39 protein-coding genes and 1 pseudogene are annotated in these 49,743 nt (G+C 73.6%); 29 read left to right on the top strand and 11 right to left on the bottom strand.

What is annotated here, in order from left to right; translation table 11 throughout:
• From IE106_RS29185 to IE106_RS29170, 4 genes and pseudogenes are all read left to right on the top strand, one after another.
• Positions 1-235: pseudogene (locus IE106_RS29185) on the top strand (flavodoxin-dependent (E)-4-hydroxy-3-methylbut-2-enyl-diphosphate synthase); the annotation flags it as partial.
• A gap of 189 nt (positions 236-424) precedes the next feature.
• Positions 425-1,270: a GNAT family N-acetyltransferase gene (locus IE106_RS29180; protein ID WP_189538253.1), complete on the top strand. Its 846-nt coding sequence runs from the start codon at positions 425-427 to the stop codon at positions 1,268-1,270.
• A 29-nt stretch (positions 1,271-1,299) separates the two neighbouring features.
• Positions 1,300-1,839 carry a GNAT family N-acetyltransferase gene (locus IE106_RS29175; protein WP_189538252.1) on the top strand — a complete coding sequence of 180 codons (540 nt, stop codon included), beginning with the start codon at positions 1,300-1,302 and terminating at the stop codon, positions 1,837-1,839.
• 140 nt (positions 1,840-1,979) lie between these two features.
• Positions 1,980-3,680: a proline--tRNA ligase gene (locus IE106_RS29170; protein WP_189538251.1), complete on the top strand. Its 1,701-nt coding sequence runs from the start codon at positions 1,980-1,982 to the stop codon at positions 3,678-3,680.
• A gap of 3 nt (positions 3,681-3,683) precedes the next feature.
• Here the strand turns inward: IE106_RS29170 and IE106_RS29165 are convergent, their stop codons facing one another.
• The 4 genes from IE106_RS29165 to IE106_RS29150 form a co-directional block, all read right to left on the bottom strand.
• The gene (locus IE106_RS29165; RefSeq protein ID WP_189538250.1) at positions 3,684-4,661 is read right to left on the bottom strand and encodes a slipin family protein; all 978 of its coding nucleotides are present in this window, start codon (positions 4,659-4,661) and stop codon (positions 3,684-3,686) included.
• A gap of 143 nt (positions 4,662-4,804) precedes the next feature.
• A complete protein-coding gene (locus tag IE106_RS29160; RefSeq protein ID WP_189538249.1) occupies positions 4,805-5,728 on the bottom strand; it encodes an aminoglycoside phosphotransferase family protein in 924 nt (307 codons plus the stop codon).
• Positions 5,729-5,782: 54 nt separating this feature from the next.
• Entirely contained in the window at positions 5,783-6,199 is a 417-nt protein-coding gene (locus IE106_RS29155) for a DUF4439 domain-containing protein (RefSeq protein ID WP_189538248.1), read from the bottom strand.
• A complete protein-coding gene (locus IE106_RS29150; protein ID WP_189538247.1) occupies positions 6,196-6,804 on the bottom strand; it encodes a hypothetical protein in 609 nt (202 codons plus the stop codon). The genes IE106_RS29155 and IE106_RS29150 overlap by 4 nt, the downstream gene beginning before the upstream one ends.
• Before the next feature lie 154 nt (positions 6,805-6,958).
• Here IE106_RS29150 and rimP point away from each other — a divergent pair, with 154 nt between their 5' ends.
• The 9 genes from rimP to IE106_RS29105 all read left to right on the top strand — a co-directional run bounded on the left by rimP (position 6,959) and on the right by IE106_RS29105 (position 19,371).
• On the top strand, positions 6,959-7,459 hold the full coding sequence (gene rimP, locus IE106_RS29145; RefSeq protein WP_189538246.1) for a ribosome maturation factor RimP: 501 nt from the start codon (positions 6,959-6,961) through the stop codon (positions 7,457-7,459).
• Positions 7,460-7,461: 2 nt separating this feature from the next.
• A complete protein-coding gene (gene nusA, locus IE106_RS29140) occupies positions 7,462-8,463 on the top strand; it encodes a transcription termination factor NusA (RefSeq protein ID WP_189538245.1) in 1,002 nt (333 codons plus the stop codon).
• Between the two features lie 111 nt (positions 8,464-8,574).
• Positions 8,575-8,853: a YlxR family protein gene (locus IE106_RS29135; RefSeq protein ID WP_189538244.1), complete on the top strand. Its 279-nt coding sequence runs from the start codon at positions 8,575-8,577 to the stop codon at positions 8,851-8,853.
• 149 nt (positions 8,854-9,002) lie between these two features.
• A complete protein-coding gene (gene infB, locus IE106_RS29130) occupies positions 9,003-12,059 on the top strand; it encodes a translation initiation factor IF-2 (RefSeq protein WP_189538243.1) in 3,057 nt (1,018 codons plus the stop codon).
• A gap of 155 nt (positions 12,060-12,214) precedes the next feature.
• Entirely contained in the window at positions 12,215-12,508 is a 294-nt protein-coding gene (locus tag IE106_RS29125) for a DUF503 domain-containing protein (RefSeq protein WP_189538242.1), read from the top strand.
• A 27-nt stretch (positions 12,509-12,535) separates the two neighbouring features.
• Complete coding sequence (gene rbfA, locus IE106_RS29120; RefSeq protein WP_189538241.1) at positions 12,536-12,994, top strand: 30S ribosome-binding factor RbfA; 459 nt, start codon at positions 12,536-12,538, stop codon at positions 12,992-12,994.
• Positions 12,994-13,920 (top strand): tRNA pseudouridine(55) synthase TruB, encoded by a 927-nt coding sequence (gene truB / locus IE106_RS29115; RefSeq protein ID WP_189538240.1) that lies wholly within the window; start codon positions 12,994-12,996, stop codon positions 13,918-13,920. Before rbfA ends, truB begins: the two co-directional genes overlap by 1 nt.
• A 207-nt stretch (positions 13,921-14,127) precedes the next feature.
• Positions 14,128-18,378, top strand: a complete 4,251-nt coding sequence (locus tag IE106_RS29110) for a serine protease (RefSeq protein WP_189538239.1) — start codon at positions 14,128-14,130, stop codon at positions 18,376-18,378.
• Positions 18,379-18,417: 39 nt separating this feature from the next.
• Entirely contained in the window at positions 18,418-19,371 is a 954-nt protein-coding gene (locus IE106_RS29105; protein ID WP_189538238.1) for a bifunctional riboflavin kinase/FAD synthetase, read from the top strand.
• Between the two features lie 58 nt (positions 19,372-19,429).
• Here IE106_RS29105 and IE106_RS29100 read toward each other — a convergent pair whose 3' ends face one another.
• From IE106_RS29100 to eccE, 4 genes are all read right to left on the bottom strand, one after another.
• On the bottom strand, positions 19,430-22,471 hold the full coding sequence (locus IE106_RS29100; protein ID WP_189538237.1) for an SCO5717 family growth-regulating ATPase: 3,042 nt from the start codon (positions 22,469-22,471) through the stop codon (positions 19,430-19,432).
• 419 nt (positions 22,472-22,890) lie between these two features.
• The gene (locus tag IE106_RS29095) at positions 22,891-23,124 is read right to left on the bottom strand and encodes a DUF397 domain-containing protein (protein WP_168437561.1); all 234 of its coding nucleotides are present in this window, start codon (positions 23,122-23,124) and stop codon (positions 22,891-22,893) included.
• A 175-nt stretch (positions 23,125-23,299) separates the two neighbouring features.
• Positions 23,300-24,016, bottom strand: a complete 717-nt coding sequence (locus IE106_RS29090; protein ID WP_189538236.1) for a hypothetical protein — start codon at positions 24,014-24,016, stop codon at positions 23,300-23,302.
• The gene (gene eccE, locus IE106_RS29085; protein WP_189538235.1) at positions 24,016-25,380 is read right to left on the bottom strand and encodes a type VII secretion protein EccE; all 1,365 of its coding nucleotides are present in this window, start codon (positions 25,378-25,380) and stop codon (positions 24,016-24,018) included. The genes IE106_RS29090 and eccE overlap by 1 nt, the downstream gene beginning before the upstream one ends.
• Positions 25,381-25,563: 183 nt before the next feature.
• Between eccE and eccB the strand changes: the two genes are divergently transcribed.
• The 7 genes from eccB to IE106_RS29050 all read left to right on the top strand — a co-directional run bounded on the left by eccB (position 25,564) and on the right by IE106_RS29050 (position 32,757).
• Complete coding sequence (gene eccB, locus IE106_RS29080; protein ID WP_189538234.1) at positions 25,564-27,096, top strand: type VII secretion protein EccB; 1,533 nt, start codon at positions 25,564-25,566, stop codon at positions 27,094-27,096.
• Between the two features lie 16 nt (positions 27,097-27,112).
• On the top strand, positions 27,113-28,369 hold the full coding sequence (mycP, locus tag IE106_RS29075; RefSeq protein ID WP_189538233.1) for a type VII secretion-associated serine protease mycosin: 1,257 nt from the start codon (positions 27,113-27,115) through the stop codon (positions 28,367-28,369).
• A gap of 188 nt (positions 28,370-28,557) precedes the next feature.
• A complete protein-coding gene (locus tag IE106_RS29070; RefSeq protein ID WP_189538232.1) occupies positions 28,558-28,971 on the top strand; it encodes a DUF2563 family protein in 414 nt (137 codons plus the stop codon).
• A 5-nt stretch (positions 28,972-28,976) separates the two neighbouring features.
• On the top strand, positions 28,977-30,683 hold the full coding sequence (locus IE106_RS29065; protein WP_189538231.1) for a hypothetical protein: 1,707 nt from the start codon (positions 28,977-28,979) through the stop codon (positions 30,681-30,683).
• A 26-nt stretch (positions 30,684-30,709) separates the two neighbouring features.
• Positions 30,710-31,960: a S8 family serine peptidase gene (locus tag IE106_RS29060; RefSeq protein ID WP_189538230.1), complete on the top strand. Its 1,251-nt coding sequence runs from the start codon at positions 30,710-30,712 to the stop codon at positions 31,958-31,960.
• Positions 31,961-32,035: 75 nt separating this feature from the next.
• Positions 32,036-32,395, top strand: coding sequence for a WXG100 family type VII secretion target (locus tag IE106_RS29055; protein WP_189538229.1), 360 nt, complete (start codon positions 32,036-32,038; stop codon positions 32,393-32,395).
• Between the two features lie 62 nt (positions 32,396-32,457).
• Positions 32,458-32,757 (top strand): WXG100 family type VII secretion target, encoded by a 300-nt coding sequence (locus tag IE106_RS29050; RefSeq protein ID WP_189538228.1) that lies wholly within the window; start codon positions 32,458-32,460, stop codon positions 32,755-32,757.
• Positions 32,758-33,149: 392 nt separating this feature from the next.
• On the opposite strand, the gene eccCa is transcribed toward IE106_RS29050, so the two are convergent.
• A complete protein-coding gene (gene eccCa / locus IE106_RS29045) occupies positions 33,150-37,124 on the bottom strand; it encodes a type VII secretion protein EccCa (protein ID WP_189538227.1) in 3,975 nt (1,324 codons plus the stop codon).
• Positions 37,125-37,386: 262 nt separating this feature from the next.
• Between eccCa and eccD the strand changes: the two genes are divergently transcribed.
• The 6 genes from eccD (at position 37,387) to IE106_RS29015 (ending at position 44,595) form a co-directional block, all read left to right on the top strand.
• The gene (gene eccD / locus IE106_RS29040; RefSeq protein ID WP_189538255.1) at positions 37,387-38,889 is read left to right on the top strand and encodes a type VII secretion integral membrane protein EccD; all 1,503 of its coding nucleotides are present in this window, start codon (positions 37,387-37,389) and stop codon (positions 38,887-38,889) included.
• A gap of 177 nt (positions 38,890-39,066) precedes the next feature.
• Entirely contained in the window at positions 39,067-39,357 is a 291-nt protein-coding gene (gene rpsO, locus IE106_RS29035) for a 30S ribosomal protein S15 (RefSeq protein ID WP_006346214.1), read from the top strand.
• A gap of 365 nt (positions 39,358-39,722) precedes the next feature.
• Positions 39,723-41,975 carry a polyribonucleotide nucleotidyltransferase gene (locus IE106_RS29030; protein WP_189538226.1) on the top strand — a complete coding sequence of 751 codons (2,253 nt, stop codon included), beginning with the start codon at positions 39,723-39,725 and terminating at the stop codon, positions 41,973-41,975.
• The gene (locus tag IE106_RS29025; RefSeq protein ID WP_189538225.1) at positions 41,972-43,351 is read left to right on the top strand and encodes a M16 family metallopeptidase; all 1,380 of its coding nucleotides are present in this window, start codon (positions 41,972-41,974) and stop codon (positions 43,349-43,351) included. Before IE106_RS29030 ends, IE106_RS29025 begins: the two co-directional genes overlap by 4 nt.
• Before the next feature lie 35 nt (positions 43,352-43,386).
• On the top strand, positions 43,387-44,139 hold the full coding sequence (gene dapB, locus IE106_RS29020; RefSeq protein WP_189538224.1) for a 4-hydroxy-tetrahydrodipicolinate reductase: 753 nt from the start codon (positions 43,387-43,389) through the stop codon (positions 44,137-44,139).
• Between the two features lie 3 nt (positions 44,140-44,142).
• Complete coding sequence (locus IE106_RS29015) at positions 44,143-44,595, top strand: hypothetical protein (RefSeq protein WP_189538223.1); 453 nt, start codon at positions 44,143-44,145, stop codon at positions 44,593-44,595.
• An 82-nt stretch (positions 44,596-44,677) separates the two neighbouring features.
• On the opposite strand, the gene IE106_RS29010 is transcribed toward IE106_RS29015, so the two are convergent.
• Positions 44,678-45,232, bottom strand: coding sequence for an SCO5741 family PH domain-containing membrane protein (locus IE106_RS29010; protein WP_189538222.1), 555 nt, complete (start codon positions 45,230-45,232; stop codon positions 44,678-44,680).
• 95 nt (positions 45,233-45,327) lie between these two features.
• A complete protein-coding gene (locus tag IE106_RS29005) occupies positions 45,328-45,567 on the bottom strand; it encodes a hypothetical protein (RefSeq protein ID WP_189538221.1) in 240 nt (79 codons plus the stop codon).
• A 151-nt stretch (positions 45,568-45,718) separates the two neighbouring features.
• On the opposite strand from IE106_RS29005, the gene thyX reads away from it, so the two are divergent.
• From thyX to IE106_RS28990, 3 genes are all read left to right on the top strand, one after another.
• On the top strand, positions 45,719-46,486 hold the full coding sequence (gene thyX, locus IE106_RS29000; protein WP_189538220.1) for an FAD-dependent thymidylate synthase: 768 nt from the start codon (positions 45,719-45,721) through the stop codon (positions 46,484-46,486).
• Positions 46,487-46,695: 209 nt separating this feature from the next.
• On the top strand, positions 46,696-47,595 hold the full coding sequence (dapA, locus tag IE106_RS28995) for a 4-hydroxy-tetrahydrodipicolinate synthase (protein ID WP_189538219.1): 900 nt from the start codon (positions 46,696-46,698) through the stop codon (positions 47,593-47,595).
• A 109-nt stretch (positions 47,596-47,704) separates the two neighbouring features.
• Positions 47,705-49,390, top strand: coding sequence for a ribonuclease J (locus IE106_RS28990; RefSeq protein WP_189538218.1), 1,686 nt, complete (start codon positions 47,705-47,707; stop codon positions 49,388-49,390).
• Positions 49,391-49,743 lie beyond the last annotated feature (353 nt).

The raw sequence follows: 49,743 nt of genomic DNA, 5'->3' as shown, positions 1-49,743 counted from the left end.
GCTGCGGGTGGCGGTGATGGGGTGTGTGGTCAACGGTCCGGGTGAGGCGCGGGAGGCGGATCTGGGGGTGGCCTCGGGCAACGGCAAGGGGCAGATCTTCGTGAAGGGCGAGGTCATCAAGACGGTGCCCGAGTCGAAGATCGTCGAGACGCTGATCGAGGAGGCCATGAAGCTCGCCGAACAGATGGAGAAGGACGGCGTGCCGTCCGGCGAGCCCGAGGTCTCCGTCAGCTGACCCCCGCCGCGCCCCCCCGCCGTCCCGCCGGCGGGGCGGCGCCGCCCGGCCCCCCGCCCCGGCCCCCGCTCGCGGAGCGCCCGCCGAGACGTCCCGGCCGGGGCCCCGGGCCCCGGCCGCCGCGCCCCGCATGGTCACGGCGCCGCCGGGTACAGTGCGGAGACCGACAGACCCACTGGTGAGGCCCCCGTGTTGACGCACACCACCACCCGGGTCCTCGAACCCGGGGACCTCGGCGCCGCGCTCGCAGTCCTCGACAGCGAGCCGGTCGCCAACGCGTTCGTCACCGCCCGCGTCCAGGCCGCCGGCCTCGACCCGTGGCGCCTCGGCGGCGAGATGTGGGGCTGGTACTCCGGGGGGCGGCTGCGCTCCCTGTGCTACTCGGGCGCCAACCTCGTCCCCGTCTGCGCCACCCCCGAGGCGGTCCGCGCCTTCGCCGACCGGGCCCGCCGCACCGGCCGCCGCTGCTCCTCGATCGTCGGCCCCGCCGAACCGACCGCCGAGCTGTGGCGCCTCCTCGAACCCAGCTGGGGCCCCGCCCGCGACGTGCGGTCCCACCAGCCGCTGATGGTCACCGAGCGGCCCGCGGCCGACGTGGAGCCCGACCCGCTGGTCCGCCGCGTCCGCAAGGACGAGATGGACCTGATCATGCCCGCGTGCGTGGCGATGTTCACCGAGGAGGTCGGCGTCTCCCCGACGGCGGGCGACGGCGGGCTGCTGTACCAGGCGCGCGTCGCCGAACTGGTGTCCTCCGGCCGGTCCTTCGCGCGCGTGGAGGACGGCAGGGTCGTCTTCAAGGCGGAGGTCGGGGCGGCCACCCCCAGGGCGTGCCAGATCCAGGGCGTCTGGGTCGCCCCCGAGTACCGGGGGAGGGGCCTGTCCGAGACGGGCATGGCCGCGGTCCTGCGGTACGCCCTCGCGGACGTGGCGCCCGTCGTCAGCCTGTACGTCAACGACTACAACAAGCCCGCCCGGGCCGCGTACCGCAGGGTCGGCTTCCGCGAGGTCGGCGCGTTCATGAGCGTGCTGTTCTGAGGGAGCGCGCGGGACGTAGGGTTCGGGCCATGGATGACGTCGTGGTGGTCGAACCGCTCGACCTGGCCGCACGGGTGGACGACGCGCTGGCCGTGCAGGCCCTCGCCTTCGGGCTCAGCGAGGGGGAGGTCGCGGTGCGGCGCCACATCGTGGTCCGCCACATGGCCTGCCGGGGCGCCCGCGCCTACGGCGCGACCACCCGGGACGGGCGCCTCGTCGGCTTCGTGTACGGCATGCCCAACGACCGCGCCCACTGGTGGTCGACGATCGTCCAGCCGTACCTGGTCCGGGAGGGCAACGACGGCTGGCTGGACGACTCCTTCGTCATCACCGAACTGCACGTCCACCCCGCCCACCAGGCGCGCGGCATCGGCACGGAGCTGATCACCACGATCACCGGCACGGCGGACGAACCCCGCTCGATCCTCTCCGCCATCGACACGGAGAGCCCCGCCCGCAGGCTGTACCGCTCCCTCGGCTACGTCGACCTCGCCCGCCGGGTCCACTTCCCGAGCGCCCCCCGCCCCTACGCGGTGATGGGCGCCCACCTGCCCCTGCGCCGCGCCTGAGACGGGGGCCGCGCCGGGACCCCCGGGGCCGCCGCCGGGAGGGCGCCGCGCGGGTGGGCGCGCCGCAACTGATTTCCGCGGGCCGCCGTCGCCCGGCTAACCTCCTGCCCATCACACTTTTCACCGCAGGAGAGATCCCCATGGCCCAGGTCCAGCGCATGTCCCGGTTGATGGTCAAGACACTGCGCGACGACCCGGCGGACGCCGAGACGCTCAGCCACAAGCTGCTCGTCCGCGCCGGTTACGTCCGCCGCAACGCCGCCGGCATCTGGTCCTGGCTGCCGCTCGGCAAGAAGGTCCTGGAGAACATCGCCCGCGTCGTGCGCGAGGAGATGGACGCCATCGGCGCCCAGGAGGTCCTGCTGCCCGCGCTGCTGCCGAAGGAGCCGTACGAGGCGACCGGCCGCTGGGACGAGTACGGCGCCGAGCTGTTCCGCCTCCAGGACCGCAAGGGCGGCGACTACCTGCTCGGCCCCACCCACGAGGAGATCTTCACCCAGCTGGTCAAGGACCAGTGCACGTCCTACAAGGACCTGCCGGTGATCCTCTACCAGATCCAGACCAAGTACCGCGACGAGGCCCGCCCCCGCTCGGGCATCCTGCGCGGCCGCGAGTTCCAGATGAAGGACTCGTACTCGTTCGACACGACGGACGAGGGCCTCGCCGAGTCGTACCGCCTGCACCGCGAGGCGTACGTGAGGATCTTCGAGCGCATCGGCCTCCGCCACAAGATCGTCTCCGCGATCTCCGGCGCCATGGGCGGCTCGGCGTCCGAGGAGTTCCTGGCCCCGGCCGCGGCGGGCGAGGACACCTTCGTGTACTGCCCCTCCTGCGACTACGCGGCCAACACCGAGGCCGTCACCTTCGCGGGCGGCGAGCCCGCCGACGGCTCCGCGCACGGACCGGTGGAGGAGCTGGACACCCCGGACACCCCGACCATCGAGACGCTCGCCGAGCACCTCGGCGTACCGGCCTCCGCCACCCTGAAGAACCTGCTGGTCAAGGTCGACGGCGAGATCGTCGCCGTGGGCGTCCCCGGCGACCGCGAGGTCGACCTGGGCAAGCTGGAGGACCACCTCGCGCCGGCCGTCGTCGAGATGGTCACCGCCGAGGACTTCACGGGCCGCCCCGACCTGGTGCGCGGCTACGTCGGCCCGCAGGGCCTGGACAAGGTCCGCTACATCGCCGACCCGCGCGTCGCCCCCGGCACCGCCTGGATCACCGGCGCCAACAAGCCGGACACGCACGCGAGGAACGTCGTGTGCGGCCGCGACTTCCAGGTCGACGACTACCTCGACGTCGTCGTGGTCGAGGAGGGCGACCCCTGCCCGCAGTGCGGCACGGGCCTGAAGCTCGACCGCGCCATCGAGATCGGCCACATCTTCCAGCTCGGCCGCAAGTACGCCGACGCCTTCCAGCTGGACGTCCTCGGCCAGAACGGCAAGCCGGTCCGCGTGACCATGGGCTCGTACGGCATCGGCGTCTCGCGCGCGGTGGCGGCCCTCGCCGAGCAGACCGCCGACGACAAGGGCCTGTGCTGGCCGCGTGAGATCGCCCCGGCCGACGTCCACGTCGTCGCGGCGGGCAAGGCGCTCCAGACCGAGCTGGCCCTGGAGGTCTCCGAGAAGCTGCGCGAGGCCGGGCTGCGCGTCCTGGTCGACGACCGGGCGGGCGTGTCGCCGGGCGTGAAGTTCACCGACGCCGAGCTGATCGGCGTACCGAGGATCCTCGTCGCCGGGCGCCGTTCGGGCGAGGGCGTCGTGGAGCTGAAGGACCGCCGCACCGGCGAGCGCGAGGAGCTGACGGTCGAGGAGGCGGTGGCCCGCCTCGCGGCCGAGTAGTCCTCAGAGGCATCCCGCCGTACCGGCGTCGTCGTCCCGCAGCGGGACGGTCGGCGCCGGTGCGCGTACGGGCGGCACGGCCGCCGCGCGGGGCGGGTGCCGGCGGGGGAGCGGGCCGGCGTCCTCCTGCGGGGCGGGGGCGAGCTCCGCGTGCTCGTCCGGCCGCCGCCCGGTCTCCCGGTGCGCGGTCTCCCGGTGCCCGGTCGTCCGGTGCTCGGCGGCCTCCGCCGACCGCTCCAGGAAGCGCAGCAGCTCCACCGGTATCGGCAGCACGAGCGTGGAGTTCTTCTCGGCGGCGACGGCCATCACGGTCTGGAGCAGCCGCAGTTGGAGGGCCGAGGGCGTCTCGGCCATCTCGCGGGCGGCCTCCGACAGCTTCTTGGACGCCTGGAGCTCCGCGTCCGCGTTGATCAGCCGCGCCCGGCGCTCGCGGTCCGCCTCGGCCTGGCGGGCCATGGAGCGCTTCATGGTCTCGGGCAGCGACACGTCCTTGATCTCGACGCGGTCGATGGTGACGCCCCACTCGACGGCCGGGTTGTCGATCATCAGCTCCAGGCCCTCGTTGAGCTTCTCCCGGTTGGAGAGCAGGTCGTCCAGGTCGCTCTTGCCGATGATCGAGCGCAGCGACGTCTGCGCGATCTGCGAGACGGCGAACCGGTAGTCCTCGACGCGGATGACGGCCTCGACCGGGTCGACGACCCTGAAGTAGATCACCGCGTCGACCCGGACGGTGACGTTGTCGCGGGTGATGCCGTCCTGGGCGGGCACGGGCATCGTCACGATCTGCATGCTCACCTTCCGCATCCGCTCGGCCAGCGGGACGATCAGGGTGAGCCCCGGCCCCCGCACCCGGTCGCGCAGCCGCCCGAACCGCAGGACGACGCCCTGCTCGTACTGCTTGACGACCCTGACGGCGGCCCCGACGTACGCGACGGCGGCCGAACCCGCCAGTACGAACGCGGTCAGCAGTTCCTCGCCCATGACGACCCCCTGCCGTCGAGTCGACCCCCGGTGCGAGGGGTCGGATATGCCCCATATTGCACCCATGGGGGCGATTCGGGCAGTGCCCCCCGCCCCCGTCTTCCCGGAGGAGGGCGCCCCGGTCGCTCAGGGCCCCCGGCCGGTCACAGCCAGCCCGCGAACTCCAGCAGCGGCTCCGCCTCGCGGTCCCGCCCCGCCGCCAGCGCGCGGGTCCCCGACTCGACCGCCCGGAACAGCGTCCAGCCGCGCAGCCGCTCCCGGTCCACGTCCAGGGAGTCCGCCAACCTGTTCACCCGCCGCCGCGCCGCCGCCGCGCCGGACGCCTCCGCCACCAGGTCCTCGACCCGGTCGCGTACCAGCCGCGCCAGGTCGTACGCCCGCTCGCCCACCACCGGCTCCGGACCCACCGCCAGCCACGGCGCCCGGTCGCCGGCCAGCACCTTGCCCTGCCGGAAGCAGCCGTGCAGCAGCAGCGCCTCGGGGGCGTCCGCCAGCAGCCCGTCGCGGGCCTCCAGCGCGGCCGCCACCAGGGTGCCCACCGCCTCGTCCGCCCGATACGCGGCCATCGCCCCCACCCGGCGCGCCGTCCGGTCCGCCACCGACTCGAAGCGGTGCCCCTCCGGGGGCTCCACCCACAGCCGCCGCACCGTGCCGGCCGCCTCCAGCAGCGCCTTCGCCTCCGGCAGGGACCGCAGCGACACGTCCGGCCGCAGCCGCTCCAGCGGCAGCCCGGGGCCGTCGCCGGCGTCCTCCAGCAACCGCACCGCGCCCCAGCCGTCCCAGTGGGCGAGCGCCTCCCGCTCCCGCTCCGGCGCGGCGAAGGGCGGCGCCAGCTTCAGCGCGGCCGGCTCCCCGCCGGCCCCCCGGGCCAGGATCACCACACTGCTGCGGCCGCCCGGTTCCACCACCCGTTCGGCGGTCATGCCGCGCCCGGTCAGCGCCCGGCGCGCGGTCTGCGGCAACCCGTCGAGCCACGCGCCCGCGGTGGCCTCGCCGTGCGTCTCGCCGAGCGCCCGCACCAGACGGCGCGGAGGTTCGGGCAGGGGGGCGTCAGCGGCGTGAGCCATACGTGCGGAGCCACCTTTCGGTCCTGCGGCACGAGCCGCGCGGGGGAGCGGGACTCACGGTCGCTCGGCGAGCCCAGGAAAGGCTACGCCGCTGCCGCGCCAGCGCACGGCCCGCACCGCCGCCTCGCGCAGCGCGGCCGCCGCCTCCCGGCGCAGGGCGCCCCCGGCGGCCCGTACGAGGTCGGCGTACGCGCCCGCCACCCGGTCCTCCAGCTCGGCGGCCAGCCGCACCGCCCCGTCCCCGTCCGCCACCGGGAACGGCAGCGCGTACGCCGCCGCCGACGCGGCCGGCGCGCCGCCCAGGTCCCGCACGGACCGGGCCATCGCGTCCCGCCGCGCCCGGTGCGCCGCGTGGGCCGCCCGCGCCTCCGCCCGCCTGGCCCCGTCGACCCGGGCGCCGACGACGCCGTACCCGTACACCGCGGCGTGCTCCGCCGCCAGCGCCGCCTGCGCGGCCGCCAGGGCGCTCACGCCCGGCTCCCCTCGTCGAGCAGGTACGCGTGCGCCGCCCCGGCCGCGGCGACCGACGCCAGCAGGCGGGCCAGCTCCGGGGGCGCGTCCGCCAGGGCCGCGGTGTGCGCGGCCGAGGTGCGGGAGGCCAGGGCGGCCAGCTCCCCGAGCACGGCGCCCGGCTCGGCCGGCACGCCGCGGGGGAAGGGGCCCGTGCCGGGGCGCGGGGCCGGGGACGCCGTGCCGGAGACCGCCGTGCCCGCCGGGGCGGGGGAGGCCGTGCCCGCGGACGCCTCACCGGGCGCCGCCGTGCCGGGGGCCCGCTCGCCCCGCGGGGCCAGCGCCGCCACGTGGCGGGCCGCCGCCTCACGGAGCGGGCCCAGCCGGGCGCCCAGCGCCGGATGGACGCCCAGGGCCTCGTCGTAACCCGCCAGGAGCCCTCCGCTCACCGCGGCCGACCTGCGGCGCAGGGCCGCCTCGGCGCGCCGCGCCCGTTCGGCCGCCGAGGGGTGCGCCGCGCCGCCCCCGCCGGAGTCCGGACCCGTGCACCCCGCCAGCGCCCCGGCCACCCCGGCCACCGTCGCGGCCGCGAGCGCACGTCTCCGCGTCAGCCCCGTGCGCCCCACGTTCACTCCTTCAGGTACACACTTCGAAGATCACCGCAGGCGAGCGTACCCGCGGGTCGGCCCGGGGTGGACGGCAACACCCCCCGGGACCGGATACCCTTTGTCTGACACGCGACGAACCCACAACAGCACACGCGGCCGAGGAGTCACCCGGATGAGCACCACCCAGAGCGAAAGGCTGCGCGGGCTGCTGGAACCGCTGGTCACCGCCAGGCAGCTGGACCTCGAGGAGATCGAGGTGTCCCGGGCGGGCCGCCGCAGGGTGCTGAGGATCATCGTCGACTCGGACGACGGCGTGGAACTCGACGCCTGCGCCGAGCTGAGCCGCGCCGTCTCCGAGACGCTCGACGAGACGGACGCGATGGGCGAGGGCGAGTACGTCCTCGAGGTGAGCTCACCGGGCGCCGACCGCCCCCTCACCGAACACCGCCACTTCGTGCGCGCCGTCGGCCGCCTCGTGAGGTTCCGGCTGGAGGAGGGCGGCGAGCTCGTCGCCCGCGTCCTCGGCGTGGACGACGAGGGTCTGGACCTGGAGGTACCGGGCGTGAAGGGCCGCAAGGCCACCGCCCGGCGCGTGGGGTTCCCCGAGATCGCCAAGGCGCGCGTGGAGATCGAGTTCAACCGCAAGGACAAGAAGGAAGAGGAGGAGGCGTAGCCGTGGACATCGATGTGAAGCTCCTTAAGGGCTTGGCACAAGAGAAGGAGATCCCCTTCGAGCTGCTGGTCGAGGCGATCGAATCGGCCCTCCTCATCGCGTACCACCGCACCGAGGGGGCCCGCCGCCACGCCCGTGCCGTGCTGGACCGGCAGACCGGTCACGTGACGGTGTGGGCGAAGGAGGACCCGGCCGACCTGGAGGAGGGGCAGCAGCCCAAGGAGTTCGACGACACGCCGTCGGACTTCGGCCGCATCGCGGCGACCACGGCCCGCCAGGTCATCCAGCAGCGGCTGCGCGACGCCGAGAACGACATGACCTTCGGCGAGTACGCGCGCCGCGAGGGCGACGTCGTGGCCGGCGTCGTCCAGCAGGGCAAGGACCCCAAGAACGTCCTGGTCAAGCTGGACGACAAGCTGGAGGCGATCCTCCCCGTCCAGGAGCAGGTGCCCGGCGAGGAGTACACGCACGGCCTGCGCCTGCGCACCTACGTCGTCCGCGTCGCCAAGGGCGTGCGCGGTCCGTCCGTCACGCTGTCGCGCACGCACCCCAACCTCGTGAAGAAGCTGTTCGCGCTGGAGGTCCCGGAGATCGCCGACGGTTCCGTCGAGATCGCCGCGATCGCCCGTGAGGCCGGCCACCGCACGAAGATCGCCGTGCGGTCGACGCGCTCCGGGCTCAACGCCAAGGGCGCCTGCATCGGCCCGATGGGCGGCCGTGTGCGCAATGTCATGGCCGAGCTGCACGGTGAGAAGATCGACATCGTCGACTGGTCGGACGACCCGGCCGACATGGTGGCGAACGCGCTGTCCCCGGCGCGTGTCTCCAAGGTCGAGATCGTCGACCTGGCCGCCCGGTCCGCGCGCGTCACCGTGCCGGACTACCAGCTGTCCCTGGCGATCGGCAAGGAGGGCCAGAACGCCCGCCTGGCCGCCCGCCTCACCGGCTGGCGCATCGACATCCGCCCGGACACCGAGCAGACCGCGCCGCCCGCAGGGGAATAAGGTCCCCCGCGGTCACGTTGTGCCACAGCGAGACCACGACGGGATCACGACAACAACCGTTCGATTTTTGCCCCAAAGGGGTGAGGTCGGTGCGGGGAGGTAGACTTAAGCGTGTCTGGCCGGACGCATGCCCGCGCATGCCCTGAGCGAACCTGTGTGGGATGCCGGGAGCGGGCGGCCAAGAGCGATCTGCTGCGCATCGTGGCGGTCGGGGGTGAGTGTGCCCCCGATCCACGCGGTACGCTGCCCGGCCGGGGTGCCTATGTGCATCCCGTCCAGTCCTGTCTCGATCTGGCGGTCCGCCGCCGGGCGTTCCCCCGGTCCCTCCGGGTCCAGGGTCCGCTCGACACCGCGGACGTCCGCCATCACGTCGAGCAGGCGACACCGTAAGAAGAAGTACGGCACGGGGAGAGCCCGTGCGGTCAGGTACCTCGCGAGTGGAAGTAGGTCGAGATTGCGATGAGCACTCGATGAGTACGCGATGAGTACGCCCATGAAGTAGCGACGGTCCGGCGGTAACCGGACCTCAAAGGAGCGAAGTGGCTAAGGTCCGGGTATACGAACTCGCCAAGGAGTTCGGTGTGGAGAGCAAGGTCGTCATGGCCAAGCTCCAGGAACTCGGTGAATTCGTGCGTTCGGCGTCTTCGACGATCGAGGCGCCGGTTGTCCGTAAGTTGACCGACGCTTTGCAGGGACCCGGCTCCGCCGGCAAGTCCGCTGCCAAGCCCGGCGCGCCCCGCAAGGCCGCGCCCCCCGCCCCCGCCAAGCGCGAGGGTGCCCCCACGTCTGCCAGGCCCGCCGCGCCCTCCCCGGCGCAGGCGGCACGTCCGGCCGCCCCGAAGCCCGGCGCCCCCGCGCCGAAGCCCGCGGCCGCGGAGAAGCCCGCGGCGCCGGCCCCCGGCCCGCGTCCCACCCCGGGCCCGAAGCCCGCCCCGGCCGCCAAGCCGGCCCCGGCGGCACCGGCCCCGACGAAGCCCGAGTTCACCGCGCCCCCGTCGGCTCCCGCCGCCGGTCCCCGGCCCGGTGCCACCCCCGGCCCCCGCCCCGCCGCGCGTCCCCAGACGCCGGGCCAGGGCGGCGGACGCCAGGGCGCCCCGCGCCCCGGCGGCCAGCAGGCCCCCCGTCCGGGCGCCCGCCCGGCCGGCCCGCGTCCGGGCAACAACCCCTTCACCTCCGGCGGCTCCACCGGCATGGCGCGCCCGCAGGCGCCCCGTCCGGGCGGTGCCCCGCGTCCCGGCGCCCCGGCTCCCGGCGGTCCGCGTCCGCAGGCCCCCGGCCAGGGCGGTCCGCGTCCGCAGGCGGGTCCCGGCGGCCCGCGCCCCACGCCCGGCTCCATGCCGCGTCCCCAGGCTCCGCGCCCGGGTGCCGGCCCGGCCGGTAACCGCCCGAACCCGGGCATGATGCCGCAGCGTCCCGCTGCCGGCCCGCGTCCCGGCCCCGGCGGCCGCGGTCCCGCGACCGGTGGCCGTCCGGGTGGTCCCGGCGGTCGTCCCGGTGGTGGCGGCGGCTTCGCCGGCCGTCCCGGTGGTGGCGGCGGCGGCTTCGCCGGCCGTCCCGGCGGCGGCGGTGGCGGCGGTGGCCGTCCCGGTGCCCCGGGTGCGGGTGGCGGCGGCTTCGGCGGCCGTCCCGGCTTCGGCGGTCGTCCCGGCGGCCCCGGCGGCCGTGGTGGCACGCAGGGTGCGTTCGGCCGTCCGGGCGGTCCCGCCCGTCGCGGTCGCAAGTCGAAGAGGCAGAGGCGCCAGGAGTACGAGGCCATGCAGGCCCCGTCCGTGGGCGGCGTGATGCTGCCTCGCGGCAACGGCGAGACCGTTCGCCTGTCGCGCGGTGCGTCCCTCACCGACTTCGCGGAGAAGATCAACGCCAACCCGGCGTCGCTCGTCGCGGTCATGATGAACCTCGGCGAGATGGTCACCGCCACGCAGTCCGTCTCCGACGAGACGCTGCAGCTCCTCGGCGACGAGATGAACTACACCGTTCAGATCGTCTCCCCGGAGGAGGAGGACCGCGAGCTGCTCGAGTCCTTCGACCTGGAGTGGGGCGAGGACGAGGGCGGCGAGGAGTACCTCACGCCGCGTCCGCCGGTGGTCACCGTCATGGGTCACGTCGACCACGGAAAGACGCGACTGCTGGACGCGATCCGCAAGACGAACGTCGTCGCGGGCGAGGCCGGCGGCATCACCCAGCACATCGGTGCGTACCAGGTCGCGACCCAGGTCAACGACGAAGAGCGCAAGATCACCTTCATCGACACCCCGGGTCACGAGGCGTTCACCGCCATGCGTGCCCGCGGTGCCAAGTCCACCGACATCGCGATCCTCGTGGTGGCGGCGAACGACGGTGTGATGCCCCAGACGATCGAGGCGCTGAACCACGCCAAGGCGGCCGACGTGCCGATCGTGGTCGCGGTCAACAAGATCGACGTCGAGGGCGCCGACCCGGTCAAGGTGCGCGGTCAGCTGACCGAGTACGGCCTGGTGGCCGAGGAGTACGGCGGCGACACCATGTTCGTCGACATCTCCGCCAAGCAGGGTCTGAACATCGACTCCCTGCTGGAGGCCGTGATCCTCACGGCGGACGCCTCGCTCGACCTGCGGGCCAACTCGGAGCAGGACGCGCAGGGCATCGCGATCGAGTCGCACCTCGACCGCGGCCGCGGTGCCGTCGCCACCATCCTGGTGCAGCGAGGCACGCTGCGGGTCGGTGACACGATGGTGGTCGGCGACGCGTACGGCCGTGTCCGGGCGATGCTCGACGACAAGGGCAACAACGTCGAGGAGGCGACCCCGTCGACTCCGGTCCTGGTCCTGGGTCTCACCAACGTCCCGGGCGCCGGCGACAACTTCCTCGTCGTCGACGAGGACCGCACGGCCCGCCAGATCGCCGAGAAGCGCGCCGCGCGGGAGCGCAACGCCGCCTTCGCCAAGCGCGTCCGCCGGGTGTCCCTCGAGGACCTCGACAAGGTGCTCAAGGCCGGTCAGATCCAGGAACTCAACCTCATCATCAAGGGCGACGCGTCCGGTTCGGTCGAGGCCCTCGAGTCCTCGCTGCTCCAGCTCGACGTCGGTGAAGAGGTCGACATCCGGGTCCTGCACCGCGGTGTGGGTGCGGTCACCGAGTCCGACATCGACCTGGCGATGGGCTCCGACGCCATCGTCATCGGCTTCAACGTCCGTGCGGCCGGCCGTGCCGCGCAGATGGCGGAGCGCGAGGGCGTCGACGTCCGGTACTACTCGGTGATCTACCAGGCCATCGAGGAGATCGAGGCGGCCCTGAAGGGTCTGCTCAAGCCGGAGTACGAAGAGGTCGAGCTCGGCACGGCGGAGATCCGCGAGGTCTTCCGCTCGTCCAAGCTGGGCAACATCGCCGGTGTCCTCATCCGGTCCGGCATGGTCAAGCGCAACACCAAGGCGCGCCTCCTGCGCGACGGCAAGGTCGTCGCGGAGAACCTCAACATCGAGGGTCTGCGTCGCTTCAAGGACGACGTCACCGAGATCCGCGAAGGCTTCGAGGGCGGTATCAACCTCGGCAACTTCAACGACATCAAGGTCGACGACGTCATCGCGACGTACGAGATGCGCGAGAAGCCGCGCGGCTGACCCAGCCCGCACGACTTCAGGAGCGGAAGCCGGGGCCGGTCGGCGGAAGGAATTTCCGTCGATCGGCCCCGGCCGCTGCGTGTACGGTTCGGATGTCCCCGCCGGTGAACGGCGGGGCCACCCGAACCCGAACCGGCGGGACATCCGGACTGTCCATGTATGTGGGGACGCTGTCCTTCGATCTGCTTCTCGGCGACGTACGGTCGCTGAAGGAGAAGCGCTCCGTCGTCCGGCCGATCGTCGCCGAACTCCAGCGGAAATTCGCGGTGAGTGTGGCGGAGACCGGCAACCAGAACCTCCATCGCAGGGCCGAGATCGGCGTGGCGATGGTCTCGGGGGACGCCGGGCATCTCACAGGGGTACTGGACCGGTGTGAGCGCCTCGTCGCCGCCAGGCCCGAGGTGGAGCTGCTGTCCGTACGGCGGCGGCTGCACACCGACGAAGAGTGAACGCAAGACGGAAGAGGAGACGGACCGGTGGCCGACAACGCGCGGGCCCGCAAGCTGGCCGATCGCATCCAGGTCGTGGTCGCGGAGACCCTGGACCGGCGAATCAAGGATCCGCGGCTGGGGTTCGTGACGATCACGGATGCCCGCGTCACCGGCGACCTGCGGGAGGCCACGGTCTTCTACACGGTCTACGGTGACGAGGAGGAGCGTGCCGCGTCCGCGGCCGCGCTGGAGTCCGCCAAGGGCGTCCTGCGCTCCGAGGTGGGCAGGCAGACCGGCGTCCGCTTCACGCCGACGCTGACGTTCGTCCCGGACGCCCTGCCCGACAACGCCCGCACCATCGAGGACCTCCTCGACAAGGCGCGGGCCAAGGACGCCGAGGTACGCCAGGTGTCCACCGGCAAGACGTACGCGGGCGAGGCCGACCCGTACCGCAAGCCCGGCGAGGACGAGGCCGAGGACGACGAGGACGGCGCCGGCGCCTGATGAGCAACACAGCACGTGCCCTCCCGGCCGACGCCGGGAGGGCCCCCGAGGACGGCCTCGTCATCGTCGACAAGCCGTCGGGGTTCACCTCCCACGACGTCGTCGCCAAGATGCGCGGCATCGCCCGCACCCGCCGTGTCGGCCACGCCGGCACGCTCGACCCGATGGCCACCGGCGTCCTCGTCCTGGGCGTCGAGAAGGCCACCAAGCTCCTCGGCCACCTCGCGCTGACGGAGAAGGAGTACCTGGGCACCATCCGGCTCGGCCAGAACACCGTCACCGACGACGCCGAGGGCGAGACCACCTCGTCGGCCGACGCGTCCCGGGTGACCCGTGAGGCCGTCGACGCGGCCGTGGCCGGGCTGACCGGCGACATCATGCAGGTGCCGTCGAAGGTGAGCGCCATCAAGATCGACGGGAAGCGGTCCTACGCGCGCGTGCGGGGCGGTGAGGAGTTCGACATCCCGGCCCGCCCGGTGACCGTCTCCCAGTTCACCGTCTACGACATGCGCGAGGCCGTCGCCGACGACGGCACCCCCGTCGTCGACCTGGTCGTCTCCGTCGTCTGCTCCTCCGGCACGTACGTCCGGGCCCTCGCCCGCGACGTCGGCGCCGAGCTCGGCGTCGGCGGACACCTCACCGCGCTGCGCCGCACCCGCGTCGGCCCGTACAAGCTCGACGCCGCGCGCACCCTGGACCAGCTCCAGGAGCAGCTCACCGTCATGCCGATCGCCGAGGCGGCCGCCGCCGCGTTCCCCCGCTGGGACGTCGACGAGCGGCGCGCGAAGCTGCTCCTCAACGGCGTCCGCATCGACATGCCCGCCCACGGGCAGGGGCCCGTCGCCGTCTTCGGACCGCAGGGGCGCTTCCTGGCCCTGGTGGAGGAGCGCGGCGGGAAGGCCAAGAGCGTCGCCGTCTTCGGCTGACCCGTCTTGGCCCCGGGGGCGGGGCCACATCGTGGAGCGGGCCGGTCGCCCCGCCCGCTCCACGATCCCCCTCCGTCATCTCTCTGTCCGCACCGGAATGCCTATTCACCCACTTGGACGGGCGCTCGGAGTGAACAAGGGGGCATTCGGGGGCGCGTCCGTCGAGTGCGTTTTTCGGCATGATCAGCCCGGTCCTACCGTCGACCCATGGGACGACAGGACCGGGCGACACTGGTGCGCATCTGTGATCAGGCGGGCCGGACGAGGGGCGTCGGCTTCGTCGCCGACCACCTCGGAACGGTCGTCACCAGCCACGAGACCGTCGACGGCCTGGAGCGGATCGTCGTCCGCGCGCCCGACGGCCGCGCCCACGCGGTGACGGCCGGCGCCGTCACCGCCCTGCCCGCCGACGCGCTCGCCCTCGTCCGCACCGACGGGCTCGGCGTGCGCCCCCTGGCCATCGCCTCCCGCCCCGCACCCGCGGCGGGAACATACGTACGCGTCCACGCCCACGGCTGGCGCGAGGCCCGCGTCCTCGGCACCGCACGGGCCACGTACACCGGCACCGGGGGCTCCCACCCGGTCGACGGGGCACTGGAACTCGCCATCGGCACCGACGGCCGCGAGGCGCTGCGGCGCGGCGGGGAGGCCGCCGGGGGACCCGTCCTGGACGCCGCCACCGGCACCGTCCTCGCCGTCCTCGCCGGCGCCCTCCACACCGACCACGGCGCCGCCGGGCTCGCCCTGCCCCTCGCCCGCGCCGCCGCCCGCGCCCCCGGCGGCCCCCTCGCCGCCCTGCTCCGCCGCAACGCCGCCACGGTCCCGGCCCACGGCCCCGACCTGAACCTGGCGGGCGCCCTCGAACTCGCCGCCCTCACCCGTCCCGCCGTCCCCCTCGCCCGGACCGTCGCGCGGCCCGGCGTCGCCCACCGCCTCGACCGGTTCGCCGCCGCGCCGCACGGCACCGACCACCCCGTCGTCTGCGGGCTCGTCGGGGAACCCGGCACCGGGCGCACCACCGCCCTGGCCGCCCTCGCCCACCGGCGCGCCACCACCGCGGCGCCCGAGCCGACGGTGTGGCTGCGCGGCGCCGACCTGCGGCCGGGCGACGCCTCCCTGGCGGACGCCGTGGGCCGCGTCCTGGGCCGCGCCGGGCGGGTCGTCGCCGCGGCCGGGGACCGGAGCGCCCACCCGGAGGCCCACGCCGCCGTCCTGGAGGCCCTGGCCCGGCACGTCGCGCGGATCGCCCGGGACGCGGGCCGGCCGCTGCTCGTCCTGCTCGACGCCCCCGAGGAGACGCCGCCGCCCCTCGCGGACCGGCTGCCCGCCTGGACCTCCGAGACGGTGCGCTGGCTGCGGCAGCACGGCGTACGGCTCGCCGTGGCCTGCGGGCCCGCCTACTGGGAGACGGCCGGCGCCCTGTACCCGGCGGGCACGCTGTACCGGCCCGACGCGCCCGCCGAGCGGTTCCCCGCCGCCGTACCGGTCGGGGACCTGACGCCCGAGGAGGCCGAGGAGGCCCGCGCACGGTACGGGCTGCCCGCCGGGGCCCTCGCGGCGGCCGACGCGGGCCACCCGCTGGTGCTGCGGCTCCTCGCGGACGTACGGGCCGCCCTTCCCGGCGCCGTACCGGGGCGGGCCGGGCGGGCCGACGTCTTCGCCGCCCACCTGGACCTGCTGTGCCTGCGCGTCGCCCACCGCGTCGCCGCCGGGCGCCGGCCGGCGCCGCCGGAGGCGCAGGTGCGCGGCCTCGCCGCCCAGGTCGCCGGCCGCGTCCACGAGGCGGCACGGCGCTGCCTCGGCCCCGGTCACGGCGGACTGGACCGGGCCGCGTTCGAGGACCTGTTCCCGTGGGACACCGGCTGGGCGCCGGCCGTGCTCACGGAGGGGCTGCTGGTCGCGGCGGGCACCGGATACCGCTTCGCGGACGAGGAGTTCGGCGACTGGCTCCAGGCCGCGCACATCGACGTGGACGCGGCCCTGGACGCCCTGGTGCACACCCGCCACGACGCCGCCCCGCCCCCGGACCGCCTGCCGTGCACACCGCCGGCCCGTACGCGCGGGCCGGCGGCGGCGATCGCGGCCGCCGGCCCGGCTCCGGCCGCCCTGCCCCCGCGCCCGACCCGGCACGCGATCCCGCCTGCCCCGCCGGTACCGCCGGGGCAGGCGGGGCCGGGGCCGGGGCCGGGGTGGGCGCGGCCGGTGGGCCGCGCCTCCTCTCCGCCCATGGCCCGGCCGGAGCCGGCCACCGGTCACGGCGGCCACGCGGCCGGACCGTGCGACGCGCTCCTCCCCGGGCACGCGCTCCTGTCCGGGCACCCGGTCCCACCGGGGCACGCCGTTCCGCCGGGCCGGCCCGCCCCGCCCGCGTACGGCGGTGCGCCGGGCCGGGCCGTGCCGGGCGGGTACGCCTTCCCGCCGGGGGGGACGGCACAGCACGGGTACTCCTGCGCGCCCGCCCCGCTCGACCACGGCGGCGCTCCCGGACCCCACCCGACGGGGTACGCCGCCCCGCCGGGCCGGACCCCTCTGCCCGGGTACGCCGCCCCGGCCGGGACGACCGTGCCGCCCGGGACGACCGTGCCGCACGGCCGTGCCGTTCCGTCCGGGTACACCGGCCACCCCGGGTACGCCACCCCGTCCGGGTACGCCGACCCGCCGGAGTGGGCGCCCCCGTCCGGGAGTGCGGGCGCGTCCCCGCACCCCGCCGACGCGGCCGGCCGCCCGGACCCGTCCGGCGCCCCCGCGCGGCGCCCGGCGGGGGTGCCCCCGCACCGGGTCGGTGTCGTGGTGCGGGCGCTGCTGCTGATGGAACGGGACCGGGGCAGCGGGGCGCTCGCGCGGCGCCTGGAACGGCTCGTCCACCACGGGGGCCCGACCGCCGACGCCCGCTGGTGGGCGGGCCGGTTGCTGCGGGACACCCTGCTGCGCGTCCGGGACGCCCGGCCGTACACCGGTGTCCTGCGCCTGCTGGCCGCGCGCCTCACGGAGGGTCCGGCTGCCGGCGGCCCCGGCGCGTACGGGGCGCCCTTCTGGGAGCGGCTGCGCCTCGGCGAGGACGAGCGCATGGACCTCCTGCGGCGCGTCCTGCCCGCCGACGCCCCGCCCCGCACCCCGCGCCGCCCCGGCTACCTGGAGGCCGTCGCCCGGCGCCTGGCCGCCGACCCGCGCGGCGTACAGCCCCTGCTGTGCCGGTGGTTCACCGACGAGAGGCCGCTGCCCGCCGAACCGGGGTCCCACGTCCGGCCCACCGTCGCCGGCGTCGCCCAGGCCCTGCTCCACACCCACCGGGACCTCGCCGCCGACGACCTGTGCGAGGCCCTCGTCACCACCGCCCACCCGCGCGCCGACGAACTCCTCACCGGCCTCGTCCACGACGACCCCGCCGCACTGTGCCGCGCGGTCGACCGCTGGGCGCACGACGACGCGCGCCCCGCCCGCCGCGTCGCCGCGGCCGCGTACGGGCCGCTCCTCGCCGCCCGCGTCACCGCCGACGCCGACCGCGAACTCCTGCGGTACGCCGCCCTCGCCCTCCTCGCCCGCCCCGGCGACCGGGCCCTGCACGGCGCGGCCCTCGCCGTCCTCGTCCGCGACCCGCACAGCCGCGCCCGCCACCTGCCGCAGGCCCTCGCGACGTTCCGGGCCGGCGACCCCGGGCTGCCCGCCCGGACGCTGACCGCCGCGCTCACCACCCACCCCGAGCCGGTCCTCGCCTCCTTCCACGCCCGGTTGCACGGCGGTGACCCCGCCGCGGCCGCCGACGTCCTCGACGCGCTGGCCGACGTGCCCGGCCCCGTGCTCGCCCGCCGCGCCGCCGCCCTCGTCCGCGGGTACGTCGACCGGCACCCCGAGGGCGCCGCGCACGCCGCCGCCCACGTCGACCGGCGCCTGGAGCAGGGCCCCGCCGCCCGCGCCGTCCTGTCCCCGCTCGTCACCGACCTGCTGCGGGGCCGCCCCGCCGGGGTGCGCGCCGCGCTGGCCCCGGTCCTGGCGGCGCCCGGCACACCCGTGTCGCGGGCCCTGCGCGGTGAACTCCTCGACGTACTCCTCCACCTGGAGCGGGACGAGCACCCCGACCCCGCCGTGCCGGAGGCGCTGCTGCGGGCCGCCGCCCGCGGAGCGGCGGGACGCCCGGAGGCCCGCACCCGGGACCTGGTCCTCGCGAGCGGCGAGCTGCTGGCCCGTACGCCCGAGGGCGCGGAGTGCCTCGACCGGCGGCTGGCCGAGCTGGCCGGTGAGGTCCCCGGCTTCGCCGCGCTGCTGGGCGGCTGGTTCGCCGGGGAGCCGCGCCGGTGGGCGGCCCTCGCCGGACCCGCCGCCCGCCGCGCGGTCGAGCGGCTCGCCGCGCCGCGGCCGGGCGACGGGACCGCGGCCGTGGCCGGGCGGGTACGGGCCGCGATGCCGATGCGGAGCGAACCCCGCGGGCATGGCACCCTTAGTCCTGCGTATCGGTCATGACGTACTGACGTACACGGGTTCGGGCGAGGAGCGGTCACAGTGCAGCGCTGGCGAGGCTTGGAGGAGATTCCCCAGGACTGGGGGCGCAGCGTCGTCACCATCGGTTCCTACGACGGCGTCCACCGCGGGCACCAGTTGATCATCGGCCGGGCCGTGGAGCGCGCCCGGGAGCTGGGCGTCCCCGCCGTCGTCGTCACCTTCGACCCGCACCCCTCCGAGGTCGTCCGCCCCGGCAGCCACCCGCCGCTGCTCGCCCCGCACCACCGCCGGGCGGAGCTGATGGCGGAGCTGGGCGTCGACGCCGTGCTGATCCTGCCGTTCACGACCGAGTTCTCGAAGCTGTCGCCGGCCGACTTCATCGTGAAGGTCCTCGTCGACAAGCTCCACGCGCGCGTGGTCGTCGAGGGCCCCAACTTCCGCTTCGGCCACCGCGCCGCCGGCACCGTCGACTACCTCGCGGAGCTGGGCGCCACCTACGACTACGAGGTCGAGGTCGTCGACCTGTACGTGACCGGGGCGGCGGGCGGCGGGCAGCCGTTCTCGTCGACGCTGACCCGGCGCCTGGTGGGCGAGGGCGACGTCGCGGGCGCCGCCGAGATCCTGGGCCGCCCGCACCGCGTCGAGGGCGTCGTCGTCCGCGGCGCCCAGCGCGGCCGCGAGCTGGGCTACCCGACGGCGAACGTGGAGACCCTGCCGCACACGGCCATCCCCGCCGACGGCGTCTACGCCGGCTGGCTGACCGCGGACGGCGAGCGGATGCCGGCGGCCATCTCCGTCGGTACGAACCCCCAGTTCGACGGGACCGAGCGGACCGTCGAGGCGTACGCCATCGACCGCGTCGGCCTGGACCTGTACGGGCTGCACGTGGCCGTCGACTTCCTCGCCTACGTGCGGGGCCAGGAGAAGTTCGACTCGATCGAGGCGCTGCTGGAGGCCATCGCGGACGACGTGAAGCGCTGCCGCGAGCTGACCGGGGAGTACGACGCCCGGTGAGGCGTACGAGGAAGGGCCCGCACCGTGGAGACGGTGCGGGCCCTTCTCGCTGCCGCTCTCACTCCTGGGGCGGGGCCTGCGGTGGCTGCGGTGCCTGCGGCGGCTGCTGGGGCCAGGCGGGGGCCGGCGCGGGCACGTTGGGGTCGCCGTACTGCTGACCGCCGGACTGCTGACCGCCCGGCTGGGGCTGCTGCGGCGGCTGGTCCGGCCGGCCGGCCGGGGGCTGCTGCGGCCAGCCCTGCGGCGGCACGCCCGGCTGGGCGAACGGGCCGGGGGCCTGCTGCGGCTGCCCGTACGGCTGCCCGGGCGCGGCCTGCCCCGGTACGGGCGGCTGACCGCCGTACGGGGGCTGGGCGGCGTACGGCTGGCCCGGGGCGGGCTGGCCCTGGCCGGCGTACGGCTGGCCCGGGGCGGGCTGGCCCGGCATCGGCGGGGCCATCTGCGGCGGCATGCCGTGGTGCCCGTCACCGGTCCACAGCCCCTGCGCCTGCTGCGCGCGCGTGAAGTCCTCGGCGACCAGCGCGGCGAGGTTGAAGTACGCCTCCCGCGTCTTCGGCCGCATCATGTCCAGGTCGACCTCGGCGCCCGCCGCCAGGTGCTCGTCGAACGGGACCACGACGACGCCCCGGCAGCGCGTCTCGAAGTGCTGGACGATGTCCTCCACCTTGATCATCTTTCCGGTCTCGCGGACCCCCGAGATGACGGTGAGGGAACGCTGCACCAACTCGGCGTACCCGTGCGCGGAGAGCCAGTCCAGCGTGGTGGACGCGCTGGAGGCGCCGTCGACGGACGGCGTCGAGATGATGATCAACTGGTCGGCGAGGTCGAGCACACCGCGCATGGCGCTGTACAGCAGACCCGTGCCGGAGTCGGTGAGGATCACCGGGTACTGGCGGCCGAGCACGTCGATCGCCCGCCGGTAGTCGGCGTCGTTGAACGTGGTGGAGACGGCCGGGTCCACGTCGTTGGCGATGATCTCCAGACCGGAGGGCGCCTGCGAGGTGAACCGGCGGATGTCCATGTAGGAGTTGAGGTACGGGATCGCCTGGACCAGGTCGCGGATGGTCGCGCCGGTCTCGCGCCGCACGCGGCGGCCGAGCGTGCCGGCGTCCGGGTTCGCGTCGATGGCCAGGATCTTGTCCTGCCGCTCACTGGCGAGGGTGGCGCCGAGCGCGGTCGTCGTCGTGGTCTTGCCGACGCCGCCCTTGAGGGAGATGACGGCGATCCGGTAGCAGGACAGGACGGGCGTGCGGATCAGCTGGAGCTTGCGCTGCCGCTCCGCCTCCTCCTTCTTGCCGCCGAGCTTGAAGCGGGAGCCGGCGGAGGGGTTGCGGCTGCTCTTGGGCTTCTGCTTGGTGTTGCGGAGCAGCCGGTCCGAGGACAGCTCGACCGCCGCCGTGTACCCGAGCGGGGCGCCCGGCACCGACGGCTGCCGCTGGTCGTGCGTCACCGGGGAGGGCCAGGCGGCACCGGTACGGGGATCGGCGGCGGGCGCGGGGGAGGACGCCTGGGGCTGGGCCTGCCCCTGGGGGTGCGGGAAGCCGTACCCGCCCTGGGGGTGGCCGGGCTGGCCGGGCTGGCCCGGTACGCCGTACCCGCCCTGCGGCTGGCCGGGCTGGCCGGGCTGCGCGGGGGCGCCCGGCTGGGGCGCCTGCCCCTGTGGCGTGCCGTAGGGGTGGGGGTGCGGGGTCGGCTGGGGCTGTTCCGGTGCCTGGTCCTGCGGGAAGCCGTATCCGCCCGGGGGCTGCTGGGCCTGGGGCGCGGGGGCCTGGGCGTGCGGGTGGGGGAAGCCGTACCCGTCCGGCTGCGCGGGGGCGCCCGGCTGGGGCGCCTGCCCCTGCGGTGTGCCGTACGGGTGGGGGTGCGGGGTCGGCTGGGGCTGTTCCGGTGCCTGGCCCTGGGGGAAGCCGTATCCGCCCGTGGGCTGCTGGGCCTGGGGCGCGGGGGCCTGGGCGTGCGGGTGGGGGAAGCCGTACCCGTCCGGCTGCGCGGGGGCCTGCGGGTCCGGGAACGCCGCCGGCTGCTGGGGCGCGCCGGGTACGGGAGCCGCCCCCGGCCACGCGGGCGCGGGCACCGGGGCGGGCGGAGCCGGCTGGTCGGTGCCGGGTGCCGGTGCGGGCCACTGCTGCGCCCCGGCCGGCGCCGCCGGCTGGAAGGCGGGCGGCAGCGGCGGCAGGCCCGGCGCGGCCGGCCCACCGCCCTGGACGTCCTGCGGGGCGGGCTGCGGCGACCACGGCTGCGGCGCGGGCTCGCCGGCCACCGGCGCGGAGTCCTGCGCGGACGCGGCGTCCGCCGGCCGGTCGCCGGACGCCGGGTCCTCACCGCCGTCGACCGGCTCGCCACTCCGGTCGCCGGCATCCCCGGCACCGGCGTCAGAACCGGCACCGGCACCGGCACCGGCATCAGGACCGTCACCGTCACCGGGGCCGGCACCCTCCGGCGCCGCCTCGTCCTGCGGCTTCGCGTCGGCGCCGGACCCGTCGGCCCGGTCGTCGCCCTCCGGTCCCCCGGTCGCGGCGGCGTCGGCCGGCGCCCCCTCCTCGTCCGGGGCGACGGCGCTCCGCGGCGCGTCGGCGCCGCTCCCCGCCGCACCACCGTCCTCGGCGCTCTCGCCCGCCTCGGCCTCGGCCTCGGCCTCCGCGCGCTGCGCGATCTCGTCCATCTCCTGCTTCAGCTCGGCGGGGGAGAAGCGCATCGTCGCCCCGCCCTCCACGTCACCGCCGCCGAACGGCTGCGCCGCGGGGGCGGGCAGGGGCAGGGAGGGCGCGGCCGGCTCGGGCACCGGGGGAGCCGGGTACGCCGAAGGCGCCGGGTATCCCGCGGGCGGGGCGGGCGGCACGGGCGGCGGCGTGGGGTTCGGCTGGAAACCGCCGTCCTGCGGCAGACCGGGAACGGCGAGGGGCTGCCCGGTCGGCGGCGGGGGAGGCGGCGTCGCACCCGGCGACGAGGCGTCCGAACCCCCGGCGTTCTGCGTGTACCAGGCGGGCGGGGTGTAGTCGATGGTGAACTCCCCCGTCATCTCGGCGGCGTCCACGTCGGACGGATCGTCGACGGGAGGAGCGTTCCATCCCCGGTGGATCTCGTCCCGATCGCCGTTCACTTTGCCTCCTGGTGTGGTCGAGCACCCTGGTGCCGTCATGGGTGTGGGCGACCGTTCCTGTCGTCCGTGGCCCGGCCCTCCCCCGCGGGTACCGCACGCTCGCGTGGGGTCGTCGGCCGGCCCTTCCCACCCTAATCGCCGACGGCACCCGCGTGTCAGGCCCGTCGGTCCACGAGGGCGCCCCCGGCGCGGCGATCCTCACCGCCATGTGACGCGCCGATGTCCCTGCGTGAAGACCGGGCGCGGCAAAAGCCGCCAAAAGCCCCCGTACTGACAACGCTTCACAGGCCCGCACACCCGTACGGCCTATCCAACAATCAGGTCTCGACCGGCTGTCGCCGCCCCTCCCGCGCGGAAGCGGACCCCGCCCGGGGATCCCGGGCCGCGGGGTCCGCCGCCACCGCCGCACCGCCGGCGGCTCACTTCAGGTCGAACTCCCCGTCACGCGCGCCCAGGACGAACGCCCGCCACTCCGCCTCCGTGTAGCGGAGGACCGTGTCCGGGTCCAGCGACGACCGCATGGCGACCGCGCCGCCGGGCAGGTGGGCGATCTCGACGCGCTCCTCGTCGGGGCTGGTGCCCGGCGCGCCGTGCCACTCCACCCCGGAGATGTCGAGGGCGTACAACTCGTCCTTCTCCTGTGCGCTGCCCATCGCTCGAGTCCTTTCGGTAACGGCTGGGACGGACGTGCCCCCTTCGGGGGCCCCGCCCGGTCGACGGCGACGCCGACCGCGGCCACGGGCCGCGTCACGTCCCCGGCATCCTAGGGCCGGACGCACCTTGGGGGCCGGGCCACTTGACAGACGGCCCCGGACCCCTCGACGGCTCTCAGTCCATCCGCCGGGCCGCGCCCAGCAGACCCGTCTCCGCGTCGGTGCCGCTCGTCATCACCCAGTGCCGCTCCCGCCCCGCGCACCACAGCGTCACACCGTCCGCGAGCGTCGGCAGGGCCTCGTACTCGGCCCGGGCCAGCCCCAGGATCCGGCCGATCTGCTCGGCCTCCTGCGGGGAGACCCGCTGCACGCCCACGAGCGTCGCGGCGCGCATCAACCGGGGCGCGACCGGGCTCAGGTACGGCAGCAGCGTCAGCACCGACTGCCACGGCGACGACACGACCCGGCCCCGCGGCGGCCGCATGCCGCAGTCGCGGACGACCACGACCGGGCTGCCGACCGTGGCGCCCATCGGCGGCACCCGGCCCACGTCGTGCAGCGTGACGCACTCCAGGCCCGCGCCGGCCGCGTGCGCCAGCGCCGTCCACGCCTGCGCCCGGCCGGTCTCGACCGCGACCCGGGCGCCTGTGCCCGCCGCGCGCAGCGCCAGCACCTGCGCCGTCCACAGGCCGCCGATGAGCAGCACGTCGTACGGGGTGGAGCGGTGGAAGCCCACGATGCGCGGGTTGCCCTCCGCGTCGTCCCCGATGACCACGCCGTCGTCGCCGACCGGCAGGGACAGGGCGCCCATGCCGTCCTCGGCGACGCTGTGCCCCGCGTGGCGCGGGCCGAACAGCCCGCGCGGGGCACGTGCCGACCGTATTCCGAGCATCACTGCGTCCCTCCCAGCGGCAGCGTCGCCAGCACGCCGGGCAGCTGCTCCCGGTCGAGCCGCCCCAGACCGACCTTCGCCGACCGGGCGGCCTGCTCCAACGCCCGCCGCACCCCGATGAGTTCGGTGTCCGAGCCGCCGGTGATCCGCACGTACCCGGTCACGTCCACGGCGCCCTGCCGCGAACCGCGGTGCATCGCGAGGCTGAACGTCGTCGCGTACGCGGGCGTCGCCGTCAGCAGAGACACCAGCTTCGCCAGCGCGGACCCCTCGCCGCCGTTCGCCAGGTCCGGCCAGCGGCCCACCGCGTACGTGGTGTGCCAGCGGTCGTCACACCGCCACACGCGGGCCGTCTCCACCGTCCGGCGCTGCGGCGTGGCGTCCGGGCGGTGCGCGCGGGCGGCGAGCCGGGGGCTCGCGCACGCCGCGGTCGCCATCGTGGAGTTCAGCTCCTCCTGGTCCAGGACGACGGCCTCGAACCCGGCGCCCGTGATCCGGCTCGCCACGTGGTCCGCCGCGCGCACCAGGCACCGCTGGGCGCCCTCGACACCGCCGCCGCGCGCCTCGATGGCCTCCCGGCAGCGCTCCGGGTCCAGCTTCAGCGCCACCCACGTCATCCGCAGGGCGGGCGCCCCGGTGCGCTGCTGCAGCGGCGCGTACGAGAGCCGGGCCACCGCCTGCTGCGGCAGGTGCGGCGCCGGCGCGGAACGCACCTGCTGCACCAGCTGCACCGACTCCAGCACGATGTCGTCGACCTCCAGCGCCCCGCCCAGCAGGGACAGCGGAAGCGTCCGCGCGCCGAACGCGGGCCGCGGCGCGGCGCCGCCCGCCTCGACCCGGACGACCGCCGTCAGGAACGTGCCGTCACCGAGCATGCCGACGGTGCGCCGCTTCCGGTCGACGTACGGGAACGGCCGGAACCCCGGCAGCCCCTCCACGATCGGCGCCAGCGACGGGTCGACGTCCACGGCGGCGGGCGCGGCCGTCCGGCGGCGGGCACGCAGCGCCAGCGCCGTCGACGACCAGTCCTGCACGGCCTGGCCGCGGCGGCGCACCACCGCGAACAGCAGGAGCAGCACGGCGACGGCCAGCGTCGGGATCAGCCACAGGCCCTGCAGCGCGACGCCGACCGCGGCCAGCGCCAGGGCCAGCTCGACCAGGACCAGCTGGCGCAGCTGGAAGGGGCCCACGCGGCCGACCCGTGACAGCGGGCGCGGAACGGGGACGGACGCGGACCCGGAGGACTGGGGGGCCGGGGCGGAACGGTGCCCTCCGGCCCGGTGGCCGTTGCCGCGTTGCCGGCGGGAACGGGCGGGGCGTCCCTCGTCGGACCGCCTCGTGCGCGCGCGCGTCGCCGTACCCATCGCCGCGTTGCCCCCTCGTGTCCGTAAAAGCCAAATTCACACGGCCGTTGACCGGGCGATCACCCTACCTGAGCAAAGCGGCCCGGCCGTCAGCAGGCATAGTAGGGGTGCGGTTACGACGGCCGGCGCCCCCTGGAGGCCAGGGGGCCGCGGCGGCCCAGCGGGGAGAGGGACAGCGGATACATGGCATCGCGCCGGGATGAACTCAACGCCTACACCTTCGCGAAGCGGAGACTCGTCGCCCAATTCGTCCAGCCCAACTCCACCGGCTCGGAGGAAGGCGCCCCCCGCCCGCTGCGCGCGGTGCTGCCCGGGGTCATCGTGGGCGTCGTGGTGCTCGCCGTGTTCGGCGCGTGGGGGATGTTCCGCCCGGTCGCCCCGAAGGACTGGGACAACCCCGGTGAGAACGTCATCATCGCCAGCAAGTCGACGACCCGCTACGTCGTCCTGAAGACGGGCACGACGAAGCAGCTCCACCCGGTCCTCAACATGGCCTCCGCCAAGCTGCTCCTCAACCCCGACAAGGGGACCGTCATCAAGGTCGACGAGTCCGTCCTCGACAACGGGAAGATCCGCCACGGCGCCACCCTCGGCATCCCCTACGCCCCCGACCGCCTCCCCGACGCGAAGGAGGCGGGCACGGCCAAGCGCTGGGCCGTGTGCGAGCGGCCCGTCGAGGGCGGGCGCGCCATCCAGAAGGCGGCGTTCGTCTTCGCCGACCGCGAGAAGGACAGGACCGAGGGCTCCGGCCGGCTCGACGGCGGCGACCTCCTGTACGTCGAGGGCCCCGCCCCGGAGCGCACCCGCTACATCGTGGACCGCGCCGGCACCGCGTACCCGGTGAAGAAGGACGAACTGCTCCTCCGCCAGCTCGTCGGCCAGGGCCGCACCCCGCAGCGCGTCTCCGCCGGATGGCTGGAGACCCTCCACAAGGGCGACGAGATCGTCTTCCCGTCCGTCGAGGGCCGGCCCGGCGACCCGGCGAACGTCCCCGGTGAGCTGGACGACGACGTGAACAAGGTCGGCATGGTCCTCACCGCCACCGACGGCACCAGGATGCAGCAGTACGTCGTCCTGCCCGGCCGGGTGGCGCCCGTCTCCGACTTCACCGCGAAGCTGCTGCTCAGCAGCCGGGAGCTGATCGAGCTCGGCCAGGACGGGAAGGCCACCTCCGTCCACGCCGGCACGTTCCGGCCGAGCGAGGCGTTCGGTGCCGACAACAAGTGGCCGAAGGACGCCCCGAAGCCCGTCAACTCCGCGAGCACCGACGAGGGAAGCCCCAACACCGTCTGCAACGTGCTGCGCGAGGTCGACGAGGACAACGGCTCCACCACCCTCAGCACCTGGGTCGGCGACGACTTCCTCGCGCCCCTGCCGACCGGCTCCAGCAGCGCCTACGTCACGCCCGGCACCGGCCTGCTCTTCCGCCAGTTCACCGGCTCGCGCACGGACGCCGGATTCCAGTTCCTGGTGACCGACACCGGCCTGCGGTACGCGATGCAGTCCAACGGCGACAACGCGGCCGACGACTCCGGCATCGGCACCTCCGGCTCGGCCGAGGAGAAGAAGGCACGGCTCCTGGAGGCGCAGCAGGCCCAGAACCGGCTCGGCTACAAGGACGTCGACCCGCAGCCCGTCCCGGCCGCCTGGTCCGCCTTCCTGCCGACCGGCCCGCGCCTGTCGACGGCGGCGGCCCGGCAGCCGCAGGGCTCGTGAGGCGGAGGCGTACGCGATGAACACGAACAGTTCCGGTACGGGCAGGCGCCGGGCGGCCGCCCTCGCCGCGGTGGCGTTCCTCGGCGTCACCCTGCCCGCCCCGCCGGCCGCGGCGGACACGCCCGGCCAGTGCACGTACCCCGCCAAGCAGTACGAGGGCCGCCCCTGGGCGCTCCAGCGGGTCCTGCTGGACGAGGTGTGGAAGCAGTCCACCGGCAAGGGCGTCCGCGTCGCCGTCATCGACACCGGCGTGGACGTCGCGCACCCGCAGCTGAAGCCCGCCGTGGACGTCGGGAGCGGGATCAACCTCATCCCGAAGGACGCCAAGGACGAGAACGGCAACGCGGTGGAGCGCGGCAAGGAGGACGGCACCACCGACACCGTCGGCCACGGCACGAAGGTCGCCGGGATCATCGCCGCCCGCCCCGCGAAGGGGACCGGCTTCGTCGGCCTCGCCCCCGACGCCACGATCATCCCCATCCAGCAGAACGACGCCGACGGCAACGGCACCGCCGGCACCCTGGCGACGGCCATCCGGCACGCCGTCGCCGAGAAGGCCGACGTCATCAACATCTCCCAGGACACGGCCAACGCCATCGAGCCGACGCCGCTCCTGAAGGAGGCCGTCCAGGAGGCCCTGGACAAGGAGATCGTCGTCGTCGCCTCGGCCGGCAACGACGGCCTCGACGGCAACGTCAAGAAGACCTACCCCGCGTCCTACGAGGGCGTCCTCGCCGTGGCCGCCTCCGACCGCAACAACGAGCGCGCCGCCTTCTCGCAGTCCGGCGACTTCGTCGGGGTCGCCGCGCCCGGTGTGGACATGATCACGACGGTGCCGGGCGGCGGCCACTGCGCCGACAACGGCACCAGTTTCTCCGCCCCGTACGTCGCGGGGGTCGCCGCGCTCATCAAGGCCAAGCACAAGGACTGGACGGGCAAGCAGATCGTCGCCCAGATCCAGCAGACCGCGGAGCGCTCGGTCGCCGGCCACGACCGGCTTGTAGGGTGGGGCGTCGTGGATCCCGTCCGGGCCCTGACGGAGGACGACAAGCCGATCGAGGCCCCGGTCGCCCGCGAGGGCGTCACCAAGGCGGAACCGCCGGCTCCGGCCGAACTCCACCTGGGCGAGACGCCCGAGGAGCGCAACGCCCGCCTCGCGACGTACGTCGTCGTGGGCGGCGGCGTCCTCGTCGCCGCCATCGCCGGCACCGCGATCGCCCTCCGCGACGCCCGCCGCCGCAACCGCGCGACGACACGTCCTGCGAACGGGTGACGACGCGCACACGGCCCCGCCGCAACCGAGGGGCCTCCCTCCGCCGTCGACGGAGAAGACGCGCGGCAGGTAAGGCACTTGGGGCTGTCAGAGGCACTGGATAGAGTGGCAGGCGTGCGACCGGTGAAATAGCGCAGGTGTCCGATCGCAATGCGTGACCGCAGGAACAACGGGGAGGGACACGGGTCATGGCCGACCTTGAGCGCGGCGCAGGCGCGCTGCGGAATTTCCAGACCAAGATCAACGCGCTGCTGACGGACTTCGAGAGCAGCCCCGGCGGCCCCCAGAAGGTCGCCGAGCACACCATCGAGCGCGGCGCCTTCAGCGGCGGCAACCTGCCCTTCGGGGAAGCGGACGGCTTCTTCACGCAGTACGCCCGCGTCCACAAGGAACTGGTGTCCCTCTCCAAGCTCCTGGCCGACCAGATGGAGCTCCTGCGCCTCGGAGCCCACGCGGCCGACGTCGGCTTCGACAACGTCGACGAGGACACGCGCCGCCGCTTCCACGCCATCCAGGACCGCCTGGACGTGGCGGTCGACCAGCGGGAGAAGCAGGACAAGCCCGATCACGACCGCCAGACCGGTACGAAGGACCTGGGATAACGCCGATGGGAACCGAAGACAAGAACCTCACCCCCGAGCAGCAGCAGACCAAGGACGCCGCCCGGATCCAGACGACGTTCACGGCCACGGACCGGGTGGAGCGCTTCTCCGCCCAGTTCGAGCGCATGGGCTTCGGCACGGGCAGCGGTCCCGGCGGCTTCTTCGGCAAGACCAACTTCGAGAACGCCCCGCTCAACGCGATGCTGGACCTCCTCGAAGCGGCCAACCCGGCCGACCTGGAGGCCGCCGGCACGGCCCTGGAGGCCGCCCGCAAGGCGCTCAACGACGCGGCGCGCGACCTGAAGAAGGACGCCGCGGCCGTGGACCTGAAGGGTGAGGCGGGTACGGAGTTCCAGCGCTTCGCCGCCGACCTCGCGACGTACACGTACAACCTGGCGAGCTTCGCCAACGTCGTGGGCGCGCAGATGAAGGTCGCCAGCACGGGCCTGACCTCCGTCCGCAACGCCCGCCCGCCCCGCGACAACCGCCCCGACCCGAAGAAGCCCACGGACTTCCCCCCGGCGGAGCGCACCGCGGACAACGAGGACTACCAGAAGGCCGTCAAGGCGGAACGCGACCGCCAGGAGGCCATCAACCAGCTGAACCGCCTGGCGTCGTTCTACGCGGTCTCGGAGTCGACCCTGGCCTCCCAGGAACCGCCCAAGTTCCCGGAGCGGTTGAAGGCCGAGGTGCCGCGTCCGCGGGGCGGCTACGGACTCGGCTCCGGAGCAAGCGCTCCTGGAGGGGCCGGCTCCTCGGGCGCAGGCCTGCAGGCCACCGGCGCCCCGTCCCCGGAGCAGCCCGCAGGGGCTCCACGGGGGGAGACCGGCGGGACCCCGGCCGGCCCTCGGACTCCGGGGCTCGGTCCCACGCCGTCCCCCACGACGCCGGACTCGGCGATGCAGATCGACACCATCGCTCCCCCCGCTCCGCCGGTGACGGCCCCGCCGACGCCCACGCCCGCGCCGACCGCCCCGACGGGTAACGGCCCGTTCACGCCGCCGCCCATGGCTCCCGGCCTCCCGAACACCGGTAAGGGCCCGGCCGTCGGCCGGAACCAGAGCACGCCGGCCGTCCCGCGTACCGCCAAGCCCAGCAGCAACAGCCAGTTCGGCCGCCCTGCTGTCCCCAGCGGGCCGCACACGGCGCAGAGCGGCCCCGGCCAGACCGGGCGCACCGCCGGGCCCTCGACTCCGGTCGGCCGCCCCGGTACGCCCGGTACGCCTGGCACGCCCGCCGCTGGACGGCAGAACGTGATCGGCGGCCCCGGCACGAACAACATGGTGGGCCGACCCGGCGCTCCGGGTGCGCCTGCCACCGGACGCGCGGGCGGTCCCGCGCCGATCACCGGACGGGCGGGCACCGGCATCGTCGGCGGTACGCCCCAACCGCGTCCGGCCACGGGCGGCACCGGCGGTTCCCGCATCCCCACCGGCACGGTGATCGGGGGCCAGAGCGCACCGCAGGGACGGCCGTCGGCGGCAGGCTCCCGCATGGGCGGCGTCATCGGCGCCAACCCGGGTGCGACCGCCCGCTCCACGCGCCGGGGCACGCCGAGCGTGAACGGTGTCGTGGGCGTCCCGCGCTCGCAGCGGAACAAGGGCCGGGAGGACGGGGAACAGCCCGGCTCCGAACGTCCCGACTACCTCGTCGAGGACGAAGAGACGTGGGCGGCCCGGCGGCGCGGTGCCGTTCCCCCAGTGGTCGACTGAGCACAGGAAAGGTGCAGGGAGCCAGGATGACAGCAGGAACGACGCGTCGGCTGCGGCGACGGGTTACGTGCACGGTCGCGTTGGCCAGCGCGTGGGCCATCGGGTTCGTGGGCCTGGCTCCCTCCGCTGCGGCGGAGGACGTGCGCGCCAAGCAGTGGTACCTGGACGCGATGCACGTCGACAAGATCTGGGGAAAGGTCACCGGCGAGGGCATCAAGGTCGCGGTGGTCGACAGCGGTGTCAACGCCTCCACACCATCGCTGAAGGGCCAAGTCCTCAAGGGCTTCGACGCGATGAAGGAAGACGGCACGACGAACGACTACAGCGGCCACGGGACGACCATGGCCGAACTGATCGCCGGGACGGGGCAGGGCGGTGGCCTTCAGGGGCTGGCGCCGGGCGTCAAGGTCCTCCCCCTGCGCATCGGCCTGGAAGCGGGCCACCGGGGCAAGAACCCGACGGACGAAGCCGATGCCATTCGTGCCGCCGCGGACAGTGACGCCCGGATCATCAGCATGTCGTACGGCGGCCTCGGCAAGACGGAATCCCTCACCAAAGCCGTCGAGTACGCACACAGCAAGGGCAAGCTGATGTTCGCCGCCGTGGGCAACAACGGCGACAAGGACAACACACGCAGTTTCCCCGCCGCGTACCCGGAAGTGGTGGGAGTCGCGGCCACTGGTCCGGAAGGCAAGGTGGCCGAGTACTCCCAGCACGGCATGTACGTGGACATCTCCGCCCCGGGAAGCGACATCCCGTACTGGTGTGACGAGTCGTTCACCCGCTACTGCGACGGGGACGGCGGCACCAGCGCCGCCACCGCCATCGCCTCCGCCACCGCCGCCCTGATCTGGTCGTATCACCCCGACTGGACCGCGAACCAGGTCCTGCGCGTCATGTTCGAGAGCGCGGGGCGGGGCGAGGGCTGGGAGCCCGGTACGACGAGCAGCTACCTGGGCCACGGCATCGTCCGCCCCGGCGCCCACATCAACCGCGGTCTCGGCAAGCCCGGTGCCCCGAACGTCAACCCGCTGACGAACGAGAACTCGGCAGCTCCCAGCGGCGGTTCGTCCGCATCGCCCGCCTCGCCCGCCGCGTCTGCACCAGCTTCGTCACAAGCCCCGCAGGACCAGGCCACGCCCGGCCAGACCGTGGCAGGCTCCAGCGGGGAAACCGGGGGCGGGAGTTCCCTCGGTCTCATCCTTGGCGGCGCCGCAGCCGTGGTCGTCGTCGCGGGGGGAGCGTTCTTCTTCGTCCGCAAGCGCCGTACGGCATAGCGGCCCGAACAAGCCGCCCGCACCCGACGGTGGAGATCCGACCCACCGGGAACCTCCAGAGAGGAAACACATCGCATGGCAGTGCAGAAGGTCAATGGCGTCGCTCTTTCGCAGCTCCAGGGGGAGCTGACGCGCCAGTTCGACGACGTGAAGAGCCAGCTCTCCGCCCTGCAGGGGACGATCGACAGCCTGGAGGGCCGCTGGGCCGGTATCGGTGCCGGTGCCTTCAACGTGAAGCAGGACGCGATCAACCGGAACATGGTGGGCATCGGCAAGCTCCTGCTGAAGTTCCAGGAGGCCATCGAGGCGGCCCGCACCATCGCCGGCAACACCGACACCGAGGTCGAGGCCGCTCTCCGCGGTGTCGACGTGGCGGAGGGCTACTCGGGCGACGCCGGTGCCGAGGCCCGCACGTCGAACCTCGCCAAGTACTGACCTCTCCCGGCCGTGCACCGTTCGCGGCCGACTCACCACAGCACGAACCGGTTGGAGGACCGATGGCTAACAACGACGGCACGATGATCGTCACTTACTCGAGCCTGCAGGAGGCTGCGGGCGTCATCGAGAAGCAGGCGAAGCGACTCGACATGAGCCTGGAGGCCATCCAGGCGAAGATCGCGTCGATCTCGGACCTCTGGGAGGGCGAGGCCCGCGAGGCGTACAAGACCGCGCAGACCGACTGGGACCGCCGCGCCCGCGAGATCAACCAGTCGCTGAACCAGATCGCCCGCGCGGTCCGCGAGGCTGCCCCCGCCTACCAGCAGGGCGACAAGAAGGCCGCGCAGAACTTCATGTAAGCAGCGGCGCCGGCCACACCGGCGACAAGGGGCGGACACGCGCGGGAGGTGTCCGCCCCTTCCGCGTCCGCGGAGCCGACCAGCCGACGTTCCACCGGTCACCGAAGGCGACCCACACACCGCTTCGCGGCCGGGTGGTGGCGGCTCTCCGGCCCGTCCCGGGCCGTGTGCGGCCCTTGCCCGCCCGCGCGAGACGGAGTCCCGGTCATGGCCGCGGCCCGCACCGGGAAGCGGCGTTCGTCGCCCCCGAGGGGCGGGACGGCCCCGGAGCACCACACAGTCCGGAGCACCACACGGCCCCGGAGCGCCACCCGCCCCCTCCCAGCCGAAAGGGGCGCCCGCCGGGAAGGCGGACGCCCCGATGGCCGGCCGTGACGCGGCCGTACGGCGCCCTACCGCACGTCCTGCGGCATCAGGCCCGTCTGCACCAGCGGGTTGCCGCGCTGGCGGGAGACGAAGACGCCGCGGCCCGGGAGCATCGGGCGGGGGCGGACGCCGCCCAGGACGTCGCCCTCCTGCGGGTCGCCCGACAGGACGACGCCCTGCGCGCCCAGCTCCATCATGCGCTGCATGAACGGCTCGTACGCCGAGCGGCTCGCGCCCGCCGAGTTGCGGGCGATGATGAACCGGACGCCCACGTCCCGCGCGAACGGCAGCAGCTCGGCGAGCGGCGCCAGCGGGTTGCCGCTGGACGTCGACACCAGGTCGTAGTCGTCGACGACCACGTACACCGTCGGGCCCTGCCACCAGCTGCGGTCCCGCAGCTGCTGCGCCGTGACGGCCTCCGACGGCGTACGGCGCCGCATCAGCCCCGACAGGGCCTCCACGTGGTGGTCCATGTTGTTGGACATCGGCACGTACTCGGCCAGGTGCGTCGACGGGGTGGCGTCCAGCAGGGCGCGCCGGTTGTCGATGACGAACAGCTTGCAGCTGTCCCCGTCGTACCGTTCGCTCAGCTGCTTGATGAGCAGCCGCAGCAGGTTCGACTTGCCCGACTCGCTCTCACCGAAGACCAGGAAGAACGGGTCGCGCTCGAAGTTGACGAAGACCGGCGCCAGGTTGTTCTCGTCGATCGCGAAGGCGACGCCGCGCTCCGGGTGCGCGAAGCCCGCGGGCAGGTTCGCCGCCGGCAGCTCGCGCGGCAGCAGCCGCACGCCCGGGGCGCCCGGCAGCGTCCAGTGCCGGGACACCTCCCGCGTCATCGCCGCGGTCGCCTCCGACAGGTCGCTGTCCGAGTTGATGCTGTCGATCCGCGGCACCGCCGCCATGAAGTGCAGCTTCTCCGGGGTGAGGCCCCGCCCGGGCACGCCCGACGGCACGTTCTGCGCGACCCGGCGGTCCAGCTCCGAGTCCATCGGGTCGCCGAGCCGCAGCTCCAGCCGGTTCATCAGGTGGTCCTTGAGGTTGGCGCGCACCTCCATGGACCGCGACGCGGTGATGATCAGGTGGACGCCGTAGCCGAGGCCGCGCGCCGCGACGTCCATCACGAGGTTCTCCAGGCCCTCGTAGTCGGAGCGGAAGCTGCCCCAGCCGTCGATGACGAGGAACACGTCACCCCACGGCTGGTCCGCCACCGAGATCTCGCCGCGCGCCCGCAGCCGCCGGTACGTGGCGATCGAGTCGATGCCCGAGCTGCGGAAGTACTCCTCGCGCCGCGACAGGATGCCGTACACCTCCGCGACCGTGCGCCGCACCCGCTCCGGGTCGAGGCGCGAGGCGACCCCGCCCACGTGCGGCAGCCCCGCGATCGCCGACAGGCCGCCGCCACCGAAGTCGAGGCCGTAGAACTGCACCTCGTGCGGCGTGTGGGTCAGCGCGAACGCCGAGACGATCGTCCGCAGCAGCGTCGACTTGCCGGACTGCGGGCCGCCCACGATCTGCATGTGGCCCGCCGCGCCCGAGAAGTCCCGGTACAGGGTGTCGCGGCGCTGCTCGAACGGCTTGTCGACCACGCCGACCGGTACGACCAGCCGGCCCGCGCCCTCGAAGCCGGGCTGCGTCAGCCCGCGCCCCTGCACCTCGGCCAGGCCCGGCAGCAGCTCGTCCAGCGGCGGCGGGTTGTCCAGCGGCGGCAGCCACACCTGGTGCGCCTCCACGCCGCGGCCCTCCAGCCGCCGCACGATCACGTCCAGCACGGAGTCGGCGAGCGCGTCGTCCTCCGTCCGCCCCCCGTCCGGCTGCGCGGCGCGCACCGACGGCTGCACGTACCGGATCGGCACCGGCGCCGCCGTGAACGGCACCGGCCGCCGGTCCACCGGCAGCGGGCCGCCGGCCGTCGCCAGCGCCTGCGCGTTGGAGCGGTACACGCCCGACACGTACGCCGCCTTGAACCGCACCATCTCGTCCGTGCCGAACTTCAAGTACCCGGAACCGGGCACGTTCGGCAGGTGGTACGCGTCGGGCACGCCGATCGCCGCGCGGGACTCGGCCGTGGAGAACGTCCGCAGACCGATCCGGTACGACAGGTACGTCTCCAGGCCGCGCAGCCGACCCTCCTCCAGCCGCTGCGAAGCCAGCAGCAGGTGCACGCCGAGCGACCGGCCGATACGGCCGATCTGCACGAACATCTCGATGAAGTCCGGCTTAGCGGTGAGCAGTTCGCTGAACTCGTCGATGACGAGGACGAGCGACGGGATCGGCTGCAGGGGGGCGCCGGCCGCGCGGGCCTTCTCGTAGTCGTGGATGTTCGCGTAGTTGCCCGCGTCGCGCAGCATCTCCTGGCGGCGGTTCAGCTCGCCGCGGATGGAGTCGCCCATGCGGTCGACGAGCGTCAGGTCGTCCGCCAGGTTGGTGATGACGGCGGCGACGTGCGGCATCTGCGACATGCCGGCGAACGTCGCACCGCCCTTGAAGTCCGCGAGGACGAAGTTCAGCGTCTCCGACGAGTGCGTGACCGCCAGGCCCAGCACCAGCGTCCGCAGCAGCTCCGACTTGCCGGAACCGGTCGCGCCGACGCACAGGCCGTGCGGGCCCATGCCCTCCTGCGCGGCCTCCTTCAGGTCCAGCATGACCGGCGAGCCGTCCTCGCCGACACCGATCGGCACGCGCAGCCGCTCCGACTGCGACCGCGGCCGCCACGTCCGGCTGACGTCGACGGAGGCGGCGTCACCGAGGTTCAGCAGATCGGTGAACTCCAGGTTCGCCAGCAGCGGTTCGTCGTCGTCACCGCCCGACGCCATCCGCAGCGGCGCCAGCTGGCGGGCCAGCGCCTCGGCGGCCTCCGGGCTCAGCCCGTCCGGCGTGCCCTCGTACACGAGCCCGTGGCCCGACTCCAGCCGCAGCTCGCCGGGGTGGACCACCACCGACAGCTGGCCGCGCGCGCCGGCGCCCTCGCCCCGGACGACCTCGATGATCGTGACGCCCTGCAGGCCCTCCGCGGCGGCCAGCGGCGACATCGGCGGGATCGTCTGGCCGTCGAGCACGATCACGACGTGCGGCTGGTCCAGCAGCGGGTGGTCGCCGCCCTGGAAGCGCGGCCGGCCCTCCAGCAGCCCGGCGAGCAGGTCCTGCAGGTCCGCCGGGTCCGTGGTGATCAGGCGCCGCGAACCCGCGCCGTCGACGGCACCCCGCGCCTGCACGTGCGGCAGCCACTTGGCCCACTCCCACCGCGGCGCGGCGTCCTGGCCCGCGGCGACGGCGATGACCAGGTCCTCGGGCGAGTGCAGCGACGCCAGCGAGGCGACCATGGCGCGCGCGGTGGCCCGTACGGACTCCTGCTCACCGCTCACCGTCAGGTGGTAGAAGGCACGCAGCGACACCGCCATGGGCAGCCCGTCGAGCGTGCCGTGCGTCGCCAGGAACTGGCGCATCGCGCCCGCCGTCAGCGGCTCCAGGTCGTCCACCGGCGCCGTCTCGGGGGCGATCAGCGGCGTGGCGAGCTGCTGGCTGCCCAGGCCGATGCGCACCTGCCCGAAGTCGTCGTCGCCCACGCGCCGCTCCCACACCCGGCTGCCCTCGGCGACCAGCGCCCACAGCTGTTCGGGGGAGGGGTGCAGGTAGTACTGGGCGTCGCGTTGGAGCCGCGCGGTCCGCAGCACCGCACGGCGGGTCTGGTTCAGGTACTTGAGGTAGTCGCGCCGCAGGTCGGCGAGCTGCCCCTGCGTGCCGCGCCGGTACCGCACCAGCATCGCGATGCCCATGGCGAGGGTCGACGCGATCATCACCATGCCCATGATCCGCATGATCGGATTCGGGGTCATGAAGAAGAACACGACGGAGCCGCCCATGCCGAGCATCGGCAGGATCTGCATCAACGCCCCCTCCTGCTGCCCGCGGGGCAGTTCGGGGGGTGGTTGCACCTGCACCTGCTCACCGGGCACTTCGGACGGCAGGACCCGTGGTGGGCGCTTGACGACGATCTGACTCACAGCTCACCGATTCCCTTGCCGGACGGAAATGTTCCTATCGGCGCCCCCGTGGCGACGGGCTCCATCCGCGGTTGGGGATCCTACTTGCGTGGGGGGTGGGGGCCGGGCGGTAGGGTGACGCGACGGATTTGCGGACCCGTGAACTACCGCAAAACAAGGGACATTCGGAGCGCAGGCAGGCACTCCGGCCGCGACGGCACCGGCACACCGCCGTCCGCACCCGAGAAGCCACAGATTCCACGAGGGGAAGCAGAAGGTGAGCATGACGGCCCAGGCGGCGGCCACCACGACCGGTCACCCGGCTCCCGCGACGCCGTCCGGCGGCGGGACCGGCTTCTGCCGGGTCACCGTCGTCGCGCCCGACGGACGCGTCGACGTGGCGCTGCCCGAGGACATCCCGGTCGCCGACCTCTACCCGGAGATCCTCCGGCTGTCCGGCCAGAGCCCCGTCGAGGGCGCCCCGGTCGGCTACCACCTGGTCCGCCGCGACGGCACGGTCCTCGACTCGGCCCGGTCACTGGCCGCCCAGCGCATCCTCGACGGCGAGCTGCTCTCGCTGCGGCCCTTCGCCGAGTCGCTGCCGCCGGCCGTCTTCGACGACGTCTCGGACGCCGTCGCCTCCGCCGTCGCCCGCGACCGCCGCTTCTGGACGGACGGGCTGATGCGCGGCTCCGGCCTGTTCGGCGGCTCCGTCCTGCTGGTGCTGCTCGCGTTCGTGCTGTGGCAGGCCGACCCGCGCCACGACACGCACGGCCTGCCGGGCATCCTCGCCGGCGTCGCCGCGCTGCTGCTCCTGGCGCTCGCCTGCGTCCGCGCCCGCGTGTACGACGACCGCGGCTCGGCCGTCGCCCTCGGCGTCGGCGCGATGGCGAACGCCGCCGTCGGCGGCTCCGGGCTGCTGTCGCTCGCCGCGGGCCAGGGCCCGGGCCGGCTGCAGTTCCTGCTCGCCTGCGCCGCCGTCCTGGTGACGTCGCTGATCCTCATGCTCGTCGCCCCCTCCGGCGACGGGCCGTTCGTCGCGTTCGTCTTCGCCTCCGCCGTGGGCCTGCTCGTGACGTTCGTCGCGATCCTGACCGGCATCAGCACCGTGGAGACCGCCGCGGTCTGCCCGCCCCTCGCCGCCGGCGCGCTCGCGTTCCTGCCCGGCCTGTCCACCCGCTTCGCCCGGCTCCCCATCGGCTTCGACCCGCCCCGCACCACCGTCGGCGGGTACGACGGCGGCGAGAGCGCCCCGCAGGGCCCGGTCGACGCCGTCCGCATCGCCGCCCAGGCCAGGCGCGGCCACGAACTGCTCGTCGGCCTGGTCGGCGGCTGCGCCCTGGTCGCGGTCACCGCCGCGGGCGTGCTCGGCTTCTCCGACAACGTGTGGGGCCAGCTCCTCGCCCTCGCCACGGGCGCCGCGATGATGATGCGCGCCCACCTGTTCCGGTACTCCGCGCAGGTCGGCTGCGCCCTGGCCGCCGGACTGGGCTCCCTCGTCCTGCTCGGCCTCGGCCTGTGCCTCAACCCGCCGGAGGGCGTCGTCCGCGCCGCGCTGCGCGGGGACGGCGGGGCGCTGGACCTCCGCACGGTGTGGCTGGCCGCCGCCGTCGCCGGCGTCGCGGCCCTGATCGTCACCATCGGGCTGATCGTGCCGAAGAAGGGCGTCACGCCGTTCTGGGGCCGCTTCCTGGAGATCGCGGAGGGGTTCTTCCTGCTCACCCTGGTCCCGCTGTGCCTGGCGGTCTTCGACGTGTACCACTCGATCCGCGCCCTCACGTCGTAGGCGGGGCGTACGGCGTCCACGCGGACTGGTACGCTGTGTGACGGCCGTTTGTGTACGCGCCCCCGGAGCATCTGGGAGCAGCGCTCATCGCGCCTTCGCCTCCGAGTCACGGAAGTCCCCCTGAGACCAAGACCAGGGGCACTCGCAGGCGCATCGAACACCAATGAGGAGTACCGAGTGTCTCTCGACGCCGCCACGAAGAAGCAGATCATGGCCGAGTTCGGCACCAAGGAGGGCGACACCGGCTCCCCCGAGGTCCAGGTCGCCATGCTCTCGCGCCGCATCTCGGACCTGACCGAGCACCTGAAGACCCACAAGCACGACCACCACTCCCGTCGTGGTCTGCTGATCCTCGTCGGCCAGCGCCGCCGCCTGCTGCAGTACCTGGCCAAGAAGGACATCCAGCGCTTCCGTACGCTGGTCGACCGCCTCGGCATCCGCCGCGGTGCGGCCGGCGGCGCCAAGTAAGACGCCGTGAGGGGAGCGGTTCCCGACGACAGGGAGCCGCTCCCTTTGCTGTACGCGTGTGCACGCGCACGCTGATCGGAATGCGAACCTGGGTCCAGGCTCAGTAATCTGGTCGCACAACGACATAACGAACACGCCATGACGCGGCCGGAAGCCGGGTACGTCATGACACGGAGGAGAGGCCGCCTCGCCGCCGCCGGTCCTCGGTAGTGGCCCCCGGGCCCCACGGGACGCAAGAGCCCAGGGTGCACCCGGGTGCTTCGATCGAAGACCGGCCCGCACACCGGGTGAGACCTCTCCGCTCCCCGTCCCGCGCCACACGGGCGCACGGACGAAAAGACGACAAGTAAACGGAGAAACCACTGGTGGAGAACGAGACCCACTACGCCGAGGCCGTCATCGACAACGGCTCCTTCGGCACCCGCACCATCCGCTTCGAGACGGGCCGCCTGGCCAGGCAGGCCGCCGGCTCCGCCGTCGCGTACCTGGACGACGACACCATGGTGCTGTCGGCCACCACCGCGTCCAAGAAGCCCAAGGACCAGCTCGACTTCTTCCCCCTGACGGTCGACGTCGAGGAGCGGATGTACGCGGCCGGCAAGATCCCCGGCTCCTTCTTCCGCCGCGAGGGCCGGCCCTCCGAGGACGCGATCCTCACCTGCCGCCTGATCGACCGCCCGCTGCGCCCCTCCTTCAAGAAGGGCCTGCGCAACGAGATCCAGATCGTCGAGACGATCATGGCGCTCAACCCCGACCACCTCTACGACGTGGTCGCGATCAACGCCGCCTCCTGCTCCACGCAGCTGGCCGGCCTGCCCTTCTCCGGCCCCATCGGCGGCACCCGCGTCGCCCTCATCAAGGGCCAGTGGGTCGCCTTCCCGACGCACACCGAGCTCGAGGACGCCGTCTTCGACATGGTCGTCGCGGGCCGCGTCCTGGAGGACGGCGACGTCGCGATCATGATGGTCGAGGCCGAGGCCACCGAGAGGACCATCGAGCTGGTCAAGGGCGGTGCCGAGGCCCCCACCGAGGAGGTCGTCGCCGCCGGTCTCGAGGCCGCGAAGCCGTTCATCAAGGTCCTGTGCAAGGCCCAGTCGGACCTCGCCGCCAAGGCCGCCAAGCCGGTCGGCGAGTTCCCCGTCTTCCTCGACTACGAGGACGACGTCCTGGAGGCGCTCACCGCCGCCGTCAGGACCGAGCTGGCCCAGGCTCTCACCATCGCCGGCAAGCAGGAGCGCGAGAACGAGCTGGAGCGCATCAAGGCGGTCGCCGCCGAGAAGCTGCTCCCGCAGTTCGAGGGCCGCGAGAAGGAGATCTCCGCGGCGTACCGCTCGCTCACCAAGTCCCTGGTCCGCGAGCGCGTCATCAAGGACAAGGTCCGCATCGACGGCCGCGGCCTGACGGACATCCGTACGCTCGCCGCCGAGGTCGAGGCCATCCCGCGCGTGCACGGCTCCGCGCTGTTCGAGCGTGGCGAGACGCAGATCCTCGGCGTCACCACCCTCAACATGCTGCGCATGGAGCAGCAGCTGGACACCCTCTCCCCGGTGACCCGCAAGCGCTACATGCACAACTACAACTTCCCGCCGTACTCCACCGGCGAGACCGGCCGCGTCGGCTCCCCGAAGCGCCGCGAGATCGGCCACGGCGCCCTCGCCGAGCGCGCCCTCATGCCGGTGCTGCCGTCGCGCGAGGAGTTCCCCTACGCGATCCGCCAGGTGTCCGAGGCCCTCGGCTCCAACGGCTCGACGTCCATGGGCTCGGTCTGCGCGTCCACGATGTCGCTGCTGAACGCCGGCGTGCCGCTCAAGGCCCCCGTCGCGGGCATCGCCATGGGCCTGATCTCCCAGGAGATCGACGGCAAGACGCACTACGTCACCCTCACCGACATCCTCGGTGCGGAGGACGCCTTCGGCGACATGGACTTCAAGGTCGCCGGCACGAAGGAGTTCGTCACCGCCCTCCAGCTCGACACCAAGCTGGACGGCATCCCGGCCTCCGTCCTGGCCGCGGCCCTCAAGCAGGCCCGCGACGCCCGTCTCCACATCCTCGACGTGATGATGGAGGCGATCGACCGCCCGGACGAGATGTCCCCGAACGCCCCGCGGATCATCACCGTCAAGATCCCCGTGGACAAGATCGGCGAGGTCATCGGCCCCAAGGGCAAGATGATCAACCAGATCCAGGAGGACACCGGCGCCGAGATCACGATCGAGGACGACGGCACCATCTACATCGGTGCCCAGGTCGGCTCGCAGGCCGAGGCCGCCCGCGCCACGATCAACGGCATCGCCAACCCGACCATGCCGGAGGTCGGCGAGCGCTACCTGGGTACGGTCGTCAAGACCACCACCTTCGGCGCGTTCGTCTCGCTCCTCCCGGGCAAGGACGGCCTGCTGCACATCTCGCAGATCCGCAAGCTCGCCGGTGGCAAGCGCGTGGAGAACGTCGAGGACGTGCTCGCGGTCGGCTCCAAGGTCCAGGTCGAGATCGCCGAGATCGACCAGCGCGGCAAGCTCTCCCTCATCCCCGTCCTCGCGGACGAGGAGGGCGCCGAGAGCGCCGACACCGCGTCCACGAGCGGCTCCGCCGCGGGGAAGGACGACACCGACCAGTGACGTCCCGTAGTCTCCGGACGACGGCCCGCACCTCCTCGGAGGCGCGGGCCGTCGCCCGTACCCAAACGCTTCTCCCGGGCAAGGACGGCATCGGCACGGTCCGCCGCACCACCCTCCCGGGCGGCCTGCGCGTCGTCACCGAGACGCTGCCCTCCGTACGCTCCGCCACCTTCGGGATCTGGGCCCACGTCGGCTCCCGCGACGAGACGCCCACCCTCAACGGCGCCACGCACTACCTGGAGCACCTCCTCTTCAAGGGCACGCGGCAGCGCAGCGCCCTCGACATCTCCGCCGCGATCGACGCGGTCGGCGGCGAGATGAACGCCTTCACGGCGAAGGAGTACACCTGCTACTACGCACGCGTGCTCGACACGGACCTGCCGCTCGCCATCGACGTCGTCTGCGACATGCTCACCGGATCGCTGATCCTCGCCGAGGACGTCGACGCCGAGCGCGGCGTGATCCTCGAAGAGATCGCGATGACCGAGGACGACCCGGGCGACGTCGTCCACGACCTGTTCGCCAAGACGATGTTCGGCGACACGCCGCTGGGCCGCCCCGTCCTCGGCACCGTCGACACGATCAACGCCCTCACCCGCGACCGGATCGCCCGCTTCTACAAGAAGCACTACGACCCGACGCACCTGGTCGTCGCCGCCGCCGGCAACGTCGACCACGCCACCGTGGTCCGCCTGGTCCGCCGCGCCTTCGAGAAGGCCGGCGCCCTGACCCGTACGGACGCCGTCCCGGTCGCCCCGCGCGACGGCCGCCGCGCCATCCGCACGGCCGGCAGCGTCGAACTGGTCAACCGCAGGACGGAGCAGGCGCACGTCGTCCTCGGCGTGCCCGGCCTCGCCCGCACCGACGAGCGCCGCTGGGCCCTGGGCGTCCTCAACACCGCCCTCGGCGGCGGGATGTCCTCCCGCCTCTTCCAGGAGGTCCGCGAGAAGCGCGGCCTGGCCTACAGCGTGTACTCGTACACGTCGGGCTTCGCCGACTGCGGCCTGTTCGGCGTGTACGCGGGCTGCCGCCCCAGCCAGGTCCACGACGTGTTGCGGATCTGCCGCGACGAACTGGACCGGGTGGCGGGCGAGGGCCTGTCCGACGACGAGATCGCCCGCGCCATCGGCCAGCTCTCCGGCTCCACCGTCCTCGGCCTGGAGGACACCGGCGCCCTGATGAACCGCATCGGCAAGAGCGAGCTGTGCTGGGGTGACCAGATGTCGGTCGACGACATGCTGGCCCGCATCGCCGCCGTCACCCCCGACGACGTCCGCGCGGTGGCGTCCGAGCTCCTCGGGCAGCGGCCGTCGCTCGCGGTGATCGGCCCGCTCAAGGACAAGCAGGCGGACCGCCTTCACTCGGCCGTCTCCTGACCCGACCCCCCGCCGCAACCCGTAAGGAAGCAAGCATGAGCAAGCTGCGCGTGGCCGTCCTCGGCGCCAAGGGCCGCATCGGCTCCGAGGCGGTACGAGCCGTGGAGGCCGCCGACGACATGGAACTCGTCGCGGCCCTGGGCCGGGGCGACTCGCTGGACGCGCTCACCGAGAGCGGCGCCCAGGTCGTCGTCGAGCTGACCACCCCCGACTCGGTGATGGACAACCTCGACCACTGCGTCCGCCACGGCATCCACGCCGTCGTCGGCACCACCGGCTGGACCGACGAACGCCTCGCGCGGCTGCGGGCCCGGCTCGACGCCAGCCCCGCCACGGGCGTCCTGATCGCCCCGAACTTCTCCATCGGCGCCGTCCTCACGATGAGGTTCGCGCAGCTCGCGGCCCCCTACTTCGAGTCCGTCGAGGTCGTGGAGCTGCACCACCCCGACAAGGTCGACGCCCCCTCCGGCACGGCCACCCGCACCGCCCAGCTCATCGCCGCCGCCCGCGCCGACGCCGGCTGCGCCCCGCAGCCCGACGCCACGGCCACCGCGCTGGACGGCGCGCGCGGCGCGAACGTGGACGGCGTCCCCGTCCACGCCGTACGCCTCCGCGGACTCCTGGCCCACCAGGAGGTGATGCTCGGCGGCGAGGGCGAGACGCTCACCCTCCGCCACGACTCCCTGCACCACCGCAGCTTCATGCCCGGCATCCTGCTGGGTTGCCGCCGCGTCGTCTCCACTCCGGGCCTCACCTTCGGCCTGGAGCACTTCCTCGACCTCGGCTGACCCATGGGCGCGAAGATCACGTACTTCGTCATGGCGGCCTTCCTGGCCGTCTGGTTCGTCCTGGTCGGCGGCCGCGGCGTGGCCCTGATCCAGCAGGGCACCGCCGTCACCGTGACCCTCGGGCTCGCGGCGCTGGTCCTGCCGGCGATCGGCGTGTGGTTCCTCTGGATGAACACCCGGTTCGTCACCCGGGCCAACCGCCTGGCCGCCGAGCTGGAGGCCGAGGGCGGCCTGCCCGTCGACGAGCTGCGCCGCACCCCCGACGGGCGGATCGACCGCGACTCGGCCGACGAGGTGTTCGCCAGGCGCCGCGCGGAGACCGAGGACGCGCCGGACGACTGGCGCTGCTGGTTCCGGCTCGCCGTCGCCTACCGCGACGCCCACGACACGCCCAGGGCCCGCAAGGCCATGCAGCGCGCGATCGCCCTGCACGACAGGCGGCCCCTCGCCTCCTGAGCGACGGCATCCCGCACTCGTACGCGTGCCCCGCGCCCCGGTCAGCCGGGTCGCGGGGCACGGGTCGTCCGGGGCCGGCCGCTCAGGAGACGGGCGCGTACTCCGCGTTCCACGCCTCGACGGAGTCGGCGGCCCGGTCGAAGGCCTCCACCCGGGCCAGGAAGTCCGCGTTGTGGTCGGTGAGCAGCGTCAGCGGCTCCCCGCCGCCCTGCCGCAGGAGCAGCAGCGCCTGCCCCTGCACGGTCCGCGGCAGGCCCAGCCAGCGCACCGGCTGCTGCACGGTCCGCAGCGACGCGGTGCGGTCCCACGGCACCGTGACGGTACGGAGGAACCGCACCTGCCGCACCCCGTGCCGGCTCACCCACGTGCCGACGCGCAGCAGCCGCAGCGCCGGCGCGATGACCAGCACGGCGGCGCCCAGGCACAGGCCCGCAGCCGGCAGGGCCCCGGCCAGTGCGACGATCAGGGCCGCCAGCAGCATGAACGAGGCGACCAGCAGGGCCAGGGACGCCGCGATCACCCGCCAGGGGCCGGGCCGGTAGGGGCGACGCCACTGGTCGTGGTCGTCGAACGGGAGCGCAATGTCGTCGCTCGTGGCTTCGAAAGCGCGGTCGGCCGTCAGGAAGGGCAGGGGCACGACAGATCCTTAACTCTTTGCACGCTTGTTCGGGCTGTGCCCGGTGAGGCTACCCAGCGCCCCCACGCCCGGCCACAGCAGGGGGCGCGTACGGGTCAGCGGCCCTCGGAAGCCTCGGACTGCTGCGTGTGCCCGGCCTGCGGGCCGGCCTGCAGCGCCGGCATCCCGAACAGCAGCGACCCCACGAGCCCGGCCACCACAGTCAGTCCGATCAGCGTACGGCCGGCGATCTCCGAGAGGCCGGGACGCTGCCGTGCCGGAGGGGTGACGTTACTGCGGAAGCGGTCGGATTCCGAGACGAACGCGAACGGGACGGCCTCTCGGCGGGGGTGCATGGTGGCTCTCCTTCGGTGACGAATGGTGTGAACGCCGCTACTACCCGATACAGACGTCCCTACGAGCGGTTTGGTGCCCGAATTCCGATGTCGGTCCGGGGCCGTAGAGTGGGCGCCGCCCGTGCGACGCGATTTTCGGAAGGACCCGCCGGTGACCGACACCCCCGCCGCAGCCCCCCAGGAACCCGAGGCCCCCCAGGACCTCCGGCCCAGCTTCCGCAGTGACGTGACCGTCGAGCTGGTGAAGCACAGCGCCGCCGACTCGGACGTGCTGTGGGCCGCCCGGGTCTCCACGGCGGGGGAGCAGTCCCTCGACGAGCTGCGCAAGGACCCCGAGCGGTCCAAGGGGCTGATCAACTACCTGATGCGGGATCGGCACGGCAGCCCCTTCGAGCACAACTCGATGACGTTCTTCATCAGTGCCCCGATCTTCGTCTTCCGCGAGTTCATGCGCCACCGTGTGGGCTGGTCGTACAACGAGGAGTCGGGCCGCTACCGGGAGCTCCAGCCGGTCTTCTACGTGCCGGACGCCTCCCGCAAGCTGGTCCAGGAGGGCCGCCCCGGCAAGTACGTCTTCGCCCCGGGCACCGAGGAGCAGCACAAGCTCGTCTCGCGCTCGATGGAGGACGCGTACGTCCGGGCGTACGAGGCGTACCAGGAGATGCTCGCCGCCGGCGTCGCCCGCGAGGTCGCCCGTTCGGTCCTGCCCGTCGGCCTGTACTCGTCGATGTACGCCACGTGCAACGCCCGCTCGCTGATGCACTTCCTGGGGCTGCGCACGCAGCACGAGCTGGCGAAGGTGCCGTCGTTCCCGCAGCGGGAGATCGAGATGGTCGGCGAGCGCATGGAGGCGGAGTGGGCCGGGCTCATGCCGCTGACGTACGCGGCCTTCAACAAGAACGGCCGCGTCGCGCCGTAGTCCGGGCCCGCCGGACCCCGGAGTCCAGAGCTGTACGGATGGACGGAGCACCCGTCCGAAGTGTCCGTATTGCGGCACTCTGAGAAGTTCATCTAGGCTGATCAGACGGACCCGGCACTGCTTGAACCCCCGAGCAGGCAGTGCCGGGCTCCACTTCGTCACGTCCCCGAGGGGACCTCACGCGCTGAGCAGCGAGTAGCGTGTTACCCATGGCTCCGATCTCCACTCCGCAGACCCCCTTCGGGAGGGTCCTCACCGCCATGGTCACGCCCTTCACGGCGGACGGCGCACTCGACGTCGACGGTGCACAGCGGCTCGCCGCCCACCTCGTGGACGCAGGCAACGACGGCCTGGTCGTCAACGGCACCACCGGCGAGTCCCCGACCACCAGCGACGCGGAGAAAGACCAGCTCGTACGAGCGGTCCTGGAGGCCGTGGGCGACCGCGCCCACGTCGTCGCCGGCATCGGGACCAACGACACCCGCCACACCCTCGAGCTGGCCCGCGCCGCGGAGCGCGCCGGCGCACACGGCCTGCTCGCCGTCACGCCGTACTACAACAAGCCCCCGCAGGAGGGCCTGTACCGGCACTTCACGGCCGTCGCCGACGCCACCGGGCTCCCCGTGATGCTCTACGACATCCCGGGCCGCAGCGGCGTCCCCATCGACACCGAGACGATCGTCCGCCTCGCCGAGCACCCGCGCATCGTCGCCAACAAGGACGCCAAGGGCGACCTCGGCCGCGCCAGCTGGGCCATCGCCCGCTCGGGCCTCGCCTGGTACTCCGGCGACGACATGCTCAACCTGCCGCTGCTCTCCGTCGGCTCCGTCGGCTTCGTCTCCGTCGTCGGCCACGTCGTCACCCCCGAGCTGCGCGCCCTCCTCGACGCCCACCTCAGCGGCGACGTCCAGAAGGCCACCGAGATCCACCAGCAGCTGCTCCCGGTCTACACCGGCATGTTCCGCACGCAGGGCGTGATCACCACCAAGGCCGCCCTCGCCCTCCAGGGCCTCCCCGCGGGCCCGCTGCGGCTGCCGCTGGTGGAGCTCTCCCCGGCCGAGACCGAGCGGCTGAAGGCGGACCTCGCCGCGGGCGGGGTAGACCTGTGACAACAGACTTCACAACCGAATAGCAGCAACACAGTCCTTTGCACCTGCATGAAAGTCACGCGCGCCACGTGTCTCAGCGGCACGTGGCGTGCGTGGTGAGGAGAGTCTTTTGAGCCATCCGCATCCTGAACTCGGTGCCCCACCGAAGCTGCCCGCGGGCGGTCTGCGGGTCACCCCGCTCGGCGGTCTCGGCGAGATCGGCCGCAACATGACCGTCTTCGAGTACGGCGGCCGCCTGCTGATCGTCGACTGCGGCGTCCTCTTCCCCGAGGAGGAGCAGCCGGGCATCGACCTGATCCTGCCGGACTTCACGACCCTGAGGGACCGCCTCGACGACATCGAGGCCATCGTCCTCACCCACGGTCACGAGGACCACATCGGCGGCGTCCCGTACCTGCTCCGCCTCAAGCCGGACATCCCCCTGATCGGCTCGAAGCTGACCCTCGCGCTCATCGAGGCGAAGCTCCAGGAGCACCGCATCCGCCCCTACACCCTGGAGGTGACCGAGGGACAGCGCGAGGTGCTGGGCGCGTTCGACTGCGAGTTCATCGCGGTCAACCACTCCATCCCGGACGCCCTGGCCGTCGCCATCCGCACCCCCGCGGGCATGGTGGTCCACACGGGTGACTTCAAGATGGACCAGCTCCCGCTGGACAACCGCCTCACGGACCTGCACGCGTTCGCCCGGCTCAGCGAGGAGGGCATCGACCTCCTGCTGAGCGACTCGACGAACGCCGAGGTCCCCGGCTTCACCTCGCACGAGCGCGACATCTCGAACGTGATGCGCTCCGTGTTCGCCGGCGCCCAGCGGCGCATCATCGTGGCGAGCTTCGCCAGCCACGTGCACCGCATCCAGCAGGTCCTCGACGCGGCGCACGAGTACGGCCGCAGGGTCGCGTTCGTCGGCCGCTCGATGGTGCGCAACATGGGCATCGCCCGGGACCTGGGCTACCTGCGCGTGCCGCCGGGCCTGGTCGTCGACGTGAAGACCCTCGACGACCTGCCGGACCACGAGGTCGTGCTGGTCTGCACGGGTTCCCAGGGCGAGCCGATGGCGGCCCTGTCCCGCATGGCCAACCGCGACCACCAGATCCGCATCGTCCAGGGCGACACGGTGATCCTGGCGTCGTCCCTGATCCCGGGCAACGAGAACGCGGTCTACCGCGTGATCAACGGCCTGACCCGCTGGGGCGCGAACGTCGTCCACAAGGGCAACGCCAAGGTGCACGTCTCGGGCCACGCCTCGGCCGGCGAGCTGCTGTACTTCTACAACATCTGCAAGCCGAAGAACCTGATGCCGGTGCACGGCGAATGGCGCCACCTGCGCGCCAACGCCGAGCTGGGCGCCATGACGGGCGTCCCGAAGGACCGCATCGTCATCGCCGAGGACGGCGTGGTCGTCGACCTGGTCGACGGCAAGGCCAAGATCGTCGGCAAGGTCCAGGCGGGCTACGTGTACGTGGACGGCCTGTCGGTCGGCGACGTCACGGAGGTCGCGCTCAAGGACCGCCGCATCCTCGGAGAGGAGGGCATCGTCTCGGTCTTCGTCGTGGTCGACTCCACGACCGGCAAGATCGTCGGCGGCCCGCACGTCCAGGCGCGCGGCTCCGGCATCGATGACGGCGCGTTCGACGCGGTGCTCCCGAAGGTCGAGGAGGTGCTGAACAAGTCGGCCCAGGACGGAGTGGTGGAGCCCCACCAGCTCCAGCAGCTGATCCGCCGCACCATCGGCAAGTGGGTGTCGGACACGTACCGCCGTCGCCCGATGATCCTGCCCGTGGTGGTGGAGGTCTGACGCTCCACCAGACGTGACCGGAGCGGGGTGCCCTCGATTTGCATCGGGGCGCCCCGCTCCAGTACGTTTACGGCTCCGCCCGAGGGGAACCCGGCACGTTCGCGCGCCGAAGGGGACCCGGAGGGGCGGGAAATCCGACTCGGAAGTTCTGATAAAGTCGGAAAGCGCCGAAAGGCAAAAGGCCCTCCAACGGCCACCGGAAACGAAATCCGCACCGGAAACGGAACGGAAAAGGATCTGGTAAAGTCGGAATCGCCGGAAAGGGAAACGCGGAAGCGGAGAACGGCCCGGTGGCCCGGTCCAGCGGGTGGCGGAGACGGAAATCGGATCTGCTAGGCTGGAAACACCGAAGG

It is taken from the genome of Streptomyces roseolilacinus, assembly GCF_014649335.1.
Taxonomy (GTDB): domain Bacteria; phylum Actinomycetota; class Actinomycetes; order Streptomycetales; family Streptomycetaceae; genus Streptomyces; species Streptomyces roseolilacinus.
Note: the sequence above shows the minus strand (reverse complement) of the source record. Positions and strands in the feature narration are given on the sequence as shown.

What these genes read in the sequence shown, in the direction of transcription:
- IE106_RS29065 (WP_189538231.1), top strand. Translation starts at nt 28,977, where the DNA reads ATGGGAACCGAAGACAAGAACCTCACCCCCGAGCAGCAGCAGACCAAG.
- IE106_RS29090 (WP_189538236.1), bottom strand. Translation starts at nt 24,016, where the DNA reads ATGCTCGGAATACGGTCGGCACGTGCCCCGCGCGGGCTGTTCGGCCCG.
- mycP (WP_189538233.1), top strand. Translation starts at nt 27,113, where the DNA reads ATGAACACGAACAGTTCCGGTACGGGCAGGCGCCGGGCGGCCGCCCTC.
- IE106_RS29170 (WP_189538251.1), top strand. Translation starts at nt 1,980, where the DNA reads ATGGCCCAGGTCCAGCGCATGTCCCGGTTGATGGTCAAGACACTGCGC.
- eccB (WP_189538234.1), top strand. Translation starts at nt 25,564, where the DNA reads ATGGCATCGCGCCGGGATGAACTCAACGCCTACACCTTCGCGAAGCGG.
- IE106_RS29070 (WP_189538232.1), top strand. Translation starts at nt 28,558, where the DNA reads ATGGCCGACCTTGAGCGCGGCGCAGGCGCGCTGCGGAATTTCCAGACC.
- IE106_RS29015 (WP_189538223.1), top strand. Translation starts at nt 44,143, where the DNA reads ATGGGCGCGAAGATCACGTACTTCGTCATGGCGGCCTTCCTGGCCGTC.
- IE106_RS29060 (WP_189538230.1), top strand. Translation starts at nt 30,710, where the DNA reads ATGACAGCAGGAACGACGCGTCGGCTGCGGCGACGGGTTACGTGCACG.
- IE106_RS29095 (WP_168437561.1), bottom strand. Translation starts at nt 23,124, where the DNA reads ATGGGCAGCGCACAGGAGAAGGACGAGTTGTACGCCCTCGACATCTCC.
- IE106_RS29175 (WP_189538252.1), top strand. Translation starts at nt 1,300, where the DNA reads ATGGATGACGTCGTGGTGGTCGAACCGCTCGACCTGGCCGCACGGGTG.
- eccE (WP_189538235.1), bottom strand. Translation starts at nt 25,380, where the DNA reads ATGGGTACGGCGACGCGCGCGCGCACGAGGCGGTCCGACGAGGGACGC.
- IE106_RS29055 (WP_189538229.1), top strand. Translation starts at nt 32,036, where the DNA reads ATGGCAGTGCAGAAGGTCAATGGCGTCGCTCTTTCGCAGCTCCAGGGG.
- IE106_RS29005 (WP_189538221.1), bottom strand. Translation starts at nt 45,567, where the DNA reads ATGCACCCCCGCCGAGAGGCCGTCCCGTTCGCGTTCGTCTCGGAATCC.
- rimP (WP_189538246.1), top strand. Translation starts at nt 6,959, where the DNA reads ATGAGCACCACCCAGAGCGAAAGGCTGCGCGGGCTGCTGGAACCGCTG.
- dapA (WP_189538219.1), top strand. Translation starts at nt 46,696, where the DNA reads ATGGCTCCGATCTCCACTCCGCAGACCCCCTTCGGGAGGGTCCTCACC.
- IE106_RS29165 (WP_189538250.1), bottom strand. Translation starts at nt 4,661, where the DNA reads ATGGGCGAGGAACTGCTGACCGCGTTCGTACTGGCGGGTTCGGCCGCC.
- dapB (WP_189538224.1), top strand. Translation starts at nt 43,387, where the DNA reads ATGAGCAAGCTGCGCGTGGCCGTCCTCGGCGCCAAGGGCCGCATCGGC.
- IE106_RS29125 (WP_189538242.1), top strand. Translation starts at nt 12,215, where the DNA reads ATGTATGTGGGGACGCTGTCCTTCGATCTGCTTCTCGGCGACGTACGG.
- IE106_RS29160 (WP_189538249.1), bottom strand. Translation starts at nt 5,728, where the DNA reads ATGGCTCACGCCGCTGACGCCCCCCTGCCCGAACCTCCGCGCCGTCTG.
- IE106_RS29110 (WP_189538239.1), top strand. Translation starts at nt 14,128, where the DNA reads ATGGGACGACAGGACCGGGCGACACTGGTGCGCATCTGTGATCAGGCG.
- IE106_RS29050 (WP_189538228.1), top strand. Translation starts at nt 32,458, where the DNA reads ATGGCTAACAACGACGGCACGATGATCGTCACTTACTCGAGCCTGCAG.
- eccD (WP_189538255.1), top strand. Translation starts at nt 37,387, where the DNA reads ATGACGGCCCAGGCGGCGGCCACCACGACCGGTCACCCGGCTCCCGCG.
- truB (WP_189538240.1), top strand. Translation starts at nt 12,994, where the DNA reads ATGAGCAACACAGCACGTGCCCTCCCGGCCGACGCCGGGAGGGCCCCC.